Source organism: Streptomyces sp. NPDC002911, assembly GCF_053591835.1.
Genome location: NZ_JBSFUO010000030.1, coordinates 1 through 56,433 on the forward strand (window position 1 = coordinate 1; position 56,433 = coordinate 56,433).

Sequence of the window (56,433 nt, forward strand, 5' to 3'; positions counted from 1 at the left end):
CCGGTACGCACCGACGGCATCGACGGCGTGTGGGAATCCGCGAAGAACTGCATGCGCAACTACCTCATCCTCAAGGAGCGCGCCGCCGCCTTCCGCGCCGACCCCGCCGTCCAGGAGGCACTGACCGCCTCCCGCCTCCACGAGCTCGCCGAGCCCACCGCCGACGACGGCCTCAAGGCCCTCCTCGCCGACCGCACCGCCTACGAGGACTTCGACGCGAACGCCGCCGCCGAACGCTCCATGGCCTTCGAAGCCCTCGACCAGCTCGCCATGGAACACCTCCTCAACGTCCGCTGACCCCGGACAACAGCCCACGGGGCCTTGCCCGCGGACCCCGGGTCCGAGGGCAAGGCCCCGTCGTGCGACAGCCCAGGTCCGTACGAAGCCCCCGCGGCCCGAATGATCGTCAGTGCAATCGGTCGGACGACGCCGGAGTCTCCGACTTCACCCGGGAGCCGACCCATCGGCTTGCCCTGCCGGCGGCAGGGGCCCGGTGGGCCGCAGCTCCCGTTGCCGGCCCGGCCGACCACGGACCACCGAGGCCGTGCCTGCACTCGGGGACAGGGCGGAAGCCGTATCCGCCGGACTGCCGCCCGGCCGACCAGCCGTGTCCGCGTTCCTCGACGTGGGACCGGCGCAGCACCTCATGGACCTGCGCACCGGCAGGACTGCTGACGCATGGCCCCTCGCTCACGGCCCCAGGCGAACCGTGGACCGGCGAAGGGCGGTCGCGCGCACCGGCCTCGATGCCGTCGCGGACCGTGGTGACGCCGCAGGGCGGGGCAGGTCCGGCTCACGGACCATCCGGCCCCGGACGGGCGTACGCCACCGGATCGGCGAGCACGTCCTGCACCACCAGCGCCGCCGCGCCCCGGGCCGCGTCACCCGCGACGGACGAGGCGCGCAGCCGGCCGCCGCCCCGGGACCAGAGTCCGGACACCACGCGGCCCGTCAGCTCCGTGTCGGCAGGGGGCGCGAGCCACGGCATCAGACCGCGGTATATCCCGCCGAGCACCACCGCGTCCGGGTCGAACAGATTCACCGCACCGGACAGCACCTGCCCCAGCATCCGGCCCGCGCCGGCCACTGCGGCCAGCGTCACGGGGTCACCGGCCTGCGCCCGTCGCTCCAGTTCCATCACTCCCGCTGCCCCGCCCGCGGCCTCGTCGATGCCGGCCGCGCGCAGCAGGGCGGACTGGCCCGCGTACTGCTCCAGGCAGCCGCGCGAACCGCACCGGCACTCCGGGCCCGCCGGGTCCACCACCACGTGCCCGATCTCCCCGGCGAAACCGTGCGCACCGCGCAGTAGTTCGCCGTCGAGGACCAGGGCTCCACCGACACCGATCTCGCCCGTCAGGTAGAGGAAACTGCGGACCGTGTCGAGCCCGCCGAACCACAGCTCGGCCAGCGCCGCGAGATTCGCCTCGTTCTCCGAACGCACGGGCAGCGGCGCCGAGTCGACCTGCAGACCGGCGAGCGCCTTCGCGAACAGTTCCTCGGCGGCGACCTGGTTCCAGCCCAGGTTCGGCGCCTGGCGCACCGCACCGCCCGAGACGAGCCCGGGCAGTGCGAGCACCGTACCCACCGGGTACAGATCCTGCTCCCGAGCCGAGTCCAGGGTGCGGGCGGCGATCCCCGCCGCCCGGGCCACGACCTCCTCGGGCGGGGCGCCGCGGTTGTCCAGGTGCTCGGTCTGCCGCACCCGGCCGGTGCCCGCGAGATCCACGACGCACACCGAGACGTAGTCGATGTTGATCTCCACACCCAGCCCGGCGGGCCCGGTGCGCGCCACCTTCAGGGCCGTACCGGGGCGCCCGGCCTGCCCGCTGAACGTCTTGCCCGACTCGGTGACGAAGCCGCTGTCCAGCAGCTGCTCGACCAGCGAGGACACCGCGGCCCGGGTGAGTCCGACCCGGGCGGACACTCCGGCCCGGGTCGCCTCGCCGGTCTCGCCCTCGTCCCGTACGGCGCGCAGCACGAGGCTCAGGTTGTGGCGTCGTACGGTGTCCTTGTCGGCCTTGGACCCCAGGGGCGTGAGGTAGCTCTTCATATCGACGACGAGCCTATGCGATGCCTCTCGGCGCCCCGCTCGCGGTACGAGCCCGGGACCGCGCGCTACATGTCCGTCGCGTCCGTCACCGCGCCCAGGTCGACGAACTTGAAGCCGGTGGCCTCCCGGCCCTCCTCGCTGCCCGAAGCCGAGGTCTCGTGCCCGTCCTGGACCACGAGCAGCCCGTGCGGATAGCGGGAACCCAGCGGCTCGTTGAGCACGGCGGCACCGTCGCACTCCTCGCTGCCGTCGAGGTCGGCCGATACGGCGCCGACGCGGAAGCCGCCCTCGTACTCATTGCCCTCGGACACCTCGCGGTCGTACAGGGCGAAGGTGTCGTCCCCCTGGCCGGACGCCATGAGGTAGCCGTCGCCGCCGGACTCCCGGAAGAGGGTCAGGCCCTCCACGTCGGCCGCCAGCCGCTCGCCGCCGAAGCCCGGGTCGGCGCCCGGCGCGCACTCCTCGCTCTCCGGGTCGTACGTCCCCGGGACGCCGTACTCCTTGACCTTGTCCACGAGGACCGGGCGTCCGTTCAGCGCGGCGGGCAGCCGCCAGATGCCGACGTCCTCCTGGCCCGCGTAGAGCGTGCCGTTCGCCGGGTCGACGACCATCCCCTCGACCTGCGGCAGCTCGTCCGGCTCGCCGCACGGCGTCCACGAGGTGCCGTCCGGGAGCCGGAAGGACGAGGGGAGCGAGAGGGTGCGCACCAGGCGGTAGCCCACCGTGTCCGCCGCCGTGGGCCGCAACTCCAGCAGCGCGAGGTCCGTGGTGTTGCGCCTGCTGACCAGTGCGTACGAACGCCCGGTGGAGCGGTCCTGCCAGGTGGCAAGACCGTACGCCGTCCGCTGCTCGTCGACCTCGGCCTGGCCGGACGAGAAGACCGGGGCGGCGGCCGGATCCGTGACGTCCTTGAGCGGGCCGCCCGGCTGCGCGGGGTCGACACGGTAGATACGGAGACGGTCGTTGCCCCGGTCGCTCACCACGGCCACATCGGCGCGTCCGGACGGGGTGCGGAGCCCGCTGACGAGGTCGACGTTGTTGAACCTGCCCGGGGCGTCGTCCTCCGTCGCGGGTGACGGCGCCGGGATCGACTGGACCAGGGACGCGTCCAGACCGTAGACCCGCAGCCCGCCCTCCTTGGCGGTGGCGACGACCAGGCTGCGCCCGGGATCGGTGTCGTTGCGCCAGATCGCGGGGTCGTCGGCGTCGGCGTTGCCGCCCGCCTCGTCGTCGTACAGCGCGGCCGTCTCTGCCGTCGCCCCGACGGACGGCAGCGACCGTGCGTGCGCGGGGGAGAGCGGGACGAGAGTGATCAGTGCCGTACCGAGGAGAGCGGTCGCCGTCAGGCGAGGGGAGCGGTGCATGCTCACGGATGCTTCCTGTCGTGAGAGGGACATGTCCATGACTCGTGTGGAAGTGTCGGACGGCGGAGCTCTGCCCCGGTGTCGCATCCATGAGGGGGACATGGGCGCCAGGTGAATTCCCGGGTGCGGGCAGGTCCGGCGACGTCTGTCGCCGACCCGGCCCGTCGCCCGCCCCGGGGGCTCAGGGCCGCGCGCCCCGGGCCTTCAGCATGTCGGCCATCAGCGAGATCTCCGACTCCTGGGCGCGGTCCATTCCCGCTGCCAGGCTCCTGATCTCGTCCGTCCCCGCCGCGTCGGCCGCGGCCCGTGCCATGTCGGCGCCCGCGCGGTGGTGGACGGTCATCAGCCGCAGGAACAGCACCTCCGCGTCTCTGCCCTCGGCCGCGCGCAGCTCGTCCAGCTGTGTGTCCGTCGCCATGCCCGGCATGAGGGAGCCGTCCGACGGGGTGACCGGGTGGCCCATCCACTCCATCGGCGGCCGGTCCGAACTCTTGGTCCTGTCCCACGACTCCAGCCATCCCAGCATCATGCCCCGCTGGTTGGCCTGGGTGTTGATGATGTCGTAGGCGAGTCGGCGCACGTCCTCGTCATCGGTGCGGTCCCGGACGATGAACGCCATCTCCACCGCCTGCTGATGGTGGACCGACATGTCCCGGGCGAACCCCACATCGGCCGAGCTCTCCGCGGGCACGGCCCCGGAGGCCCCGGAGGCGGACGAGGCCGCCGAGGGCCGTACGACCATGAGCAGCACGAGCCCCACGGCCACGACGAACACCACGGCCCCCGCCCACACCAGGGAACGGGGAACGCGGGCGGACGAGGTCACTCGGCGACTCCGCCGGAGCAGGCGGCGCCCGGCTCCGGGGTCTGTGGGCCCTGGACGTACTTGGTGAAGAACTGCGCGACGCGGGCGTCGGTGGCGCTCTTCACGGTGAGCTGCTTGCCCCAGGCGCTGAGCATCAGCGGGTCCTTCTGGTCGGACACGGGGCTCATCAGGGAGTACGGCGTCCTGGCGACACGCTCGGAGAGCGCCTCGACGTCGGCATCCTTCGCCTTTTCGTTGTACGTGACCCAGACGGCGCCGTGCTCCAGGGAGTGAACGGCGTTCTCGTTCGGTATCGCCTCGGTGTAGACGTCGGCGTCGCAGTTCATCCAGACCGGGTTGTGGTCACCGCCGACGGGCGGGTTCATCGGGTAGTCGACGGGTGTCCCGACGTGGTCCTGGGCCAGGTCGTTCCATGACTTCTCGCCGGTGACGGGCGAGGTCCTGGCCTTCTCCTCGGCCCTGTCCTGCTCGTCGGCGGCCGACACCAGGTAGCCGCCACCGGCGACGAGGCCGGCGAGCACGACGACGGCCGCGGTGATGGTGATGATGCGGCTGCGGCGCTCGCGGGCCCGCTCCTTGCGGCGGGCCTCCTCGAGCTTGGCCCGGCGCGCGGCGGCTGAGCTGTTCTGGTTCTTGGCGGAAGCCATGTCAGGTCCTCGGGTTCAGCGGATCGCGTGCGCGGAGAGCGCGCCACGCGGGGAAAGGGCACACGGAAGGACCGCCTCCGGCGCATCGGCGGCGCAGAAGGCGGATCCGGGAGGGCCTAGATCCGCTGGACCTGCAGACGCAGTTGGTCGACAGAGCCCACGCTGTCGTTGGAGGGGCCCCGGATGGCCGCGGCTCCGGTGAGCGGTGCGGTCCGGAGCGTCGCCGAGGGACAGGGCAGGGCGAGAGGAGAGGGGTGGCCCGGCAGCACGACGGCCGTGGAGTGGTCCGTCGTACCGTGACAGGAACTGCCGATGCCGCGTTCGTCCGGGGCGTCGGCCACGACGACGGACGCGGCGGCCACGGGGGCCGGGGTGGAGGCCCTGGCGGCGCTCGCGGTAGGGGGGTCGGGGTGGGGCGAGGCCGTGGCGGCCGGGGAGCAGCAGAAGAACACGGCCACGAGCATCAGTGCCCAGGCCGGTGCGACGGGCAGGCTGCTGCCGCCCCGTCGTCGGTCCGTCCACCCGCTCGCTCTGGTCATGGCCACCATCGTAGATGGTGTGTGAAGGTTCAATGAGTTTGGCCCACAGCTTGGCGCGATAATGTGCCCCGGTGACGACGCAATCGAACGTACCTGCGGGCTGGCATCCGGATCCTCACGGCGCGCCCCAGCTGCTGCGCTATTGGGACGGCTCCCGATGGACCGAGCACACGCACCCGGCCGAGGGGCAGGCACCCGCCCAGGCCCAGACGCCGGCGGCAGTGCAGCAGCAGGTCGCACAGCCGTACGCCGGCCGACCGCAGACCGCGATGCCGCAGCAGACCGTCCCTCAGCGGGCAGCTGCCCAGCAGGCGGCCCCCGCGCAGACAGTTCCTCCGCAGGGTGTACCCGGCGCCGGCTCCCTGTTCGACCAGCAGGTCCTGGTCGTGAACCAGAAGGCCAAGCTGATCGAGCTCACGAACGAATACAGCGTCTTCGACCAGCAGGGCAACACGGTCGGTTCGGTCGTCCAGGTCGGCCAGAGCGGCCTGCGTAAGGCGCTCCGGTTCGTCTCCAGCATCGACCAGTACCTCACCCACCGCCTCGAGATCCGCGACGCCTACGGGCAGCCGCACCTGCTCCTGACCCGCCCGGCGAAGTTCATCAAATCCCGCGTCGTCGTGCGGCGCCCGGACGGGCAGCCGGTGGGTGAGATCGTCCAGCAGAACGCCATCGGCAAGATCAACTTCGCCATGATGGTCAACGATCAGCAGGTCGGAGCGATCAAGGCCGAAAACTGGCGCGCGTGGAACTTCGCCATCGTCGACCACACCGGTGCCGAGATCGCCAGGATCACCAAAACCTGGGAAGGCCTGGCGAAGACCATGTTCACCACTGCGGACAACTACGTGCTGCAGATCCACTACCAGCTCCCCGACCCGCTGCTGAGCCTCGTCGTGGCGACGGCCCTGACCGTGGACACCGCACTCAAGCAGGACGCCCGCGGCTTCGGCTGATCCCCGGGGGCGCAGGCCGGCGACTGGCAGGATGGCAGGCATGCCGGTACTGGTGTCGCCTCACATTCCGCCGGGACGGCTCTCCTCGTCCCCTCAGCCGTCCCTGCCCGTCGATGAAGGCATGCTGCTGCGGCCCTGGCGCCCGACCGACGCACCGGCTGTCCTCTCCGCGTTCGCGGACCCCGCGATCCAGCGGTGGCACATGCGCAGGGCCGACTCGGAGGAGGAGGCCGCCTCCTGGATCGAGCAGTGGAACTCGGCCTGGTACACCGAGACCGACGCTCACTGGGCGATCGTCCGGCTCGACCACGACAGGCACGAGGAGGTGATCGGCCGCATCGCGCTGCGTGATCTGATTCCGGCCGTCGGATACGCCGAATGCGCCTACTGGGTCCTGCCCGCCGCGCGCGGGACCGGCGTCGCGCCCCGGGCGGTCGGTGCGGTGCGGCGGTGGGCCTTCGCGGAGAAGACCGGCTTCGAACGCCTCGAACTCGTGCACTCGGTGCTGAACGAGGCGTCCTGCCGTGTCGCGACGAAGTCCGGGTTCCCTCTCGAAGGCATCCGCCGACGGGGGAATCTGCATGCCGACGGATGGCACGACATGCACGTCCACGCGCGGGTACGCGGTGACGTCCAGTCCGGCTGACCTCCGCCCGGGTCACGCACCTGGCTCCGGCCGCTCCGCCTCTTCCGTCTCCGCCAGGACCCGTTCGGCCACCGCGAACGCCGAGTTCGCCGCAGGGACCCCGCAGTAGACCCCCGTCTGCAGCAGGGCTGCGCCGATCTCCCGCGGGCTGAGGCCGTTGCGTACCGCCGCGCGGACATGCATCGCCAGCTCGCCGTAGTGGCCGTGCGCGACCAGGGCGGTCAGCGTGATCAGGCTGCGCTCCCGCCGGGACAGCGTCGGATCGGTCCAGATCTCGCCCCAGGCGTAGCGGGAGATGAAGTCCTGGAAGGGCGCGGTGAACTCCGTGGTCGCGGCCTGCGCCCGGTCCACGTGCGCATCGCCCAGAACCTCGCGGCGTACCGCCGTCCCGCTCCCGCGCTCCCGGGGCGCGAAGTGGGCGCGCAGGGCTTCCCGTACGGCTGCCGGACGTTCGGCGGGAGCCAGATGGGAGGTGCGCGGCAGTTCGGTCAGCGCGGCCCCCGCGATCCCGTCGGCGATCTCCCGGGCGTGCGCGGGCGGCGTCGCCTGGTCCTCGCGGCCCGCGATGACCAGCGTCGGCGCGCGTACTGCGGACAGCCCGTCCCGCAGGTCGCAGTCGGCGAGCGCGTCGCAGCACGCCGCGTAGGCCGCGGGGTCGGTGCCCAGCAGGTCGTCGAGCAGCCGGGGCTCGGTGAAGCCGGGCGTGAACCAGCGGGTCGCCGCGCTCTCCGCGACCTTGCCGAGGCCCTCGGCCCGCACGAGGGCGGCTCGCTCCCGCCATGGGCCCGGGTCGCCGAAGTGGGCGGAGGAGCAGACGACGGCCAGGCGGTCGACACGCTCCGGGTGGTGGACGGCGAGCCAGAGGCCCACCGCGCCGCCCAGCGAGACCCCGGCGTACGAGAACCGTTCCAGGGACAGCGAGTCGGCGAGTGCCAGGACCAGCGCGCCCAGATCGGCGACGGTCGCCCCCGGGCCGATCAGCCCGGCGGGTGAGCCGCCATGCCCCGGAAGGTCCCACCGTACGACCCGGTGGGCGGCGGACAGCTCGGGGGCGACTCCGTCCCAGAGCGCGGTGGAGGTGCCGAGTGACGGGCCGAGCATGAGCGGGGGTGCGCTCGCCGGTCCTTCGGCGAGGTGGTGGAGGAGACGGGCGGGCGTCGTGGTCATCGGCGCTCCAGAGCGCGGTCGGTGAGGGGCCCGGCGCAGCCGGTGTACCGGGCGGGGTCGGTCAGTTCCGTGAGATCCAGGCCGTCGAAGGCGGGCTCCCCGGCGAGGATCTCCGTGAGGGGTCTGCCCTCGTCGCGGGCCCGGCCGGCGGCCCGGGTGAGGATCTCGTCGGCGCGGGCCCGGCCCACCCGGCCGGCGGCGACTGCGGCGAGCCGCTCCGAGACGATCAGCCCGCCGGTCAGCCCCAGGTGGCTCCGCATGGCCGACGGGAACACTCTGAGCCCCTCGGCGAGTTCCACCGCGTCCCTCGCCGCCCCGCCGACCAGGCGCAGCAGGTCGCGCAGCGGCTCCCATTCGGCGTGCCAGGCCCCGGCGGGCCGTTCGTCCTCGGCGGCGAGCGAGCCGTACAGCGTGGCCGCGGCTCCGGGCGCGCGGCGGGAGGCGGCGGCGATCAGGGTGGCGCGGACGGGATTGGCCTTGTGCGGCATCGCGGAGGAGCCGCCGCCGGATCCTTCGGCGAGCTCGGCGATCTCCGTACGGGACAGGATGAGCACATCGACCGCCACCTTGCCGAGCGCGCCCGCCGTGAAGGCGAGCGCACCGGCCAGGTCGGCGACCGGGGTACGCAGGGTGTGCCAGGGCAACGGCGGTTCGGACAGGCCCAGTTCCTGGGCGTAGGCACCGACGAGATCGAGCCCCGCAGCGTCCCCGGCGTCCCCGGAGAAGGCGGCCAGCGTGCCCGCCGCGCCGCCGAGCTGGACGGGGAGCGCACTGCGTACCGCCCGCAGCCGGTCCCGCGCGTCGAGTGCCAGCGACCGCCAGCCCACGGCCTTGAGCCCGAACGTCGTCGGCACGGCGTGCTGGGTCAGGGTGCGGCCGGGCATCGGTGTGTCGCGGTGTTCGGCCGCCAGCCGCGCCAGCGCCTCGGCGGTCCGGTTCAGGTCGTCGACGACAAGTGCCAGGGTGCGGGACGCCACCAGCACGGCGGCGGTGTCGAGAATGTCCTGGCTGGTCGCGCCCCGGTGGACGAAGGGCCGCACGTCCTCGTCGACGGCGGCCGAAAGGGCGGCGACCAGCGGGATCACCGGATTGCCGCCGGACCGCGCTCGCAGCGCCAGATCCCGTACGTCGAACCGGCCGGCCTCCGCCGCCGCGGTGACCGCCCGCCCCGCCTCCGCCGGGGCGAGCCCGGAGGCGGACTGGGCCCGGGTGAGGGCCGCCTCGGCGTCCAGCAGGGCCTGCAGGAAGGCGTGGTCGCCCGTGGCGGTCTCGGCGGCGGAGCCGGCCCGCCCCGGGGAGAGGAGGCCGGCATCGCTCTCGTGCATCAGCTGAACTCCAGGAAGACCGTCTCGTCGTCGCCCTGGAGACGGATGTCGAAGCGGTAGGTGCGGTGGTCCGTGCGTGTCGCGATCAGTGTGGCGCGCCGCTCCGCGTCCAGCGACCGCAGCAGCGGATCGCCCGCCTCCGCAACCTCGCCGAGCAGATCGGGGAGATACACGCGCGTGTAGAGGTGGTGGACCACGCCGCGGGCGAACACCGCCGCGCAGAGGTACGGGACACCGCCGGGCGGGAGCGTACGCACGAACCAGTGGCCGGCCGCGTCCGTCGGCGCCCGTCCGAAGCCGGTGAAGTCCACCCCGTTGCGTCCGATCGCCTTGCCCGTCGCGGGGTCGTGGCGTAGCGATCCGGGGAGGCCGGTGCGCGATCCGTCGGGTGCGGGCTGCCAGGTCTCGACGATCGCGTCGGGCACGGGGTCGCCCTGGCCGTCGAGCACATCGCCGTGCACCGTGATGGTGCCGGGGTGCCCCGCCGGGGCGACCTCGCTGCCGCCGGGGAAGGGCAGCGCGTAGCCGTAGAAGGGGCCGACGGTCTGGGAGGGAGTCGGGGCGTGGGACATCAGGCGTCGCCTTCTTCCTCGGTCCAGGTCGCACACGGTCCGTCGAGGACGATGTCCCAGCGGTAGCCGAGGGACCACTCGGGAACGGACAGGTCGTGGTCGTACGTCGATATGAGCCGCTCACGCGCGGGCCGGTCCGTGACCGAGCGGATCACCGGGTCGTAGGGGAGCAGCGGATCGCCGGGGAAGTACATCTGGGTGACGAGCCGCTGGCTGAACGACGTACCGAACAGCGAGAAGTGGATGTGCGCGGGGCGCCAGGCGTTGATGTGGTTGCGCCACGGATAGGCGCCCGGCTTGACGGTCGTGAACGAGTAGCCACCGTCGTCGTCGGTCAGGCAGCGTCCGAAGCCGGTGAAATTGGGGTCCAGCGGGGCCGGGTGCTGGTCGAGCTGGTGGGCGTACCGCCCCGAGGCGTTGGCCTGCCACACCTCGACGAGCTGCCGCCGGACCGGCCGGCCGGCCCGGTCCAGTACCCGGCCGGTGACGGTGATCCGCTCCCCGAGCGGCTCGCCGTCATGCTGGGCGGTGAGGTCCCGGTCCAGCGCGGTCACATCGGTGACGCCGAAGGCCGGGCCGGACAGCTCGACCGCCTCCGGGTCACGCACGGGGATGAGAGAGCGAAGCGGGTGGCGGAAGTGGCTGCTGCGGTACGGGGGGTAGTCGCGCGGGGGATGGCGGGCACCCGGCTCTGCTGCCGCCTGGGCGCGGGCCACCTCGGAGTCGATCTCCTGCTGGCTCATTCCGTCGGGCAACGGATACGCGGGAAGGTCACGTGCAGTCATGTCACGGCTCCGTGAATTGCTGATAATGCTCAGTACACTGATTAAATGTGGTGCCCGTGAAGCTATCCACGGCTTGTCTTTGAGGTCAAGTCCCTCAGTACACTGTGTACCTTCGAGTTCCCAGCCGATGTCTCGGCCGATGTCCCGGCCGACGCCCCAGTCGATGTCCCAGTCGATGTCCCAGCCGACGTCCCGGCCGACGGCCGACAGAGAGAGCGGTGCCGTGCACGCGGTCGACCTGAGCACCCACCCCGGGCACCTGGCCCGGCGACTGCAGCAGGCACACCACCTGCTCTGGAACGCGATGGTCTCCCAGGAGATCACCTCGCCCCAGTTCGCCGTCCTCAACGCCCTGACCGCCGAACCGGGCCTCGACCAGCGGACGGTGGGGGAGCGGGTCGGCCTCGACCGGTCCACCGTCGCCGAGGTGATCACCCGGCTCCTGCGCCGGGAACTGCTGGACAAGGTGCGCGACCCGAACGACGGGCGGCGCTTCTTGCTGCGCCTCACGGAGGACGGCGTCCGCACCCACCGGCGGCTCGCGCTGCTCACGGTCCGGATGAACCAGGTCTTCCTCGGCCCGCTCTCGGCGGACGAGCAGCGGACACTCTTCGGTTTGATGGGCAGGGTGGCGGACGCCGCCGAGGCCTTCCGTGTGCCGGAGGAGGCCAGGTCGCCCGGAGGCCGGTGAGAACCGGTCTCAGGGTGTGTGGACTCCGAACCGGGCCCCCTGGGGGTCGCGGAGCGTCGCGACCCAGGGCCCGCCCGGGATGTGTGCCGGGGGTGCGAGCGGCTCGCCCCCCGCGGTCACGGCCCTGGCGGCGGTGGTCTCGGTGTCGGACACGGTGAAGTAGGGCAGCCAGTGCGGTGGCGTCTCGGCCCGCTCGTCGTCGTCCTGCTCCTTCATGCCGCCGAAGTCGGCTCCGTCCACACCCCAGTGGGTGAAGTGTGCGGAGGAGCTGACGGTCCAGCCGAACACGGCCGGGTAGAAGGCGAGCGCGCCCTGCGGATCGGGGGTGCGGAGCTCGGTCCAGCCCAGGGACCCCGGATCGTTGAAGCGCCCGGCGCCCGGGAAGGCGCGGGCCTGCCAGAGGGAGAACACCGCGCCGGACGGATCGGCGGCCACCGCGAACCTGCCCTGGTCGAAGACGTCCATCGGCCCCATCGGTACGGTCCCGCCCGCCTCCCGCACGGCATCGGCCGCGGCGTCCGCGTCCTCGGTGGCGAAGGAGACGGTCCAGGCCGGCTGCTGCTCCGGGCGGTAGAGGGGGCTGAAGGCCGCGACAGCGTCCTCGCCGATGCGTGCCGTCGTGTATCCCCCCGCTTCGGGCCGCGGGTCGGTCTCGGAACGCCAGCCGAAGAGCCCCGCGTAGAACGCCTGGGCAGCCGGTACGTCCGAGGTGCTCAGCTCGACCCAACAGGGGCCGCCGGGCACCGGTTCCGTGAGCTTCATACGGTTTCCTCCCGAGGCGCGGCCAGTCGTCGCATTCCTGCGCTGCTGTGCAGCACGCTATGACCGTGCCGGAGCGGCGGCTACCGGAGGTGGTCGACTCGGCTCATATATTTTACGTGTGTAATATCTGTTAACGTAAATACGTGAGTGATACAGCCATGCGACCCCGGAAGTCATCCGTCCACAGACTGCCGGTCACCGGTGTCCTGCGGCTGAAGAGCCCCACGGAGATCTGGTACAAGCCTGCGCTGAGCGTCGTGGTCGCGTCGGTCGTCCCGAATCTGTCGCTGTACTCCCTCGACCGCCTCGACCTCGTCATGTACACCATGGCGGGATCGCTCTGCGCGCTCTACGGGCACAACCTGCCGTACGCAAGCAGGGCCCACACCATCCTCCGGGTGATCCTGGGGATGGCCGCAGGCCTCGCTGTCGCCCTCGTCGCCTCCTCGCTCATCGACTCGACCGCCGTGCTGATCGCTGTCGGCGCGCTGCTCGCGGCAGCGCAGAAAACCTTCTGTGACGCGACCCGCATCGGCCCGCCCGGCAACGTGATTTTCGCCTTCGTCACCTCGGCTGCGCTCTTCGCCCCGCAGGAGCTCGGGCAGGTGCCGGGGCACATGGCGCTGATGCTGGCCGCGGGCGCCTTCTCCTGGCTGGTCACCGCCGGCCCGGCCCTGTGGCACCGGGAGGGGCCCGAGCGCCTCGCCACCGCCCGCGCCCTCGACGCCGCCGCGGCCTACGCGGCGGATCCCGACGCCCGGACCCGGCATGCCGCAGCCGCGGCCGTCCAGGCGGCCTGGCAGTCACTGCTGGCCGCCGGACGTTCCACCCCCGTGCGCCGGGCACTCGAGCGGCTCGTCGTCCACGCCGAGCGGGCCCTCGCGACCACCGCGGCCGAAGGCCACGTCGCGGGAGCGGACCCCGCCGAGCTGCGCCGGTGGGCGGCGGCGACCCGGGGCCGCGGCCCCGTCCCCAGCCCGCCACCCGCGTCCGGCACCGTCGAACAGCTCTTCGGGATCGAGGCCGAACGGGCCGGTCGGCGGATGCGGCGAGGACGGCGGGAGGCCCGGCGCGGGATGCTGCGCGCACTCGGCCCGGGCTCCCCGGTGCTGCCGGTCGCCTTCCGTACCCTCGTCGGGTGCGCTCTGGCAGGCTATGTCTCCTCGGCGCTCGGGGTAGGCCATCCCTACTGGGCCCTCGTCACCGCGGCTTCCGTCTACCAGCCCAATCTCACCCTCACCTGGAGCAGGGCGCTGCAGCGGACCGTCGGCACCCTCCTCGGCGTGCTGGTCTTCGCGGCCGTCATCCCGCTCGCCCGGGTCGGCCCGCTCGTCCTCGTCCTGTGCGTGTTGTTCTTCAACTTCGCCGCCGAGGCACTGATCACCCGCAACTACTGGCTCGGCTCCGTCGCCGTCACCCCGATGGCCCTGCTGATCCTGGAATTCGGCGGATTCCAGCCGGCGGGTGAGCTCATCGCCGACCGCGTCCTGGACACCCTCGTGGGTGTCGCGGTCGGATTCCTCGCCGCGATCGCCGTCACCAATCGCCGGGCCTCCGGCCGTGTGGAACGGGCCCTCGCCGCAGCGGGGGAGGCCAGGGACCGGGCCGAGCGGGCCGTCGCCGCCCCGGCGGCCGACGCACCGACGCTCGATGCGGCTCGCAGGAGGCTGACCGCCTCCCTCGTCGAGCTGCGCGACGCCGGCGACGTCGCTTCGGGCGAATGGTGGCAGCACGCACTGCCCGAGGAAGAGCTGCTGGCTGCCGAGCAGGCAGGACACCGTACGCTCGCGGCGACAGCACAACGGCAGGGGCTGATCACTCTGCCCCTGGGGAACGGAGCGGTGTGACCGATGACATCGTGGCCTCGGTGGTACGGCAGTGGCATGCCGTCAACCCGGGGCTGGACACCGGACCGATGGAACTCATCGGTCGCATCAACCGCTGCGCGGCCCTCCTCCAGCAGGCCGAGGACGCCCCCTTGCGGGCCGCCGGACTGACGCGTGCCGAATTCGATCTGCTCGGCGCGATGCGGCGCACCGACCGTGAGCTCACCCCCGGCGAGCTGGCCCGCGAGACCTTCTCGTCCGGAGCCGCTGTCACGAAGCGGTTGCGTGCCCTGCAGGAGTCCGGCCTGATCGGCCGCCGCAGCGACCCGAGGGACCGCAGGGTCGCGCACGTAGGGCTGACGGACGCTGGACGCGACCTGGTCGACCGGCTGATGCCCGAACAGCTCGCCTACGAGCGTTCGGTGCTCTCCGGGCTCGACGAGGAGACACGCAGCGGGCTCAGCGGACAGCTGGCCGAGCTGCTGGTGCAACTGGAGGGCCGGCTCGGCGGCCGCCGCTGAGACAGCGCCCTTCCCCGTGGGCGGGTGGCGTGCAGGGCGGCCCTCGGGTGACGGCCGTCACCGACGGTGAGGGCCGCCGCAGGCGAGGAGCGTCGCGTCGGTGCCCGGCGACCGGCCGTACGGACTCCGCGAACTTCCTGCCACCGCACTCGCACACGCGTCCGTCGCTCAGGGATCTGCTCCTTTCGATCCGATTCGATCGCATGTGCCTTTGTCCTGCTCTGAGGTTCACCAGAATTCGTGGACGCTGACGTTTTTCGCCCGTACGTGCGCTTCATTTCACCTTCACGCAGGAAGGTCGCCGACCTCCACAGGCTCCCGTGCCCATCAGCTGTCCCGCACAGCGGGACACGTGCGTCCATTTTCTCCCGATTCCCGAATCCTGTCACTCCCTGTGTACGCCCGGCGGCTCTGAGTGCGAAACCTGGTGAGTGTATTACCGCCGGCGGGCTCGCGCAGGGGGTTGGGTGAATATGCCGAAGCGCTGCTCTGATCTGGCTAGGCTCACGCGCAGTGAAGTCGAGTTGATATGAATTCGAGCACTTGCCCACAACCGTCCGTGCAAGTGTGTATACCTCCCGAATCAACCGCCAGAGGGTTTTAGATGGTCCGTGTTGAATCACCGCCGACCAACAGAGACATCCCCGTAGCCCGTGCCGTGCTCCTGCCCGTCGTGCTGATGGCAGGCGCCACGGCCGCCGGCGCGGTGCCGGTCACCGGGGCCACGCGGGCGGCAGTCGTCTGGTGCGGTGCGATCGCCACAGTCGTGGTCGCCACGCTCACCGTCGTACTGAAGCGCCGACGCCGGGCGATGCGCGTCCAGCGAGCCGAGTACGAACAGCGCATCGCCTTCCTGGAACACCGCATCGCCTCGTACGACCAGGAGACCGAACGGCTCACCAAGGAGCTCCTGCCCGCCGCGATCCGCAGGCTGCGCGCGAGCAACTCGCCGCAGGAGGTGATGCGCGACATCGTCGACGCGGACGCGTCGTACCGCAACCTTCCGAAGGCGCAGCGCGCACTGGTTCTCCAGGTCCTCGACATCATCGACAACGAAGAGGCGATGCGTGACTCCGCGCAGCGCGCGTTCGTCAGTGTCGCCCGCCGCGTCCAGGCCATCGTCCACCGGCAGGCCAGTGAGCTCCGGGAGATGGAGGATCACCACGGGCGCAACCCCGACGTCTTCGACGACCTGCTCCGCATCGACCACGGCACCGCGCTGATCGGGCGGCTCGCCGACTCCATCGCCGTGCTCGGCGGCGCCCGCCCGAGCCGCCAGTGGCCCAAGGCCGTACCGCTGTTCAGCGTGCTGCGCGGTGCGATGTCCCGGATCCTCGAGTACCAGCGCGTCGATCTGCACTCGATCGCCAAGGTCGCCATCGTCGGCACCGCGGTCGAACCGCTCATCCATGCCTGCGCCGAACTCCTCGACAACGCGACGCGCTACTCGCCGCCGCAGACCCGGGTGCACGTCACCGCGGTCGAGGTGCAGACCGGCATCGCCATCGAGATCGAGGACGGCGGCGTCAGCCTCAGCGAGGAGGCCCGTGGAAGGGCCGAGAACATGCTCGCCCAGGCCCAGGCCGGCATCAACATGAATGACCTGGGGGAGTCCCCGCGCCTCGGCATGGCCGTGGTCGGCCGTCTCGCCCGCATGTATCAACTACAGGTCTCCTTGCGGCAGTCCGCGTACGGAGGGGTCCGCGCCGTACTCATCGTGCCGCGCGACATGATCACCACCGGTCCCGCACCCGGCATCGCGCACGGCATCGGCGCCACCTCGCGGCCCCAGAGCTCGCTCGACATGTCGCAGATGCAGCACGTCGTCCCCCCGCGCGGCAAGCACAAGGCGCGCCCCGCCCCGAGCGGGCCGGCCCCGTCGCTCGCGATGCCTGCTCCCGCCCCTGCCCCGGCAGCCTCCGCCACACGGTCCGCGCCCGCCGCGGCAGCCATGGACGACGACGAGATCGTCGTGACCGAGTGGACCGAAGGCGGCCTCCCGCAGCGCCGCAGCCGAGGGCGCGCCCCCCTCGGTTCGCACAACCTCCCGCAGCAGTCCGCGCCGGCCGCGGAGCCCGCCGCGCGCAACGGGCACACCGCAAACGGCGGGGGCTCGGCACCGCCCGGCCTCTGGCTGGAGGCCTTCACCCAGGCCGTCAACGGTGTGCCCCGGGAGCCGAAGAACGACAGAGACTCTGACGACGTGTGGGACAAGGGAGACGAGAAGTGATCCAGCAACGGGGAAACATGGACTGGATGCTCAAGGAACTGGCCGACGACGTACCGAGCATCCACCAGATCGTGGTGCTCTCCGCCGACGGCCTCCGGATCGCACGGCACGGCGGCGACCCCGACGTCGCCGACCGTCTCGCCGCAGCCTGCGCGGGACTGCAGAGCCTGGCCGCGGCCGTCGCCACCGAGATCCCCTACAGCGACGGCCTGATGAAGCTCGTCGTCATCGAGGTCACCGGAGGGTTCTTCTACCTGATGGCCGCGGGCACCGGGGCCTACCTCGCGGTCCTGGCCGGTGAGACGGTCGACGCCGGACTGGTGGGCGCGCGCATGCGCGACATGGTCGTCCGTATCGGAGCGCACCTGACGAGCCCTCCGCGCCATGACGGGCAGGCCGGATGAGTCCTCCCCGACGAGAACGCCGGAAGGCCGATCCGGAGGTGAGCGACCCGGAACGGCTGTACGTGATCACAGGTGCCCCCGACGGCGAGAGAGCGGCACTCGACCTCGTCACGATGGTGGTGGCTCAGGCCGAGCCGTCGCCGACGGTGCAGCCCGAGCAGGCCGCGATCATGCGGCTCTGCAAGGCGCCGCTGTCCGTGGCCGAGATCTCGGCCTATCTGAGCCTCCCCTTCAGCGTGGTCACCTCGCTCCTGACAGAACTCCTGGCGACCGAACTGATCGAATCGCGCGCGCCCATCGTCCGCGCGGCGCTCCCGGACCGGTCCCTCCTCGAAGCGGTGATGCATGGACTTCAGAAGCTCTGACACGATCACGGGCCCCCGCAGCGAGGACGTCCTTCCCAGCACGGCCACGGCCGCGGTGAAGGTCGTCGTCGTCGGCGGGTTCGGGGTCGGCAAGACGACCATGGTCGGCTCGGTGAGCGAGATCCGGCCCCTGACGACCGAAGAGACCATGACCCAGGCCGGTGTCGGCGTGGACGACAACGTGGGGGTGGAGACCAAGACCTCCACCACCGTCGCCATGGACTTCGGGCGGATCAGCCTCAGCGACGAACTGATCCTCTACCTGTTCGGTACCCCGGGCCAGGAGCGCTTCTGGTTCCTGTGGAACGGACTCTTCGAAGGAGCGCTCGGAGCCGTCGTCCTCATCGACACCCGCCGGCTCGAGGTCAGTTTCGACGTCATCGGCAGGCTGGAGGAGCGCGGTGTGCCGTTCGTCGTCGCCGTCAACACCTTCCCCGGAGCACCGCACCACCCCGTCGAGGCCCTTCGCCGGGCGCTGGACCTGCCGGACGAGGTCCCGATGATCGACTGCGATGCCCGACTGCGCGGGTCCAGCCGCGATGTGCTGATGACCCTGATGCGTTACCTGCACCGCCTCGCCGTGCCGCTCGCCTGACCGCGGCCCGCACCTCTGCCCCAGACCGGACTCTGTCCCCACTCCGCCCGGTCTCGGAACTTATTTCTGGAGCCACTGTGACAACCCCCTTCCAGCACGAACCCGGATCGGCCACAGGTCCGGTGCCGCCCCCGCAGTGCCCTGCGCACGGCATGGGCATCGGGCCCGGCGGACTACGACGGCTGTACGGCCCCGAGATCGAGTCGGATCCCGCGGGTCTGTACGAGAAGCTGCGCGCCGAACACGGCGCGGTGGCGCCCGTGCTGCTGCACGACGACGTCCCCGCCTGGCTGGTGCTCGGACACAGCGAGAACCTCCACATGACCCGCACCCCCTCACAGTTCTCCCGCGACTCGCGCCGTTGGCGTGCCCTGCAGGACGGCACTGTGGGGCCGGACCACCCGCTCGCCCCGGTGTTCACCTGGCAGCCGGTGTGTTCGTTCGCCGAAGGCGCCACCCACGAACGGCTGCGCGGCGCGGTCACCGACAGCATGGCGTGCATCGACACCCGTGGCGTGCGCCGCCATATCACCCGTTACAGCAACCGGCTCGTCAACGACTTCTGCCAGGAAGGCCGGGCCGAACTGATCAACCAGTTCGCCGAGCGACTGCCGATGATGGTGATGTGCGCGATCATCGGTATGCCGGAGGAGTACAACGACCGTCTGGTGCAGGCCGCTCGTGACATGCTGCGGGGCTCGGAGACCGCGGTCGCGAGCAACGCCTACGTGGTCGGCGCGCTGGACCGGCTGGTCCAGCGCCGCCGGGCGGCGCCCGGTGAGGACTTCGCCACCTGGCTGGTCGAACACCCCGCCGGACTCACCGACAAGGAGGTCAGCGAGCACCTGCGGGTGGTTCTCATCGTCGCCTACGAGACGACCGCCAACCTGATCGCCAACGTGCTGCGCATGGTCCTCACGGACCCGAGGTTCCGGGCCAGGCTCAGCGGCGGGCACATGACCGTGCCCGAGGCGGTCGAGCAGACTCTGTGGGACGAGCCGCCGTTCGCCTCGATCCTCGGCCGCTGGGCGGTGGGCGACACCGAGCTCGGCGGGCAGCAGATCAAGGCAGGCGACGCCCTCATCGTGGGCATCACGCAGGCCAACACGGATCCCGTCGTACGCCCCGACCTCAACGCCAGCATGGAGGGCAACCGCGCCCACATGGCGTTCAGCAGCGGCCCTCACGAGTGCCCCGGCCAGGACATCGGACGCGCCATCGCCGACGTAGGCGTCGACGCCCTCCTGATGCGTCTTCCCGACCTGGAACTCGGTGTCGAAGAAGACAAGCTGGTCTGGAAAGGGAACTTCCTGTCACGGCACCTGGTGGACCTGCCGGCGAGCTTCGCACCCACCGCGGAGCAGGAGATCGACGCCGAACCGCTGCCGGCGGTGTCCCGGGCCCGTTCCCAGGCCGACTGGGAGGTGTCGTCGCCCGCCGTCCCCCGGCGGGCCCCCGCCGCCCCGGTCGCCGAGCCGTACGGGCCCTCCGGGGAGGCAGCCGCCGTTCCGGCGCAGCGGAGCGGTCCGACGAAGGTCTGGCACGCCGTCCTGCGCTGGTGGAACGGACACTGACAGCGGCACCGTCCACCGTTCCGTGTGCCCCGGGCCCCCGGGTCCGGGGCACACGGCTTCCTTCCCCGTACCATCGGGCAGCGTGAAGCTGACAATTCTCGGCGGCGGCGGATTCCGGGTCCCTCTCGTGTACGGCGCGCTGCTCGGCGACCACGCCGAAGGCCGCGTCTCGCGGGTGACCCTGTACGACACGGACGCGGACCGGCTCACCGCCGTGGCGCGGGTCCTGGCCGAACAGGCGGCAGGCATCGCGGACGCGCCCGCTGTCCTGGCCACCGGCGATCTCGACGAGGCCCTGCGGGGCGCGGACTTCGTCTTCTCCGCGATCCGGGTCGGCGGCCTGGAAGGCCGCGCGGCCGACGAACGCGTCGCGCTCGACGAAGGCGTCCTGGGCCAGGAGACGGTCGGGGCCGGCGGCATCGCCTACGGGCTGCGCACCGTCCCCGTCGCGACGGACCTCGCCCGGCGTATCGCCCGGCTCGCGCCCGACGCGTGGGTCATCAACTTCACCAACCCGGCGGGCCTGGTCACCGAGGCCATGGCCCGTCACCTCGGCGACCGGGTCATCGGCATCTGTGACTCGCCGGTGGGACTCGGCCGCCGGTTGGCCCGGGTCCTGGGCGCGGACCCGGACCGGGCCTGGATCGACTACGTCGGACTCAACCACCTCGGCTGGGTCCGCGGCCTGTGGGTCGGCGGACGCGACGAACTGCCGCGCCTCCTCGCGGACCCGGCGCTGCTCGGCTCCTTCGAGGAGGGCAGGCTCTTCGGTCCCGACTGGCTGAGCTCACTGGGTGCGGTCCCCAACGAATACCTGCATTACTACTACTTCAACCGGGAAGCGGTCCGCGCCTACCGTGACGCCGAGCAGACCCGTGGCGCCTTCCTCCGGGACCAGCAGGAGGGCTTCTACGCCCGGATGAAGGACCCGGCAGCCCCGCCGCTGGCCACCTGGGACCGAACGCGTGCCGAACGCGAGGCGACGTACATGGCGGAGAACCGGGATGTGGCCGGGGCCGGTGAACGCGAGGAGAGCGATCTGGAGTCCGGGGGTTACGAGCAGGTGGCCCTCGCCCTGATGCGGGCTGTGGCCCGTAACGAACGCACCTCGCTGATCCTCGACGTCCGTAACCGGGGGACCCTGTCGGTGCTCGACGCGGAGGCCGTCATCGAGGTGCCGTGCCTGGTCGACGCCAACGGCGCGCATCCCGTTGCGGTGGACCCGCTCCCGTATCACGCGGTCGGGCTGGTCACAGCGGTCAAGGCCGTGGAGCGGGCGGTGCTCGAAGCCGCGGAGAGCGGATCACGGGCGGCGGCCGTGCGGGCCTTCGCCCTGCACCCGCTGGTCGACTCCGTCTCTGTGGCCCGCCGCCTGGTCGAGGGATACACCAGGGCCCACCCGGGGCTCGCCTATCTCGACCGGCCGTGAGCGGGGTCCGGTCAGGGAGCGGGCACGGCCCTCGGCCGGCCGGACGGGGCCCAGGACGGCACGACACCCGTGACCTGGCACACCATGAGGAAGAGGGGAATGGGCGGCGTGTAGGGCGTACGGCTGTCCGGTGCGTGGATCAGCCGGGGGTGCCCGGCGGGGACGTAGGCCCCGGTGGCGTACGACGCCTGCTCCGGCCAGTCCAGATCGAGATCCGAACCCGACGGGACGATCCACCACCACTGTTCGGCGTCGGCGAACACGCATCCGGCGCGCGGCAGATGAGACATCAACCGGAATCCGTACTGTGCGGGCACGCCCACCGCGTCGCAGCCGAGGCTCGCCGACAGTGCGGGAGGGAGAGGTAGCCGGACCCGGTCCGGTGGGCCGTCCTCCTCCACGGGCCGGGCGCGACGCGCGCCGAGCAGACGGGACAGGGCGTTCCTCAGCATTCCCGCTCCGGGCCGTACGGCACTTCCGCCCACACGACGCGCCCCGAGTGGCACCCCGCGTCGTGGGATCCCCAGGCGGTGCTCATGGAGTCGACGAGCAAGAGTCCGCGCCCGTGTTCGCCCTCGGCGGTGAGGGACAGCCGGGGGCCGCCGGGCTGATGACCCTGGTCCTGTACGGAGATACGCAACCGGCCGTCGTCGCACCGGAGCTCGCAGACGACCCGGGCGCTCGCGGTGTGCACCACCGCGTTCGTGACCAGCTCGGACACGATCAGCACCGCGGCGTCGTAGGCGTCCCCGGTCAGCCGCCAGTCCGCCAGCCGGGCCCGTGTGAGGCGCCGGGCGCCGGCGACCGACTCGGGGTGCGCCGACAGCGCGAAGCAGTAACGGAGCGCTTCCGCCCCAGGGCTGAGATCCATGAGCCGGGGGATGAGCGCACTGCCAGGTGCCACGACCGATTCCTCACAGTGGGGGCTGCGTCACGCTTCGCACCAACCCCGGAAAGGGGCGGACGCGACACGCGAACTTGGTTCGGTCACCAACTCTCCCCCTGACATGAACACTTGGCAAGAGGCACTCTGAAAAATTCAGAGTGACTGTGTCCCTGGAGGCGTGCGCATGGCACACTGCTCGCACACAGCGCATCGGGAGGTCTGAAGTGAGCGAACCGCGGTCCGCCCCGACCGTGGGCCAGGTCGTTCTCGGCAAGCGCCTGCAGGATCTGCGGGAGCGCGTCGGCCTGAGCCGCGACCAGGCGGCGAAGGTGCTTCGTGTCGCCCCGGGGACCATACGCAGAATGGAGACCGCCGAGGTCGGGCTGAAGATCCCGTACGTCCAGCTCCTCCTCAAGGCCTACGGAATCGCCGACGACGAGACCGACGCCTTCGTCGAACTCGCCGAAGAGGCCAACAAGCCCGGCTGGTGGCAGCGCTTCCACGACGTGCTGCCCGACTGGTTCAGCATGTACGTCAGCCTGGAAGGTGCCGCGAGTCTTCTGCGTACGTACGAGCCGCACTTCGTCCCCGGTCTGCTGCAGACGGAGGACTACGCGCGCTCCGTCCTGCGCACCGGCGCGGTCGGCCAGACCCGGCCCGCGGATATCGAGCGTCATGTGGCGCTGCGGATGGAGCGGCAGTCACTGCTCACCAAGGCGGAGGCGCCGAAGCTGTGGGTGGTGATGGACGAGACGGTCCTGCGCCGCCCCGTCGGCGGCCCCGAGGCCATGCGGGCCCAGGTCGACCGCCTGCTCGAAGCGATCGACATGCCCAATGTGACCCTGCAGATCGCGGAGTTCGCGACCGGCCATCACCCTGGCACGTACGGCCCGTTCGTCCTCTTCCGCTTCGCGGTCCCTGAACTCCCCGACATGGTCTACAGCGAGTACCTGACCGGCGCCGTCTACTTCGACGCGCGCCCCGAGGTCGCTTCCTATCTCGAGGTCATGGACCGAATGGCGGCTCAGGCCGCAACTGCACAACGCACGAAGGAAATCCTCAGGGAATTCCGCGAGGAGCTGTGATGAACCCCATATACAACGGCATGCCGGCCGCCGACCTCGGCACCGAAGGCTGGTACAAGCCGTGGAGCGGTGGTAACGGCGGCAATTGCATCGAGGCCATGAAGCTGGCCGACGGCAGGGTGGCGGTCCGGCAGTCCGCGGACCCCGACGGCCCCGCTCTCATCTATTCCAACGGCGAGATCGCCGCCTTCATCCAGGGTGCCAAGGCCGGGCAGGCCGACTTCCTTCTCACCTGACGCACAGCCACATGATCACGCCCGACACGCTGTTCGCCGCAGGCCGTCGAGATCGGCAGGAGCAAGCCGCATCCGGCACGGATGTACGACTGGTCCTCGGCGGCTACGCGGGCGTGGCGCTCAAGCGCTGAACCATGCGGGGCGGGCCGGCCCGGCCTGCGACGGGCAGGTCACAATGGACACATGCCACGACGCACCTCACGCCCCCGCCGACCGGCCGCTCCGCAGGCGGGGCCCCCGCAGATCACCCAGGCGTCACCGTGCCCGTGCGGTCTTCCGGCGTCCTACGGGGACTGCTGCGGCCGACTGCACGTGGGCACTGCCGCGGCCCCGACGTGCGAGGCGCTGATGCGCTCGCGGTACGCGGCCTTCGTCGTCCAGGACGCCGGGTACCTGCTGCGCACCTGGCACCCGGAGTCCCGCCCGCCGGCCATCGGCTTCGACCCGGGGACGCGCTGGGAGCGGCTGGAGATCCTGGCGACCACCGAGGGCAGTGCCTTCCACACCACCGGCACGGTCACCTTCCGCGCGCACTACACCGACGACGGCAGGCCCGACTCGCTCCATGAACAGAGCCGCTTCGTCCGCGAGCGGGGCGCGTGGGTGTACCAGACGGCGGTCTTCGTCGAGTAGGGCGTTCTGCCTGTTCAGGCAGAGGCCATCGCACACTCGCGGGGCGCCGTCCTCGGCCGGCCGTTCTCCGAGCCGGCGCCGGGCACCTCGCGTTCGCGCCGGGCCGGCACTTCCGCGTGGGCGCGCTGCCGGCCAGGGCCGAGGGAGGGCGTCCCCGCACGCGGCCCGGCGTCGCTCCCCGTACCGTTCACCCGGGCGGCGTCTGAACCCCGGCACGTCCATACGGTCCGGAGTTGGTTCAGGTTGCCGACAAGCCGCCGGACCGGCTCCTCCCGTGGCTATAGTGGCGAAGGCTACGAGGATCGGGGGATGCTTCAGTGTCGGAGGAAGAGTCTCAGGCCCGGGCGGTGAAGACGGCCTGGCAGATCCATGCCGCGCTCCAGGAGTCGACCCGCACCGTCGATGCCAAGGCGTCCTTCGCCCTGGCCATGGAGTCCGCGGCCCTCGCCGGAATCGCCGCGCTGTCCGGCACCGGCCGCTCCCTCGGCCGCGTGACCGGATTCGCGGAGTTCGCCCTCTGGGCCGGCGTCGTCCTCATCGGGCTCTCCGCGATTCTTGCCGTGCTCGTCGTCCTGCCGCGCCACAACGGCCAGGGTCGCTCGCCCGACCCCGGCGCGGACGAGTTCCTCTTCTACGGTCATCTGCGCCACTGGGCCCCCGACGATCTCGCGCAGAGGCTCGCCGGTACCGACGCCTTGCCCTCCCTCAGTAGTCAGCTCGTCGTGATGAGCGCGATCGCCTGGACGAAACACCGTCGCGTCCAGCAGTCGTTGCTGCTGGCCGTCGCCGGGAGTCTGCTGGTCGCCGCCGTCATAGCGCTGGCCTGAAACCGGCCACCGTGGACGGAACACCGGGCCACCGCCCGCACCGGACGACCTTCTGGTCGCTGCTCGACGACCACGCGAGGGCCCAACTGCTCGCCGCCGGACATATGGTGGCCTTTTCGCCCAAGGAAACACTGCTTCAGCAGTACGACCTCACCGACCACCTGCTCGTCATACAGCGCGGCTGCGCCAAGGTCGCCGCCAACTCCGCCGCGGGCTACGAGGCCGTGCTCGCCATCCGCAGAGCCGGCGACCTGCTGGGCGAGCAGGCCGCACTGGACGGCAGGCCGCGCTCCGCCACCCTCACCTCGCTGACCCGGGTCGAGGCCCTCATGATTGCGTCGTCCGCGTTCCGCGCCTCCATCAGGTCCGTGCCGGCAATCGCGCTCGCCCTCCAGCAGGTGCTCTCCGAGCGCCTGCGCGAGTCGGACGGTCATCGGGCGGCCGCAGGTTCCGAGGCCGTCCAGGCCAGGCTGGCCGCACTGCTGCTGGAACTCGGCGCGGAATACGGGCGTCCGCAGCCGAACGGGGCCGTCCTGATCGCCCTGCCGCTGTCCCAGGACGACTTCGCGGGCCTCGTCCTCAGCTCGCGGCGGACGGTCAGCCGGGTCCTGGAGCAGTGGCGGGGGCGCGGCTGGGTGACGACGGGGCGCAACAGACTGACCATCGACCGGCCGGACGAGTTGAAACGGCTGGGCGGTTCAGGATTTTAGAGGAACGACCACCCCATGGGGCGGGTGCTCGGTCACACGTCGTCCCAGGACATCGTCGTCAGCCCGTGCTCTTCCGCCAACGGATTCCACTCGGCCACGAAGTCCTTCTTCGCGCGCGTCGCCCGTGTGCTGGCGCCGGCCGCGTCGCTCCAGTGCGACGAGGATATCACGCTCTGTGAGGAGCAACCGCTCAGCGCCTCCTCGGACAGCTGCGCATAGGAGCGGTCGGCATCCGCGGACTCCTGCCACCCCGACCGCAGAGCCTCCGTCATGGCGGCGGGCAGGAGATCCGAACCGAGTGCTTCCAGATCCCGTACGAGCTCGTCCCGTTCGGCCGCCGCGCTCTCGAACACCTCCTTGGCCGCTCGGAGTCCGGAGCGTCCGGGACAGGTGGTCATCTCACTGACCGCCTCACCGACGTCGCTACGGTTGCCCGCGTTGCGGTCCAGCAGGTCGCCCAGGGCTTGGGCCTGTTCCGCCTCGGACTCCTCGGCGGACAATTCGGAGCTTTCGGTGTCCTCGCTCGCATCACCAAAGCTTCCGGTGTCCTCGCTCGGATCACCGGAGCTCCCGGAACTGACCGAACTGCCGCTCTGCTCGTCGGAGTCGAAAAGATCAGGACCGAAGCCGAAAGCCAGGACGACGAGCAGGAAGGCGATCAGCCACCGGCCCGCGTTCGACCGGCCGCGCGGGTGCGGCGCCGACAGCGGACTGTGCGGGATCCCGAGCAACGGAGGCGGTACGGTGCCCGTCGTGTTCGGCTGCGGCGCGAAAGGCCCCTGCGGTGTGGGCTGTGGCAGCGTCGCGGGCGCGGTGGTGACCGCGTCGGCCAGTGCGGGCAGCCACTGCTCAAGCACCGGCCGCAGGGCAGGGTCGGGGGACAGGCTCTGCTCGGCGAGGTGTCCCACCGCAGGGTCCGCCGCCCGCAGGACCGCCAGATTCTGACCATCCTGCTCGCCCGCGAAGAGCCGAGCCGCGAGAAGACCGAACTTGTACGTGTCCCCCGTCGCGCCACCCATCCGCTCACCCGGCGGCAGGGACCAGTTGGGCGTTTCCACGGCCGGGAGAGCCCACTTGCCGTGCAGCACCATCGCGTCGCAGTCGATGAGGAAGCAACTGGGCATCCCTTCCAGGCAGAAGAGCACGTTGTTCGGTGACACGTCGCCCACGACGACGCCGAGGGAGTGCAGCCGCACGAGCGTGCGGGCCAGGTTCAGGAGCAGCTCGAACCGCTGGCCGGGTGTGACGGCCAGGCCCGCCCGGTCCAGGTACGCCGGGGGATTCAGCAGGTACTGGAAGCCGGCGGGCTGCGACTTGTCCGGCTCGAAGTCGAAGCGGCGGAAGAACCGCTCGGGGATCTGCCGCATCAGGAAGCCGCTCACCCCGGCGGAGTCCGTCACCAGCACGGCCGGCCAGGCGGCGCACTCGGCGAGCCACTGACCGGTGCGCTGGGACAGCGACGGAATGAAGTCGACCATCGCGGAGAGGACATCGGCGTCGAGGTCGGGGCGGATCCTGGAGTGGTACTCCTTGTAGGCCACCGGCCAGGAGCCGTTGATGGTCCGGTTCTCGACCGCCCACACCGAACCCTGCCCGCCGGAGTTGAACTTCGGCCCCTTGGCCACCTGTCCGGCGTCCATGGCTCCTGCCCCGGTCATTCCGCCGCCCCGACGGCCCTGGTCGCCCTGACCGCCGCCGGGCTGCCGGTCTCGTCGAGGCGGTGACGCGGCCACACGGCGAGCAGCGTCCGGTCGTCGTCGAACGTCTCGCGGGAGAAGTCGAGCAACTGCGCGACGGCCTGCGGCTCCCGCGGCGGGCGGCCGAGCTCGTAGGCCATCATCGACCCGATCCGTCCCGTACCGTCCCCCAGCGGATCACCGAACCCGTCCGTCCCGATCAGCAGCACCCCGTCCTCGGGAAAGGTCGACCAGGTCCCCTCGACCCGCGCCGGTACCCACGGCAGGGCGGACACGGCGGAGGAGAAGACCCCGTCCGTCGCTTCCTCCTTACCGCCCAGCAGCGGGCGGAAGCGGCTCTCGTGCAACATCCAGGCGCCGCTGTCTCCCACGTGCACCAGATTGACCTGCAGCCGCCCGCTCCCGGTGAGGTGCACGACACCCGTCACCAGAGTCGTCGCCAGCAGGGCCTGCGCCTCCCGCTGCTGCTCGCGGGTCGGTTCCGTACCGCCGCTCACCCGCATGAACAGCTGGTACGCCGCCGAGTCCACCACCCGCTTCCAGTCCACCTGTGGCCGTCCCTCGTCAAGCTGCCGCAGCGCGTCGGCGACCGCGGTACGGCAGGCCAGGGCCGCGCCCACATGCGACTGCGGAGCCGCCGAGACGCCGTCCGCGACCGCGAACACCACCGCGCCGGTCGGCTCGTGCGCCGCCACCACGATGTCGTCCTGGCGCGGCTGTCCGCCGAACCGGTGCGCATCGCCCCGTACGGAGGCAAGCCGGACCGTGAGCTCCGGGGTGGACCAGCCGTCGAACAGCGTGTCCGGACGGTACGGGTCCGCCTCCGGCGGCTTGGGCTCGAACCGGGCAGCCGGCCTGCCGAAGATGAACCGGGTCCATGCCGGTATCGGGCCGCCCGGGAGCCGTGGCTCCCGCGTCACCTGTGCGGGTACGAGGGCGGTCCGGTCCGGCCGCTGACGCGGCGGCGGCTGCTGTTCCTGGTCCGGCGACGCGCGGCGACCGGAGGCCTGTCCCTTGTCGGGGCGCTCCTCCTCGTCGTCCTGACGCCGCCCGAAGAAACTCGTCACACTCACACCTCGTCAATCGCGAGCCGGAAGCCTTCCGGCCGCTCGACCACCAGCTCCGGCCGACCGGACGCCATCGCGTTGCCGGACTCCACCACGCTCTTGGTGAGCGCGGTGAAGAACTGCGCTATGGACGCCCCGAGTTGGGCGCCCGGCACCGAGATGAACGCGAAGTCCTGCTGGGTGGCGACACTGATCATCGTCTCGGCCTCCGCCTGGCCGATCCCGCAGGCGATGATGTTGGGCGCCGCGTTGGTCACCGAACGGTCGGTGAGCTCCCGGTGCCTGTCCTGCCAGGCCTCGCCGAAGTTGGGCTGGCCGTCGCTCAGGAAGAACACCGCCGGCCGGTGAACGCGGTAGCCCTGGCCCTTGAGGGTGGCCACATCCTGCGGGATCCGTCGCAGCAGCGCGCCGAAGGCCGCCTCGTAACTCGTGCCGCCGTTCGCAGTGAGGCGGGGCAGCTCGCTCTCGGCCCGCAGATCGGCGAGAATCAACCGCTCGGTCACCGTGTTGGAGAACCCCAGCACGGAGAAGCGGACCTTCGCCGCGGCCATCGGTTCACCGAGCAGGGACCGGTGCAGCGAGGCGAGTCCGGCATTGAGGTCACCGACGTACGGATTCATCGAACCGGACTCGTCCGCCAGTACGTAGACGGGCAGCAACTGCCCTTGGTTCTCTGCCATTTCGCGCGCGTCTCTCTATTCGATTCCGTCGACGGGTGTCAGTCCCCGGGGGCGTTCCAGCAACAGTTCGGAGGAGCCGGTGACCGCGCTGCGCCCCAGGTGGAGCACGGTGTTCCGAAGGAGCAGCGAGAACTGCGCCACCGACTCCGAGAGGTCCGTGCGTGCGTTCGCGGAGAGAGCGAATTCGGTGAGGCTGGCGATCTGCGCGACCGCGCGCCGGTCGGTGGTGCCGATGCCGCAGGCCACGATGTTCGGCCGGTAGCGGTGCTGCATCAGCTCCTGGCGCGCGGCCTGCCACGCGCCGCCGTCCACCGGGTCGCCCACGGCGAGGAAGAAGACGGTGGGACGGTTGACGCGCGACGCCTGCTGCTTGAGCCGCTCCGTCTCCAGGGGTACGAGCTCCAGCAGGCGGCGGAAGACGGGCTCGTAACGGCAGTCGTCTCCGGCCTGGAAATCGGGGATGCCCGTCCCCGGCGAGATCTGGGTCAGAGGCATCCGGACATCGGCGGTGCCGGAGAAGGTCAGTACGGACAGCCGTACGGCCGCAGCCACATCCGGGCTCTCGGCCAACGCGGCCTGCAGGGACCCCAGCACGTCACGCAGCTCGGTGACACAGCCGGCCGCAGCCGGCGAGGTGTCCAGGACGACGTAGACCTGCGCCAGGCCGGCGGCCGCCGGACGTCCCTCCGGCGACGAGGCGGGCGAAGTGTCACCCGGCCCGTACGCGCTGCCGGGGCGGGTGCCGCCCCACGGCGGGGGCGTCCGAGGTGCGGCCGGTGTGGGAGGTGCGGGCGGCAATTGCTGTGGCGCCGGCGTGGGCAGCGAGTGCATCGGCGGCGGCGTCCCGGCGGCCGGGGGCAGCACCCCGCTGAAGACATTGACCGACGGGCCCAGCACGCCGTCCCGAAGACCGGGGAGATCCACCTCCCGCACGATCCCGTTGTCGATCATGTACCGGACCATCTCGACCTGACGCTGCTCCTGGTCCACGGCCCGCTTCTGCCGGCTCTCCTCCAGGCGCATCAGCAGTTCCATGGACTTCTCGGTGTCGTCGGGGTGCTTCGCGAGGTGTTCGAGGATGAGGCTCCGGAAGTCCAGGCGTACGGAGGCGAGAGCGGCCCGCTCCCGCTTGTCCCGCTCGAGCCGGGCCATCTGCTCGATGTCCGCGACCGCCTCCTTGTGGTGGGTGTTGCCGATGGCCGCCGTGTGCTTCAGGCGGCCCACCTCCGAGTCGCGGCCCGCCTTCTTGCGTACGCGGATGAACTCCCGTGCCGCCTGGTCGGGTTCGAGCTGGACATCGCAGTAGTAGAGGGTCACGCCCTCGGGCATCGGCAGGGGCAGGGGCAGCGCCGCGTTGATCCTGGTCTGCGCCTCGAACGCGTCCTCGATGTCGAAGTGCGCCGCCTGCGGCCGGATTCTGCTGATCAGATGCGGATAGACCGCGCTGAGCGCGTCGGGAAGACCGCTTCGCACCACCGCCACCGGATCGTGCACCCGGAACCCGACATCGATGGTCGCCTCGAACCGGTGCGCCTGGTCCTTGCAGGTCAGCGGTGTCCTGGTGAGTTTGGCGGTCCGCCGGTGGTCGCCCAGGTCCACGACGTAGCAGAGCTTGTATCTGTTCTGCAGCCGTCCGGCGGCCGTCAGATGCCGGGGTGACTCGATCTCCCAGCCCCCTGTCTTCAGGGCGTAGACGACCGCGAAGTTCGGCGGAAGACCGCGCAGCGTGGCGAGCTGGGAACGCCGCACCGGCTGTTTGTTGAGGATCAGTGGGACTGACATGTCACACCCTCTCCAGATCGAGCTGAGCGTGGACGACGGCGGCGGTCAGGGGCAGCGGCACCAGCTCGTCCGGATCGACCCAGTCGGCCGCGCACCGCCGCAGGATCCGACCCGACCTGACATCCCCGTACGCGATGGTGCCCACCATCAGCTGGAACATGGACCGCAGCGCCCGGTCGCGCTCGGCGAGCGCGGCCCAGTTGCGCAGCACCTGCTGGGCCTCCTGACCGAAGACCGCCTGGTTGAGGGCGTCACGCCACAGAGCGATGAACGGGTCACGTAACTCCTCGCGTTGATGCGCCTGATAGAGGAGGGCGGGCCACTCCTCCAGTTCGCCGCCGGTGTTCCACTCGTCCTTCTTCACCACCACCTGCGCCGCGATGATCAGGAACGAGAGGAGCGCCGTCTGCTGCTTGCGGTGATCGGCGGCCCCCTCGTGGAGAGCGCGGAGCACCAGCGCCGTCGTGTCCGCGTCCTGCGCGACCAGGTCGGTCAGGCTGCGGCCGATGGCCACGGCCACGGCGGCCCGGTCCACGACGGCGAGGCGGAGCAGGGCCGCGACGGCGGGCCCGGGGTCCTTGCGCAGGCCGTACACCCGTGCCGCCGTCGCCTGCACGAAGGGTCGGCTCCGGTCGGCGAACCAGCCTTCGACCATGATGTCCGCCCGACCCGCGATCCACTGCTCACGCGAGGCGACGCGCAGCGCGTAGGCGATGGCGTCGCGGTGCAACGGGTTCTCGCTGTCCGCCCAGTCGTGGAAGAGCTGGTTGCAGAGGTAGGCGTACGACTCCGAGGCGATCGCCCCGAGCGCCGCCGCCGCGAAGACCCGGACCTCTTCCGCCGGGTCCACGACCAGCCCGGACAGCCAGTCGAGCAGTTCGCCCTGGATCTCGTACTGGGTCCACGCGTGCTGGATGACCCGCCGGGGGTACGAGGGGTCCTTGTACTCCAGGGCCCGGCCGGGCTCGCCGTCCTCCTTGGTGATGTCACGGGCGCGCAGCCGGATCAGCTGTGTGCGGCGCGCGGAGGCGAAGGGGTCCTCGCCGTGGGGCACGTCACCGTCCGGCCCGGCCGTCAGCACATGCGGACGGGTGTCCTTCAGCCGCTCGCGCAGGGCCCGCGCGGCAGTGGCTATGTACTCCTGCGGGAGGCCGTTGAGCACGGCGAGGGCGATCGCGAGACTCCGGACGCGGGGCTCCCGCAGGCTCTCGACCCAGATGTCGAAGTCCTCGTCGGCCTGGCGGGCGCGGCGCCTCTTGATGTTCTCGGGGTCCAGCGTGCCGGTGTCCGACTCCTCCATGATCGCGAAAGCCAGGTCGGCCGCCTGCTTGCAGGCGGGCTCGCCTTCGCACTCCTCGTCGAGCAGCTGCCCGATGGCGGCGTCGGCGAGAAGCCGGTCCCTTGCCGCGTCGCCCAGGCGCCAGCGCAGATGCGAGGCGACGATGCCGCGCTGGTCGGGCGCCTCGGTGACGTCCACGACCGCCGTCAGGAGTTCGCTGTCGGCGACCTCGGTGCTGGACACGGTCATCACCAGCCACGCGCCCGCCAGGGCGAGCGCGCCCTGGACCTTCTCGTACATCTCTCCGCGCAGGCCGGCAATCGCGGACGGCTGGTCGAGCAGAAAGGCGGCGCCGCGCTCGATGGAGTCCGTGCCGCGCTCCAGGAGGTCGGCGAGAGAAGCGAAGTCGACATCGCTGTCCACGTGGTACTTGGTGGTGGCGCCCATGCCCTGGAGCAGGCGTACGGCCATGGCGGTCTTCCCGTAACCGGGGGCGCCACGCAGGATCAGCAGATGCCGGCCGGCCAGCGCCTCGCGGGCGGCAGGCAGGCCGGGCGGCTCCTGGTAGGCGAAACGTACCCGCTCGTCCATGAGCGGGGAGATGGCCCGAAGGCGCCGCTGGGCGCCACCGAGCAGCAGGACGTACTTGTCGCCGCCGACGACGTCGCCCTCGACGTTGGCGAAGGCGTTGCGCACCCGGTCGCGGCGCAGGGACCCCAGGCCCACCTGGCCGGTCGCCGCGAAGGACTCGGCCCCTGGACCGGACCGAGGAGGCTCGCCGCCCGGTGTACCGCCCGTGCCGCCGCCGGGCGCACCGCCCCCGCCGTCCGGGCCGGGGCCCGGTGCTCCTCCGCCGCCCGGGACGGGTGGCTGTGCCGGGCCGGGCGGCGCAGCGGTGTTACCCGCCGCACCGCCCGGCCCGCCCCCCGTACCGGCTGCCGGTGCCGAGCCCGTGGCACCCGCAGCCGGCGCTCCCCCCGTCGGTGTGGTCATGGACGTACCGGGCCCGTCGTACCGATGTTGACGGTCTTGTCGCCCTGGAACACGTCTCCGTGTACGGTCCCGACGCTGATCCCGGCTCCTCCCGCCCCGGACGGCCCGCCGGACCCTGCCGGTCCGGCCTGCCGGGTATGTCTCTCCGGCGCGGGCGTCCCGGCCGGGAGCCCCGGGGGCGCCGGAGCTCCCGGCACGGTCACCCAGCTCTCGATGAGCTCGCCGTGTTTGGTCCGGAACGGCATCGGCAGGTATGCGGCCGGGTCGGTGGAGCGGTGCCCGTGCCGGATGACCGCCCGGTAGATCTCGTCGGACACGACGAAGACCATCCGCGACGAGGCCGCGGCGGCCAGGACCTCGCGCAACGGCCCCGCGTCGACCAGCCGGCACGCGGTGTTGACCGCGTCCCCGGACCATCCCTGGCCGTCCCGCGCGATGATCCCCTGGTGCAGCGCGACCCGGAACCGCATCGCGTGGGCGGGGCTGTAGACGACGGCCTTCTGCTTCAGTTCCTCGTCGAGGGCGCGTACGAACGACCCGGCGAGGACGATCGGCGAGACGGTCGGTGGGACGATCATCAGGACACCGTCGCCGCGGTCCTCGGTGACGACACCTTCGGCCGTGAGCCCGGCTTGTGACAGTGCTTCCCCGAGCACCTCGTACATCCCGGCCCGCAGGGAACGCTGGACCGGATCGGGCCGGGAGCTGAAGTTCTCGATGTCCAGCACCATCACCCAGCAGTGCGTCGCTTCACCGGACATGGCGGTCTCCCCACGCGCTCAACACAGCAACGACTCGATCAGTGGCCCCAGTTGTATGACATCGACGACCTCCGGGTCTACGCCAATTGACACACAGGGAGAAATCCGGGGCTCCACGCACGGCCCGGGGCAGGGCAGCCTGGCGGGGCCCCAGGGACAGGAGTGCCGCGTCAGGGTGTCAGCGGATGTGGTGGCCGGAGATGGCCCGGGCGATGACCAGGCGCTGGATCTCGCTCGTGCCCTCGAAGATCGTGTAGATCTTGGCGTCGCGGTACATCCGCTCCACCGGGTGCTCCCTGCTGTAGCCGGCGCCGCCGAGGATCTGGACCGCCTTCTCCGTTGCGGAGACAGCGAGTTCGCCCGCGCGGAGCTTGGACATGGAGCCCTGGCCGGCGTCGAAGGTCCGGTCGTTGCGGGCCATCCAGGCGGCCTGCCAGATCAGCAGGCGTACGGCCTCGATCTCCGTGCGGATGTCGGCGAGGGCGAACGCGATCGACTGGTTCTCTATGATCGGCCGGCCGAACGCCTCGCGCTGTCCGGCGTACTCCAGCGCGTACTCGTACGCGGCGCGGGCGATGCCCAGCGCCTGGGCGCCGACGGTGGGGCGGCTGACCTCGAAGGTCGCCATCGCCGCCTGGCCCTTGGCGGTGGTGCCCTCGCGGGCGCGGGCGAGGCGTGTGTCCAGCCGCTCCTTTCCGCCGAGGAGGCAGTGGCCCGGTACGCGTACGCCGTCCAGGAAGACGTCCGCCGTGTGCGAGGCGCGCAGGCCGAGCTTCTTGATGGTGCGGCTCGCCTCCAGGCCCTTCGTGCCCGGCGGGACGACGAACGCCGCCTGGCCGCGGGCACCGAGAGACGGCTCGACCGAGGCGACCACCACGTGGATCTCGGCGATCCCGCCGTTGGTGATCCATGCCTTCTGACCGGAGATCACCCACTCGTCCCTGGCCTCGTCGTACCGGGCCTTCGTCGTCATCGCGGAGACGTCGGAGCCCGCCTGGGGCTCGGAGACACAGAAGGCGGCCACCTTCGGGTCGTCCTCGTCGCCGTAGCACTGGGGGACCCACTCGGCGAGCTGGTCGGGCGTGCCGGAGGCGAAGATACCGGCGACCGCGAGCGAGGTGCCGAACAGTGCCATCCCGATACCGGCGTCGCCCCAGAACAGCTCCTCGTTGGCGATCTGGAGGGACAGGCCGCTGGGGTCCCCGTACATGTCGGCGAGCGACTCGAAGCCGTACAGGCCGATCCTGGCGGCCTCCTGGATGACAGGCCACGGCGTCTCTTCCCGGGCGTCCCACTCGGCCGCCGCGGGGCGCACCACCTGGGCTGCGAAGCCGTGCACCCAGGTGCGCAGGTCCCGCTGTTCCTCGGTCAGGGCGAGGGAGAAGTAGCTCATGGGCTTCAGGCCTTCGGGATGTCGAAGTAGCGGGTCAGGCCCGAGGCCAGGCCGATGTCACCGGCGACCTGCAGCTTGCGCATCATGAACATCGTCACGGGATTGCCGTTGCCGGAGACCAGCTTGAGGAATTCGGCGTCGCTCATCACCAGTGTCGTACGAGGCTCGGTGTCGGAGCGGCCCACGCTCACCGTGCAGGCGCCGTCGGCTATGGAGGTCTCGTAGACCTCCTCGCTCTCGCCGGTGATCTTCCAGCGGATCAGTGCCTTCAGCGGGCCGGCCGCTTCCGGGCGGAACTGCTGCCTCATCCGGCCGAAGACCTCGCTCAGTACCCGGGCGCGCAGGTCGCCGTGCATCACCTCGCCGAGCTGCTTGGCGGACAGGCCCTTGACGATCCGTGCGAACTCCTCCGGGGAGACGGAGGCGAAGTCGAGTCCGGACAGTTCATCCGTGAGGTTGCCACTGCTGTTGTCGGCCACGCCAGATCCTTACTCCAGAGTAAACTTACTTTGGAGTAAGGTAAGGCGGCCGTAGCCGCTCCGCAAGCAGGCGTCACCAGGCGTCGTCCGGACGCACCGCGAGGAACGGGTGATGGGCGGACAGCACCTTGTTGGCCCACGCGAGCTCGGACAGTGCCTGCTCGCGGTCGGCCTGGTCCTCGATGCCGAGCCTCGGTCCTCGGAACCTGCGCACCTCGCGGGCGGCGCAGTCGGCGTCGAGCTCCGCCTGGAGGACGTGCGGCGGGGTGCAGGACCCGATCAGTGCGGCGACCCGGTCGGGGATCGGCACGGGGACGAGGAGATGCGAAGCGGTCATGTGGGGGGTTCCCTCTCGGATGGTTGGCCAGGAGGTGGCGCTCCGCGGTGACCGGTGGGCCACCGCTCCTCCCTATGTAACGGGACGCAGTTCCGGGTTTCTTGTTGAGAACGTCTCCGTGTCGCAACCGTTTGGGACTGACCGTCTATTTCGCGTTACCTGGGGGTAAGTTGACTCGGTGCGAAGCGTGTGAAGCGGACTCAGTTGAGGGATTGGCCGCTGCGAGCACGTAACTGCGTGGCGCGCAGCACGGCTTCGGTCGCGAAGCGGCTCTCGGGATCGGTGAGCTGCTCGCCGAAGATGGCCTCCAGGCTGCGCATCCGGTAACGGACCGTCTGGGGATGGACATCGAGCAGCTCGCCCATCTGGGCGGCCGTGCCGCGGGTGCCGAGCCAGACCCGCAGCGTCTCGACCAGCCGCTCGCGCCGTGCGGTGCTGATGCCGGACACGGCGGCCAGTTGCCGCTCGGCGAGCTGGTCGAGGAGGGCGGGGTCGGAGAGGAGCCACAGTGTGATGAGGTGGTCCTCGCAGGGGATGACGGGCGCGTCGTCGATGACCCCCGTGTCGACCAGTTCGAGGACGCGGCGGGCCCAGCGGATCGAGTCGGCGGCGAGCGCGGTCGGCACGGTCAGCCCGATCGCCGCACCACCACCGGGGACCGTCCGGCCGAGCATCTCTCTCCGCGCGTCGTCCATCGGACCGGGGATCAGCAGGTGCGGCTGCGGATCCCCGGGGTCGATCAGGACGTCATGGTCCGCGCTCATCCGGTCGAGGCCCGCAGGGGCGCGTACGGCGACGAGCGTGACCTGTTCGGGGAGCGTCCAGCCGGTCTGCTCGCAGAGCTCGGCGATCGCGCTGCGGGGAACCGGTCTGCCGGAAAGGATCAGATGCAGCAGTCGGCGGCGTACCGCCTCGCTCTGCTGGTCGGATCGGGCATGCACCTCCAGAAAGCCTTCGCGGGACAGGGACTCGAGCTCGTCCACGTAGGCGAACAGCGCGTCGGCGAAGCTGAGCATCAGTGCCGGCGAGAAGTTGTAACTCCGGCCCACCTTCTTCGCCCGCCGCAGCGCGACGCGAGCGCCCAGCCGGTACGCCCCTTGGAGCGCGTCCAGGGTGCGGCCCTCGTACGCCTCGAATCTGCCGAATCTTCGGCACATGTCATCGCGCAGCACCGTGGGGGCCGAGGGCTCGGCGACCAGGTCGACGAAGGAAGAAAGGCTCTGCTCGACACCCATGCGAATGGATGTGCCGTTCGGGCCGTTCAGCAGGCGTGCGTATTCCGGATAGGCTCGGGTCACTTCCATGCCTATCTCTTTGATCAGGCTCGGCAGTTCGGGCCGCATGATCGCGGCGAACTCCTGGGGGAGGGGCCCCAGCGGGTCTCCGGTGTCCAGCGGCTGGATAAGTCTTGGCATGACCGTCCCCTTGATTTCCCGGGCCCGGCGTGGACGGAGCAGGTGGGGGGAAAGCGCTCCCACGGACCGACAGGTGTATACCGGCATCGGCGCCGAAGATAGACCAAGTCGGACGGGGCGCACACCGTCTGGACGAGACCGAAGTGTAAGGGGCACATAGAGTGGCCCCGTTGCGGGGCTTCGGTGCAGGTGGGGCGGCAGATGCTCACTTCCGGACAATGTTTTCGGCCGTGGGCTGCGTCTCGGGCACCGACGAGGGCCCGGCGGTCGTACCGGGCCGTGGAGTGGGTTCCCCTTGGCCTTGCCCAGGAATATTGCGCACCAAGTGACAAGCGCGACGCGGGAATTAGTGACCTGTTGACGAGGAAAAAAACTTGCCGAACCAATCTTGACCGGCAGGATTGTGCTCGAAGTTTCCCGCAAGTAACGTCACGCCCTGTCACAGAACGTGTGTGGCTGAAGGAGCAGCACGGCCCCCACGCAACACGATTCATCGCTGCACTCCCTGCGCCTTTGCAGGAATTCGGGTGCTGTCCCCGCAACAGTGCACCGCACTGTCGAATCGGAGGAAATCACTGTGCGCAACTCTCTTGGAAAGATAGTGCTCGCGGCCGGTGCCGCCGCAGCCGCTGTCGCGCTCGGCGCGACGACCGCCACCGCCGGCGTCGCCGCTCCGACCTGGACCGTCGGCCCCGCGCCCTCGCCGGTGCCGGTCTCGGCAAGCTCCACCGGCTCCGCATTGCTCAGCCTCAACGGCATCCCGCTGACGTGTACGTCATCGGCGGCCTCGGCCGTTCTGCAGACCGCCTCCGGCACCTCGAACGTGACCGTCGGCACCATCGCTCCGCTGACCTGGAGCGGGTGCACCAGCCCGTTCGGCCCGGTGACGCCGACCGCCAACACCTCCCCGGCGTGGCAGCTGAAGGCGAACACCTACAGCGCAGGAACCACCACGGGGTACATCTCCGGTGTGAAGGCTACGCTGTCGGTTCTCACCTGCACCTTCACGGTGACGGGTAACGTCACGGCCTCCTACAACAACACCCTCGGCCAGCTCACGATCGGCAACAACGCCTCCTACCAGCTGACCGTCGCGACCGCCTCCGCGGGATGTGCCGGTATCGCGGCCGTGGGCCAGCACCCGACCTACACCGCCAAGTACAACGCGGTCAAGACGGGTACCACCATCAAGCCGACCATCGTGTACACCCCCTGATCCGGTCGCAGGCCCCGGTAAAGGGATATCAGGGATCGCACGGCGGCTCCGCCCGCCGTGCGATCCCTGTGCCGGACGGGCCTGTGCCCGTCCCACTCGCTGTCGAATCGGAGAAGCCAGCTGTGCGCAGGAGTGGTTGCACCAGTTCTCCGGGCCCGACAGGCCCGGTGGCCGACACGCCCACCCCGTGGAAGCTGATGGCGAACAGCTATGGCAACGGCATCGCCCGTGGGTACATCTCCGGTGTGAGGTTCACCTACGGGTGGCTCACCTGCACCGTGGCGGTGTCAGGCCGACTTCGCGGCGAAGTGCGCCAACGCCACCGGCCGGCCGGACGCCAGCGACACCGGCACGTACAAGCCGACTGTCGACACGGCCATCGTGTACACCCCTTGACCCGGCCGCACGCCGGTAGCGAGTGAGCAGGGAGCGTGCGGCGGTCAGTCCACCGCATGCGGCACGTCCGGTCGGCCGGAAAGGGGACATCGCCAGTGAAGGATCGTATGACGGCAACGCGCAGGCGCACGGCGCGTGGTGCAGCCGTGGCCGCTGCTGTGCTGCTCGGGGGGATGATCCCCGGCGCACAGGCCGCGTCCGGTATGCAGGAGATCGACGCGGAGCTGGCCTACACGTGTGCTTTCCCGCAGGGCGAGCAGCCGGTGAAGGTCGGCTTGGCCGTGAAGGTCCCCGAATCGGTGCAGGCCAACCAGGTGATCCAGCCCGAGGAGATGGCGCTGGACCTGACACTGTCCGAGGAGGCGTCGGCAGGTCTCGCCGGCTCCGGAGCGGCGACCGTCAGCGCGGAAGCACAGCTTTCGGTCGATGTCGCCCAGGAGGACCAGCACGCCCGGGCGGAGTGGGTCGGGACGACCGCCGATCCGGTGCCGCTTCCCGAGGCGGGCGAGCTGACGCTGAGTACGGCGGGGGGTGTCCCCTACGTGAAACCCGGAGCCTCGGGCGACCTGACGTTCGAGGTCTCCGCCCTCTCGGTGGAACTGGCCGGGCGGAAGGCCGACGGTGCTCCGGCGGAACCGCCGAGCATCTCCGTGACGTGCGTGGTGGACGCGGACCAGGAGACGACCGTGGCGACGGTCGGCGTCGATGGTGGTACCGAGACGCCCACGCCCGGACCGTCCGCGTCCGATGAGTGGCCCGATGGCGACGAGGAGCAGGGAGAACACGTCCCGCCTGAGGTCGGGACGAGAGCGAAGGAGTCCGTGTCCGCTTCCGCGCCACCGTGCGTCGGGGACCCGATGAACGAGGAAGGCCGTGACATGGTCGCCTACGTAGCCGGCTACGCGAACGTGACCAAGCTCGACGGCGCCACCAAATTCCCCCCTGCCTGCGCACGGATCCATACGTACGACGGCGAGAACTACTTCGAGTATCCCTACGTACACGCGATCCTGAATGCGGCCATCGTGCTGGATTACCTGGGTAAGCCGCAACTGCCGCCCACTACGGGGACGTTCCTGACGTTCGGGTTCATGCCGACGACAGCCACTCTCGAGATGACGCAGATTCCTCCCAAGGCCGACTCGCCGAAGGACCGCAACGTGGTGTCCCACGGCATCACTGATGTCCTGAACGGTGGTTTCACCAGAACCACCACCACCGTCGATATGGACTTCGTCCTCAGGCTGTACGACGTGAAGGTCAACGGCGTCGCGCTGGACGTCGGGAACAGCTGCCGAACGGAGCGCCCGTTCCGGCTCTCCCTCGCAGGCCTGGGGACCTGGGACGCGGAGAAGGGCAACGAGGGCTACACCGTGGTGACAGGAGGGGAACTGACGGGGTCGGTGACGATCCCGCCCTTCGAGGGGTGCGGTGTGGATGAGGATCTCGACAGCCTCTTCACCGCGTCCCTCTCCGGATCTCCCGGATTCGTCAAGCAAGTACAGGGGGCGCCTTGTGTCCCCTCGACCGGTTCTGCCTGCACGCCTGAGTACCAGCCTCAGGACATCCCCAAGGCGACGCGCTGACCCCCGCGGTCGCACCAGACCATCATGCCGAGCACAGCAATCCCTAGAACCTTCAACCGAATTGAGGGAACAATGAGATCTGCTTCGAAGACCTGGATCAAGGCCGGCGGCGCCGTCGCCGCATCCGCCGCGCTGGTCATGCCCCTGACCGCGTCGCCGGCCGGTGCCGCCACCGCCGCCGCGACCCAGCTCAGCGGCGGCTGGGCCCCGTTCGACCGCTGTCCGGTGGATGCCCCCGCCATGCTCGCGGCGGACGGCGACACCGACGTTCCTCTGTGCGTGACGTCCACCTCACCCAACGGGTCGATCAAGCTGGGTAACACCGAGGCGACGACCGGCTCGACGAACCTGCAGTTCGGCGTCATCCAGCACCCGGCCGAGGGGACCTACACAGTCGTCCCGCCGCCGGAGGGATCCATCATCAGCGGCAAGACCACGATCCCCGGCGGCCTGCTCGGCATCATGTGCCCGGGCAACGTGCCGGTCATCTCGGCCGTGTGCGGCCAGATCACGAACGCGACCCTCAACAAGGTGACCGCCACCGTCGAATCGGCCGGCACGCCGACGGACTTCAGCCTGGTCGCGGGCCTGTCCTCGGGGCCGATCGTCACGCTGCCCATCAAGATCCGGCTGGACAACCCGCTCCTCGGCTCCAAGTGCTACATAGGCAGCAACAGCAACCCCGTGGTCCTGCACCCCGGCAACCTGAGCGTGCCGTCGCTGGCCGTCTCGAGGTTCAACGGTGACGGCACGGACAACCCGGACGAGGGCTCGCTGATCCAGTTCGCTCTGTCCGGCGCCGGCCAGGGTGACAGCCAGTTCTCCGTGCCGAAGGCCAACGGCTGCGGCCTCGGCGGCATCCTCAGCTGGGCGATCGACCTCAAGGTCGGACTGCCCGCGGCTGCGGGGACCAGCAACCTCGTCCTGAATGACGCCAAGACCGCCACGGTGGGTCTCACGGCCCCGGGCCTGTCGGTGCCCGACGCCGGCAAGGAACTCTCCGAGGCCTGGCACTCCGCGGTGAAGTAGTCGGAGAGGAGGGCACAGGCGCCGCATCCGGCTTCTTGTCACTTGATGCGCCCCGGCCCATCGCTGCACATGAGCCCGCTTCGACCGAATGAACCCTGGTCGGGGCGGGCTTCGGTGTGTCCGGACCGGATTCCGGGAGCCCGCCGCTTCGACTCGGAGACCCTCACTTTTCGATAGCTTTCGCGCGCCGATTGCTCATCGGGACATAAGAAAGCGATGCCGTGCAATTACCTCGGAGAAAGTTCGTGAAGTGCTATTGCGGACTTAGGTTACCGGCCCGTAACGTCCCGCTTGAGCGGATCGGAAACGCGTCCGTACCTGCTCGTTCGACGCACGTGGAGTCCCGGTCGCGCCCCCTTGACCCGGGATTCCTCCGGGAGTTCCTCCGACCCTGAACCCTCTCGCCGGGGCGTGTGGGCACTTCCGGCCGCCGGTGTCTCGTGGCTCCGGCCCTCCGGGCCGCGGGACCCCGGTGCACTCGGAGGGCTTGCGCAGATTCCGACAAAGCCGACGGGCGGGGTTGTCAATCGGTGACAAGTGATCCATGCAGAGATCAACGTCCGGCGATTTCCGCTGTTCAACGGCTTGTCCTCGCGGTTTCGACGGACATAACGTGCGCTGCCTGGTGCATGTGTGACGAGCCGCCATTGGATTTCTCAGAGCCGGAGTGCTGACAGATGACGTCGTTCACCACACCTTCGAAGGAGGATCGATGGGAATCGAAGTAGTCGTCGAGGGCCTGACGAAGTCCTTCGGCAAGCAGAACATCTGGCAGGACGTCAGCCTCACGTTGCCGGCCGGTGAGGTGAGCGTGATGCTCGGTCCTTCCGGCACCGGGAAGACCGTTTTCCTGAAGTCCATCATCGGACTGCTGAAGCCGGAGAAGGGCCGTGTGCTCATCAACGGCGTCGACATGGTGAACAGCCCGGAGAAGGACATCATGGAGACCCGGAAGCTCTTCGGTCTCATGTTCCAGGACGGCGCCCTCTTCGGCTCGATGTCGCTCTTCGACAACATCGCCTTCCCCTTGCGTGAACACACCCGCAAGAACGAGTCCGAGATCCGCCGCATCGTCATGGAGCGGATCGACATCGTCGGGCTGCTCGGCGCGGAGGGAAAGCTGCCCGGCGAGATATCCGGCGGTATGCGCAAGCGCGCCGGCCTCGCCCGTGCCCTCGTCCTGGACCCGCAGATCATCCTCTGCGACGAGCCGGACTCCGGGCTCGACCCGGTGCGCACCGCCTACCTCTCGCAGCTCCTCATCGATCTCAACGCGCAGATCGACGCGACCATGCTCATCGTCACCCACAACCTCGACATCGCGGCCACCGTCCCCGACAACATGGGGATGCTGTTCTGCCGCAACCTCGTCACCTTCGGCCCGCGCGAGGTGCTGCTCACCAGTGACATGCCCGTCGTCTCGCAGTTCCTCGCCGGACGCCGGGAAGGCCCCATCGGCATGTCCGAGGAGAAGGACGCTGCCACCCTCGCCGCGGAGCAGACCAACGGCTCCCTCCACTACGCCGGGCCGCGCAGCGTCGTACCGCAGCTGGAGCCGTCACCTGGACTGCCCGTACGGCAGGCGGCCCTGCGCCGCCGGGAGCGGGTCATCTCCATGATGGGCCAGCTGCCGGAAGCGGCGCGTACGGCGATCGTGAACAGCTACACGCCGACCTTGGACGGTGGGCGCCGATGACGGCACCACTGCCCGTACGCCCACCCGAGCCGGCCACCGGAGAGACGCGGGGAAAGACACCACAGCAGAGACCGCCCTCGCGGCTTCTCGCCCCGCTGCGCCAGACCGGCCAGCTGTTCGCCCTCGCTCTGGCCGTCGGCCGGGCCATCTTCCGCCGCCCGTTCCAGGTACGGGAATTCATCGAGCAGTTCTGGTTCGTCGCCAGCGTCACCATCCTGCCCGCCGCCCTCGTCTCCATCCCGTTCGGTGCGGTCATCGCCCTCCAGGTCGGCTCCCTCACCGAACAGCTCGGCGCTCAGTCCTTCACCGGCGGTGCCAGCGTCCTCGCGGTCATCCAGCAGGCCAGCCCGCTCATCGTGGCGCTGCTGATCGCCGGCGCCGCGGGGTCCGCCATCTGCGCCGACCTGGGTTCCCGCAAGATCCGCGAGGAGCTCGACGCCATGGAGGTCATGGGCGTCTCGCCCATCCAGCGCCTCGTCGTCCCCCGCGTGCTGGCCACCATGTTCGTCGCTGTCCTGCTCAACGGGCTGGTGTCCGTGGTCGGCACGCTCGGCGGGTACTTCTTCAACGTGATCCTGCAGGGCGGCACGCCGGGCGCGTACCTCGCCAGCTTCTCCGCCCTCGCCCAGCTCCCCGACCTCTACATCGGCGAACTCAAGGCGCTGATCTTCGGCTTCATCGCGGGCATCGTCGCCGCCTACCGGGGGCTCAACCCGCGCGGCGGGCCCAAGGGGGTGGGCGACGCGGTCAACCAGTCCGTCGTCATCACCTTCATGCTCCTGTTCGCGGTGAACATGATCCTCACGGCGATCTACCTCCAGATCGTCCCCCCGAAGGGGGGCTGACCGATGTCCATGCTCGGCTGGCTCGACCGCTCCGGTGAGCAACTCACCTTCTACGTGAGGGCGCTCATCTGGATCCCCCGTACCCTGCGCCGCTACCTCAAGGAGGTGCAGCGGCTGCTCGCCGAGGTCGCCTTCGGCAGCGGTGGCCTCGGGGTCATCGGCGGAACCATCGGTGTGATGATCGCGATGACACTCGCCACCGGCTCGGTCGTCGGCCTCCAGGGGTACGCCGCCCTGGACCAGATCGGCACCTCCGCTTTCACCGGCTTCATCTCCGCGTACTTCAACACCCGGGAGATCGCCCCGCTCGTCGCCGGGCTCGCTCTCTCCGCGACCGTCGGCGCAGGCTTCACCGCCCAGCTCGGCGCGATGCGGATCAACGAGGAGGTCGACGCCCTCGAGGCGATGGGCGTGCGCTCCATGCCCTACCTCGTCACCACGCGGATCATCGCCGGCGTCGTCGCCATCATCCCGCTGTACGCGATCGGGCTGCTCTCCTCCTACCTCGCGTCCCGCTACATCACCGTGCTGTTCAACGGCCAGTCGGCGGGCACCTACGACCACTACTTCAATCTCTTCCTCTCCCCGGACGACGTGCTCCTGTCGGTGCTCAAGGTGCTGATCTTCAGCGTGCTGGTGATCCTCGCCCACTGTTACTACGGCTTCCACGCCACCGGCGGCCCTGCCGGCGTGGGTGTGGCGGTGGGCCGGTCGGTTCGCAATGCCATCGTGCTCATCAGCGTCACCGACTTCTTCCTCTCACTCGCCATCTGGGGCGCGACGACAACGGTGAAGGTGGCGGGCTGATGCACTCCTCCACGGCGCAGACGGTGCGCCGCAGACTCGCCGGTGTGGCCTTCGTGCTCGTGCCCGCCGTGCTCGTATGGCTGTCGGTCTCCGTGTACGAGAAGGACTTCACGAACGACGCCACCGTGACCGTACGCACCGGGAGCGTCGGCAACGAGATGCACGACAACGCCGAGGTCAAGCTGCGCGGTGTCGTGATCGGAGAGGTGCGCGACATCGAGGCGGACGGGGACGGGGCGCGCCTGACCCTCGCCATCCAGCCCGACCGGCTCGGGCAGATACCTGCCGACGTCTCCGCCCAGATGCTGCCCACCACCCTCTTCGGCGAGCGGTTCGTCGCTCTCGTACCGCCGTCCGTCCCCTCCGCGCAGGCTCTCCAGGCCGGCGCCGTGATTCCGCAGGACCGCTCCAGCAACGCCATCGAGCTGGAGGAGGTCCTCGACAACGTCCTGCCGATGCTGACCGCAGTCAAGCCGGAGAAGCTCGCCGCCACCCTCAGCGCCGTGTCGCAGGCGCTCGAAGGGCGCGGCGACAAGCTCGGCGACACGCTGGTCACCCTCGACACCCACCTCAAGGAGTTCAACCCACACCTCCCCACGCTCAACGAGGACATCAAGGAACTCGTCAAGGTGAGCCATCTCTACGCGGACGCGGCTCCCGACGTCCTGGACGCGCTCACCGACTTCACCACCACCAGCGGCACCATCGCCGAACAGCAGGCGGAACTCGCCGATCTGTACGGCTCCACCACCGCCTCCGCCCAGGACGTCACCTCCTTCCTGCGTAAGAACAAGGACAACCTCATCCGTCTCTCCGCCTCAGGCCGGCCGACGCTGGAACTCCTCGCGGAGTACTCGGACGCCTTCCCATGCACCCTGCGTACGATGGCGGGCTTCGTGCCCGCCATGGACAAGGCGCTCGGCAAGGGCACCGATCAGCCGGGCCTGCACGTCACGCTCAGGCCCGTGGAGTCGAAGGGCACGTACGTGGCCGGCAGGGACACCCCCGCCTACGGCGCGACCGGGGGCCCGCACTGCTATTCGGTGCCGTACACCGGCAGGTCGGTACCGACCGCCGACGCACGGACCGCCTCCGCCACGGACAGCGACGTCGGCACGGACACCCCCGGAGCCGAGGTCCAGGAATCCGATGGCGCCGGTACCGCCCTCGGGATGCCCAACTCTCCCGAGGAGAGCCGGCTCGTCAACGAGCTGGTCGCCTCCTCCCTGAGAGTCCAGCCGCAGACCCTGCCCGACTGGAGCAGCGTGCTCATCGGTCCGGCCTTCCGCGGTGCGGAGGTGAAGCTCAGGTGAAGCGCCGCTCCCTCGCGGGACCCCTCGTGAAGTCGATCGTCTTCGTCGTGGTGACAGCCCTGGCCACCACCGTGCTGGGGCTGTCCATCGCCAACACGGGCGTCGGAGACACCGCGTCGTACAAGGCGAGGTTCACCGACGCGACCGGACTCGTCGTCGGCGACAGCGTCCGGATCGCCGGCGTCAAGGTCGGCCAGGTCGAGTCCATCGAGGTCGCCGACAGGCGGCTGGCCGAGGTGGGCCTCGCCGTCCGCAAGGGCCGCGAGCTGCCCGCCTCGGTGACCGCCTCGATCAAGTACCTCAACATGGTCGGCCAGCGTTACGTCGACCTCGACCAGGGCGCCGGGCCCGTCGGCGCGAGCTTCGAGCCGGGAGCGACCATCCCGCTCTCGCGCACCACACCCGCGCTGGACCTCACCCAGCTCTTCAACGGCTTCCAGCCGCTCTTCGAGGGGCTGTCGCCCCCGGACGTCAACCAGCTCGCCGGATCGATCGTCCAGGTCCTCCAGGGCGAGGGAGGAACCGTCGACAGCATCCTCTCGCACGTCGGATCGCTGACCGGAACCGTCGCGGCCAAGGACAAGGTGATCGGCGAGGTGATCAAGAACCTCAACACGGTCCTGAAGACCGTCAACGACCGGGAGGCGGGATTCGACGACCTGGTCGTCACCCTGCAGAAGCTCGTCACGGGCTTCTCGGGCGACCGCAAACCGCTCGGTGAGGCGGTCACGGCGATGGGCGCGCTCACCACCGTCACCGCGGATCTCCTCCAGGACGGGCGCAAGCCGCTCAAGGACGACATCGCCCAGCTCGGACGTCTCACCGGCCAGCTGGACAAGAACGCCCCCACGATCGAGAGCTTCCTGCAGAAGACCCCGGCCAAGATGGAGGCGATCACCCGCCTCACCTCCTACGGGTCATGGCTCAACCTCTACCTCTGCGAAGCAGCGGTCAGCGGTGTGACGACCGAGGACGGCAGCGCGCCTCCCACCGGCATCACCATCGGCCAACCGAGGTGCCAGGCATGAGGATCAAGCCCGTACGGGAACGAAACCCCGTCACCGTCAGCATCGTCGGACTTCTCATGCTGACCCTCCTCGGCCTCGCCGCCTACCGCGCCGACGCACTGCCCTTCATCGGCGGCGGCACCGCCTACAGCGCCGACTTCACGGAGTCGGCCGGCCTCGACGAAGGCGACGAGGTACGGATCGCCGGTGTCAAGGTCGGCGAGGTCACGGCCGTGACCCTCGACGGCGCCAAGGTGAAGGTGGACTTCCAGGTCAAGGACGCCTGGATCGGCGATTCCTCCACCGTCGGCATCGCCATCAAGACCCTTCTGGGCGAGAAGTACCTCGCCGTCGACCCGCTCGGCAACGCTCCCCAGGATCCGGACTCCCGCATCACGGCGGGCCGTACCACCTCGCCGTACGACGTCACCCAGGCGTTCAACGGACTCGGCGAGACGATCGACGAGATCGACACGGCCCAGCTCGCCCAGAGCTTCGAGACGATCTCCGAGACCTTCGCGGACTCGCCGCCCGACGTACGCAGTGCGGCGAACGGGCTGTCCGCGCTGTCGAAGACGGTGTCCGAACGGGACGCCCAGCTCGCCACCCTCCTCAAGGGCAGCAAGCAGCTCACCAGGACACTCGCCAACAAGAAGAGCAGCTTCGAGACCCTCCTGGAGGACGGCAATCTGCTCCTCGGCGAGATCCAGGCGCGCCGCGACTCCATCCACCTGCTGCTCACCGGCACCCGGAACCTCGGGACCCAGCTCACCGGGCTCGTCACGGACAACAACAAGCAACTGGGGCCCACCCTGGAATCGCTCGGCCGGGTCACCGCGGTCCTGGTGAAGAACCGCAAGAGCCTCGACAAGGTGCTCTCCCTGGCCGGCTCCTACAACCGCCTCGTGGGCAACACCCTCGGCAACGGACGCTGGTTCGACAACTACGTCTGCGGTGTCGTCCCGAAGAGCTACCTGCCCGCCGGCACGCCCCCGGAGGACGACTGCATGTCACCGAAGCAGGGAGGGCGCTGACATGAGACGCATACGCGTCATCGGCATCGGCGCCGGACTCGCCGTCGTGGCGGTCGTCGCCACCTCGGGGGTGATGGCGACGGACGACCAGGGGAAGACCACCGTCACCGCGTACTTCGACCGGGCCACAGGCGTGTACGCCGGATCGGATCTGCGGATCCTCGGCGTGAAGGTCGGGACCGTCCAGTCCGTGGAACCACGCGGAGAGGAGGTCAGGGTCACCCTCGAGCTCGACAAGGGCGTCAGGGTGCCTGAGGAGGCACACGCCGTCGTCGTGGCCCCCAGCCTGGTGGCCGACCGGTATGTGCAGCTCGCGCCGGCCTACACCGGGGGAGCGCGGCTCGAGGATCGCGCCGTACTCCCTGCTGCGGACAACGCCACCCCCATCGAGGTCGACCAGCTGTACGAGTCGATCACCGAGCTCTCCACGGCCCTCGGCCCGGACGGGGCCAACACGGACGGGGCGCTCTCGGAACTCCTCGAGACCGGAGCGAAGAACCTCGACGGCAACGGAAAGGCCATCGGGGACTCCATCGAACAGTTCGGCAAGGCGACGAAGACCCTCGACAAGAGCAGCGGCAACCTCTTCGACACGCTGTCCTACCTGCAGACCTTCACCACGATGCTGAAGGACAACGACGGCGACGTGCGGGCCGCCGAGCAGCAGCTGAACTCCGTCACCGGCTTCCTCGCCGATGACAAGGAGAACCTCAGCGCCGCCCTGAAGGAACTGGGCAAGGCGCTCGGCCAGGTCAAGGGCTTCATCCAGAAGAACCGCGGAGCCCTCAAGGAGAACGTGGACCTGCTGGTGCCGCTCACCCAGACCCTGGTCGACCAGCGCGCCTCGCTCGCCGAGTCCCTCGACACACTGCCCCTCGCGGCGGGCAACGTACTCAACGCCTACGACCCGGCGAACCGCACCCTCAACGGGCGCACCAACCTCAACGAGCTGTCGATGGGCGGGCCGCTCACCGAACCCGAGACCGGCGCCACCGGCCTCGAGGGGCTGGCGCCCGTGGACGCCACCCGGCAGGAGGCACTTCCCACGCTGCCGCTGCCCGCCATCGGCACCGTATACGGCACCCCGGAGAAGTCCGGGACGCGGAAGAACCAGGAGGCGACCCCATGAGGCCCGCCCTGCGCAGACCCGGCACCCGCACGGTCACGGGCCTCGGCGCCCTGGTCGCCGCCGGCGTCGGTTTCGCCCTCGTCGCCACGACCGTCGGCCTGCCTTCGCTCGTAGGCATCGACCAGGTACCGCTGCCCGGCGGAGCGGACCTGGGCGACCACCCCTACGAGATCACCGCCGAGTTCGGGGACGTCCTCAGCCTCGCCCCGCAGTCGTCCGTCAAGGTCAACGACGTCGCCGTCGGCAGGGTCACCGAGATCGCTCTCACCCCGGGCAGCTGGACCGCCGAGGTCACCATGCGCGTCAACGGGAAGATCGACCTGCCCGCCAACGCATACGCCCACCTCGAACAGTCCAGCCTCCTCGGCGAGAAGTTCGTCCAGCTCTCGCCCCCGAGCACCGGCACCGCCCACGGTGCCCTCGCGGACGGCGACCGGATCCCGCTCGGCCGCACCAACCGCAACCCGGAGGTCGAAGAGGTCTTCGGCGCCCTGTCGATGCTCCTCAACGGGGGCGGGATCAGCCAGCTCAAGACCATCACCACCGAGCTCAACAAGGCACTCGCCGGTCAGGAACCGCAGATCCGCTCGATGCTGAAGCGCGTCGACACACTCGTCACGAACCTGGACACCCACAAAGAGGACATCACCCAGGCACTGGACGGCGTCAACCGGCTCGCCGCCACCCTCGCCACTCGCAAACAGGACGTCGGTACGGTCCTCACCGGGCTCAGCCCCGGCCTGAAGGTCCTGGAGAATCAGCGCGGCTCGCTCCTCACCATGTTGCGTTCGCTCGACACGCTCTCCACCGTCGCCGTCGACACGATCAACAAGAGCAAGACCGACATGATCGCCGATCTCAAGGCCCTCGCACCCACGCTCGCCGCGCTCGCCGATGCCGGCAACGATCTGCCGGACTCCCTCCAGGTCCTGCTCACCTACCCGTTCACCGACGAGGTGCTCCGCGGGGTGAAGGGCGACTACCTCAACGTCTATCTGAACGTGACGGCCCTGCCCGGCACCCAGATCATCCCCGCACTCACACCGCCCACGGCATCAGGCGCCCAGCAGAACTCGGGGGCGGCACTTCCCCTGCCGCTCCCCTCGGTCGTCACGTCGGAAACGGAGGGCACCCGCTGATGATCACCCTTGCCATCCGGCTGAAGAACATCGCCTTCCTCGTCATCGCCGTACTCGTCCTCGGCTTCCTGGGGGTGCGGTACGCCGACCTCGGCCACTACGTCGGGCTGCGCGACTACTACACCGTCACGGTGCAACTGCCGCAGACAGGCGGTCTGTTCACCCACTCCAACGTCAGCTACCGAGGTGTGTCCGTGGGCCGGGTCGGCCCGATCGAGCTCACCGACGACGGAGTCGAGGCCGAACTGCGCGTCGAGAACGACGCGCCACGCATCCCCGACAGCCTCCAGGCCGTCGTCGCCAGCCTCTCCGCGGTCGGCGAGCAGTACATCGACCTCCGGCCCACCCGCGCGGACGGCCCCTTCCTGGAGAACGGCTCGGTCATCGACCAGGCCGACACCACCATCCCCGCACCCGTTACCAACGTCCTCACCAGCGTCAACGACCTGACGGCCTCCGTCGACACAGAAGCCCTGCGCACGGTCGTCGACGAATTCGGCGCCGCGTTCAACGGCCGTGGTGACGACCTCCAGGTCCTGCTGGACACCGGCAGCGAGTTCGTCGAGGCCGCCGACGAAGCCCTGCCGACCACCACGAAGCTGATGGCTGACGGCGAAACCGTGCTGCGCACCCAGAACGAACAGGGCGAAGCCCTCAAGGGCTTCGCCTCCGGAGCCGAGGAACTCGCCGCCGAACTCAAGGGATCCGACACCGACCTGCGCCGGCTCATCGCCGCGGCGCCCGACGCCACCGAACAGATCAGCGGACTGCTGCGCGACCTGGACCCCGCCTTCGGAGTGGTCGTCGCCAACCTCCTCACCACCTCCGAGGTCGCCGTCACACGGCAGCGCGGACTGGAGGAACTGCTGGTGAGGGTACCCGCGGTCGCGGCGGCCGGCGCGAGCGCCATCGACCAGGACGGGGCCAGGTTCGGAATGTCGGTCACCTTCTTCGAGCCGCTGCCGTGCACCGCCGGATACGGCTCCACCACCTACCGCCCCGGCACCGACCTCTCGCCGGCCCCCGCCGCCAACACCAAGGCGCGCTGCGCCTCCGCGCCCAGCAGCGGCATCAACGTCCGCGGCAGCGCGAACGCCCCGAAGGGCGGCCCCGTGCCGGAACCGTTCACCCCCGGATCGGGCCTCCTCCCGGACGCGACCGGCACCACCGGTGACACCTCCGCGCCCCGGGCCGGTGGCATGGCCGGGCTGCTCGGCCTGGGAGGCGGCTCATGAGCGACCGTACGAGGCCGGGGCTCGGCCGGGCCGCACTGCTCGCCGCCGTACTGGTCTGTGCGCTCGGCGCCTGGTCGTACGCCCAGGCGCGGGGTGACGACACACTGGCGTACGCGAAGAGCCGCGACGCCGCCCTCACGGACGGCAAGCGGCAGCTCACCCGGCTGACCAGTATGGACGGCGAGAACGCCGCGAGCGTGGAGTCCGGTCTCACCGCCTGGCTCACCGCCTCGACCGGACCGCTGCACGACCGGCTGGAGAGTACCCGGAAGAAGGACGCGGGCGAGCTCACCGAGTCCGGCGTCACCGCACGCGGCAAGGTCACCGACGCGGCGCTCACCGCGCTCGACGACAGGGCCGGCACAGCAGCGCTCATCGCGACCGTCGACGTCCAGGTCACTCCGCGCACCGGCAAGGGCGGTACGGAGCGCAAACGCTTCGAGGCGACACTCGCCCGGACCGGGGACGGCTGGAAGGTCAAGGCACTGGACGCGCTACCGGTCGGGAGCGGCTCATGAAGCAGAGCACGGGAACAGCGACGATGCCGACGGACCTCGATCCCGTAGCGGATGAGGATTCCGGGCCGGACGTTCCTCCCGTCCGCCGACGGTGGCCTCGCACCGCCGTCGTGTTGCTGGCCGTCGTCCTGCTGGGAGCGGGCGGCGCCCTGTTCGTCCAGGGACAGCAGTTGCGCGACACCCCGGCGACCTCCGACCGCGCATTGACGGACTCCGCCGCGACCAACCGCGTCGTCGGCGATGTGAGCAGCGCGCTGGGCAAGGTCTTCTCGTACAGCCCGCAGGCCACCGCCGTCACCAAGGAGTCGGCGAGGCAGTTGCTCGCAGGCCGGGCGCTCCAGCAGTACGCGGCCCTGTTCGGCCAGGTCGAGAAGCAGGCCGCGGACCAGAAGCTGACGCTCACCAGCCAGGTCGTACGCGCCGGGGTCACCCGTCTCACCGGGAGCAGCGCCCACCTCCTGGTCTTCCTCGACCAGGTCTACGAGCGCGAGGGGAAGGCCGCCACCACGGCGGCTGCCCAGTTGTCCGTCACCGCGGAACTGCGGGGCGGGCACTGGCGGATCGTCGACATCACCTCCAGGTAGGGGAGAGCACCACATGGCACGGGTACCCATGACAACCGATCCGCTGGTATCTGCGGCGGTCGCGCTGACGGTCGCGGCCGTCGTCGCCGCGGGCTGGGGAGGCTGGTCCCACTACGACGCCGCGCACGACGATTCGGCGGCCTACGCACAGGCCCGCGACGACGCCCTCGCGGCGGGGGAGCAGGCCGTGCAGAACATGAACACGCTCGACCACGGCCGGCTCGCCGATGGGCTCGACCGCTGGGAGGACTCCACCACGGGTGATCTGCACAAGCAACTCGTCGACGGCCGGGACGCGTTCGTCAAGCAGATCGAGGCGGCCAGGACAGTCAGCACCGCCAAGATCCTGGCCGGAGCGGTGACGGAGCTGGACGACCGGGCGGGGAAGGCCGGCGTGATGGTGGCGCTGCGGGTCACCGTGACCGCCCCCGAGGGCAAGCCCGCGGTCAAGGAGAGCCGGATGCTGGGGCAGCTCACCCGCACCTCCGAGGGGTGGAAGCTCAGCGCCCTCGGCCAGGCGCCCGTCGGTAACACCGCCGGCTGACCCCGCCTGACCGCCCCGCATTCGAGAGGACCACCGACATGTCGACGACCCGACACCTCGTCAACCGCCGCCGCAGACTCGCCACCGTCGCCGCGACGACCGCACCGCCGCGCACGGCCGAGGCCCCGGAACCGGCTCCCGGGACAACAGCCGAGGCGATCGATTCCGCCCAGCCGGCCGCGCCCCCTGAGGTACCGGAGGACGCGACCGGCGCTCAGGTGGAGGGCCCTCCGCGCCCTCCACGCAGGCGGCTGCCCCGTCTTCGCATCCGGCTGCCCGCACTCCTCTGCGCCGCGACGCTGCTCCTCGGCGCCTTCGCCGCCTGGTCGTTCACCTCGGCCGGGACGCTGCGCGACGACCCGAGCCGGCGGAACGCGGCCCTCACCGACATCAGCCGGACCAGCGAGGTCAAGGGACAGATCACCGAAGCCGTCGGCGCGGTCTTCTCCTACAACTACGCCGCGCCCGAGAAATCCGATCTGGCCGCGAAGAACCATGTGACCGGCAAGGCGGTCCAGCAGCACAAGGACATGCTCGCCGAGGTACGCGCACAGGCGCCGAAGCAGAAGCTCGTCCTCACCACGACCGTCACCCAGAGCGCCGTCGAGGTGCTCGACGGCGACCGGGCCCGGCTGCTGATCTTCGCCGACCAGAGCAACACCCGCACCGGCAAGGAGGAGGAGACGACGTACGCGGCTGCCATGTTCGCCGTGGACGCCGTTCGCCGCGGTGACACCTGGCGGATCGCGGCCATCGACACGTTCACGCGATGACCCGGAAGAGGGAGGACACATGAGGTTCAACGGAAGCATGCGTCGCGGACTCACCGGCACAGCCACCGCGGTGGCGGCCATGGCGGCGCTCACCGCGTCCCAGGCCCCCGGACTCGCGGGCGGCCGTGCCGCCGACGACATGAAGAACGTGGCATCGGACGACGTCGTCTGGACCGAGGTGCCGAACGACGACAGCTACCACACCGAGCTGCCGCCCCTGAAGTCACCGGAGCCGCCGAAGAGCACCGGGAAGAAGTCCGGCGAGGCCGTCGAGCAGCCCTGGGCCGAGGCCGGCATCCCCGCCACCGTCCTGGCCGCCTACCGCGACGCGCAGAGCGCCCTCGGCCGCAGCGACCCCGGCTGCCGGCTCCCCTGGCAGTTACTCGCGGCCATCGGCAAGGTGGAGTCCGGCCACGCGGGAGGGGGGCGGGTGGACTCCACGGGCACCACGCTCACGCCGATCCTGGGCCCCGTCCTCAACGGCGCCGGATTCGCCGACATCCCGGACACCGACGGCGGGGCGTACGACGGCGACACCCGCTACGACCGGGCGGTCGGCCCGATGCAGTTCATCCCCTCCACCTGGGCGCACTGGGGGAAGGACGGCAACGGCGACGGACGCAGGGACCCGAACAACATCGTCGACGCGGCTCTCGCCGCAGGCCACTACCTCTGCGCCGGGACGCGTGACCTGTCCGTGCGGGGCGACCTCGACCGGGCGGTCCTCAGCTACAACCGCTCGGACACCTACCTGCGTACGGTCCTGTCCTGGCTGGAGTTCTACCGCAAGGGCGCCCACCCGGTCGCCGACGGCGAGGGCGTGATCCCGGCCAGCCCGGGTGCGGGCAGCCCCCATGCACCGAAAGCCCCGGTCGGAGGCCCCGGCAGCCCGAGTGACCCCGGCAAGGGCGGTGGCGGCATCGTCGTCGGCCCGCAGCCGAGTGGCACACCGCGCCCGCCCGCCTCACCCACCGCCACGCCCAGGCCCACGGACCCCGGCAGCCCCGGCCCGAGCGGATCCCCGAGCCCCACGGACCCGGGGCCCGGCCCCACCGACGGCGGTCCCACCGATCCGACGACGCCGGACCCGACCACCACGCCGGACCCGACCACGACACCCGCCCCGACCACATCACCCGACCCGGACCCGACCACCTCCGACCCGGGCTGCCCCACGCCCTCCGTGGAGACCGCCCCCGCCGGCACACCGTCCAGCGAACCCTGTGCCACTCCCACCGTCTGACGGCTCAGCGGGCGTCGAGCACCTCGGACAGGTCGTACCGCACCACTTCCTCCAGCTGCGCATAGGTGCAGCCGGAGGGAGTGCGGTCCGGTCGCCACCGCCGGAACTGGGTGGTGTGGCGGAAGCGGTCGCCCTCCATGTGGTCGTACGCCACCTCGCAGACCCGCTCCGGCGAGAGTGCCACCCAGGACAGATCCTTCTTGCCCGACCAGCGGCTCGGTGCGCCCGGCAGCCGTGACACCTCGTGGGACGCCGCGTCCGCCCAGGAGGCCCACGGGTGACCGGCGGGATCGATGCGCAACGGGTCCAGCTCCTCCAGGAGCTCGGCGCGCCGTTTCATCGTGAAGGCCGCGCACACCCCCACATGCTGGAGGGCGCCCTCCGCGTCGTGGAGACCGAGGAGCAGCGAGCCGACCACCGGACCGCTCTTGTGGAAGCGGTAACCGGCCACCACACAGTCGGCGGTCCGTTCATGCTTGATCTTGTACATGGCCCGCGTGTCCGGCCGGTACGGCAGATCGAGCGGTTTGGCGACCACTCCGTCGAGCCCCGCCCCCTCGTACCGCTCGAACCAGTCCTGCGCGAGGGCCGGGTCCGTGGTGGAAGGGGCGAGATGGACGGGTGCGGAGGCGTCCGCCAGGGCCCCCTCCAGGACCGTCCGCCGTTCGGTCTGCGCCGTGGCGAGCAGAGACGTGTCGTCCAGGGCGAGGATGTCGAAGGCGACGAGACTCGCCGGTGTCTGCTCGGCCAGCATCCGCACCCGCGAATCGGCCGGATGGATGCGCTCGCTCAACCGGTCGAAGTC

Annotated in this window: 56 protein-coding genes and 1 pseudogene (1 of these 57 only partly in view); 34 read left to right on the forward strand and 23 right to left on the reverse strand. The window is 70.3% G+C overall.

The features are described from left to right. Positions 1–297: pseudogene (locus ACWD04_RS28755) on the forward strand (xylose isomerase); the annotation flags it as partial. Positions 298–793: 496 nt separating this feature from the next. On the opposite strand, the gene ACWD04_RS28760 reads toward ACWD04_RS28755, so the two are convergent. The 5 genes from ACWD04_RS28760 to ACWD04_RS28780 form a co-directional block, all read right to left on the reverse strand. After that, the gene (locus tag ACWD04_RS28760; protein ID WP_451136654.1) at positions 794–2,050 is read right to left on the reverse strand and encodes an ROK family protein; all 1,257 of its coding nucleotides are present in this window, start codon (positions 2,048–2,050) and stop codon (positions 794–796) included. A 65-nt stretch (positions 2,051–2,115) separates the two neighbouring features. Next, complete coding sequence (locus ACWD04_RS28765) at positions 2,116–3,414, reverse strand: phytase (RefSeq protein ID WP_451136709.1); 1,299 nt, start codon at positions 3,412–3,414, stop codon at positions 2,116–2,118. Between the two features lie 181 nt (positions 3,415–3,595). Then, positions 3,596–4,156 (reverse strand): DUF305 domain-containing protein, encoded by a 561-nt coding sequence (locus ACWD04_RS28770; RefSeq protein ID WP_451136710.1) that lies wholly within the window; start codon positions 4,154–4,156, stop codon positions 3,596–3,598. Positions 4,157–4,236: 80 nt separating this feature from the next. Continuing rightward, positions 4,237–4,887 carry a DUF3105 domain-containing protein gene (locus tag ACWD04_RS28775; RefSeq protein ID WP_451136655.1) on the reverse strand — a complete coding sequence of 217 codons (651 nt, stop codon included), beginning with the start codon at positions 4,885–4,887 and terminating at the stop codon, positions 4,237–4,239. Between the two features lie 116 nt (positions 4,888–5,003). Next, a complete protein-coding gene (locus ACWD04_RS28780; protein WP_451136656.1) occupies positions 5,004–5,435 on the reverse strand; it encodes a hypothetical protein in 432 nt (143 codons plus the stop codon). A gap of 62 nt (positions 5,436–5,497) precedes the next feature. Between ACWD04_RS28780 and ACWD04_RS28785 the strand changes: the two genes are divergently transcribed. Then, positions 5,498–6,382 carry a phospholipid scramblase-related protein gene (locus tag ACWD04_RS28785; protein ID WP_451136657.1) on the forward strand — a complete coding sequence of 295 codons (885 nt, stop codon included), beginning with the start codon at positions 5,498–5,500 and terminating at the stop codon, positions 6,380–6,382. Positions 6,383–6,422: 40 nt separating this feature from the next. After that, complete coding sequence (locus tag ACWD04_RS28790) at positions 6,423–7,028, forward strand: GNAT family N-acetyltransferase (RefSeq protein WP_451136658.1); 606 nt, start codon at positions 6,423–6,425, stop codon at positions 7,026–7,028. A gap of 12 nt (positions 7,029–7,040) precedes the next feature. Here the strand turns inward: ACWD04_RS28790 and pcaDC are convergent, their stop codons facing one another. From pcaDC to pcaH, 4 genes are read right to left on the reverse strand one after another with little or no spacing between them, the layout of a single operon-like run. Then, complete coding sequence (gene pcaDC, locus ACWD04_RS28795; RefSeq protein WP_451136659.1) at positions 7,041–8,195, reverse strand: bifunctional 3-oxoadipate enol-lactonase/4-carboxymuconolactone decarboxylase PcaDC; 1,155 nt, start codon at positions 8,193–8,195, stop codon at positions 7,041–7,043. Beyond that, a complete protein-coding gene (pcaB, locus tag ACWD04_RS28800) occupies positions 8,192–9,520 on the reverse strand; it encodes a 3-carboxy-cis,cis-muconate cycloisomerase (protein WP_451136660.1) in 1,329 nt (442 codons plus the stop codon). Before pcaB ends, pcaDC begins: the two co-directional genes overlap by 4 nt. Further along, on the reverse strand, positions 9,520–10,092 hold the full coding sequence (gene pcaG / locus ACWD04_RS28805) for a protocatechuate 3,4-dioxygenase subunit alpha (RefSeq protein WP_451136661.1): 573 nt from the start codon (positions 10,090–10,092) through the stop codon (positions 9,520–9,522). Before pcaG ends, pcaB begins: the two co-directional genes overlap by 1 nt. After that, positions 10,092–10,877, reverse strand: coding sequence for a protocatechuate 3,4-dioxygenase subunit beta (gene pcaH / locus ACWD04_RS28810; RefSeq protein ID WP_451136662.1), 786 nt, complete (start codon positions 10,875–10,877; stop codon positions 10,092–10,094). The genes pcaG and pcaH overlap by 1 nt, the downstream gene beginning before the upstream one ends. A gap of 223 nt (positions 10,878–11,100) precedes the next feature. Between pcaH and ACWD04_RS28815 the strand changes: the two genes are divergently transcribed. Then, positions 11,101–11,568 (forward strand): MarR family winged helix-turn-helix transcriptional regulator, encoded by a 468-nt coding sequence (locus tag ACWD04_RS28815; protein WP_451136711.1) that lies wholly within the window; start codon positions 11,101–11,103, stop codon positions 11,566–11,568. A gap of 9 nt (positions 11,569–11,577) precedes the next feature. Here ACWD04_RS28815 and ACWD04_RS28820 read toward each other — a convergent pair whose 3' ends face one another. Next, complete coding sequence (locus ACWD04_RS28820) at positions 11,578–12,330, reverse strand: VOC family protein (RefSeq protein WP_451136663.1); 753 nt, start codon at positions 12,328–12,330, stop codon at positions 11,578–11,580. Positions 12,331–12,488: 158 nt separating this feature from the next. Between ACWD04_RS28820 and ACWD04_RS28825 the strand changes: the two genes are divergently transcribed. The 8 genes from ACWD04_RS28825 (at position 12,489) to ACWD04_RS28860 (ending at position 21,274) form a co-directional block, all read left to right on the forward strand. Continuing rightward, positions 12,489–14,177, forward strand: coding sequence for an FUSC family protein (locus tag ACWD04_RS28825; protein WP_451136712.1), 1,689 nt, complete (start codon positions 12,489–12,491; stop codon positions 14,175–14,177). After that, on the forward strand, positions 14,174–14,677 hold the full coding sequence (locus tag ACWD04_RS28830) for a MarR family winged helix-turn-helix transcriptional regulator (RefSeq protein WP_451136664.1): 504 nt from the start codon (positions 14,174–14,176) through the stop codon (positions 14,675–14,677). Before ACWD04_RS28825 ends, ACWD04_RS28830 begins: the two co-directional genes overlap by 4 nt. Positions 14,678–15,281: 604 nt before the next feature. Beyond that, entirely contained in the window at positions 15,282–16,907 is a 1,626-nt protein-coding gene (locus tag ACWD04_RS28835) for a sensor histidine kinase (protein WP_451136665.1), read from the forward strand. Then, on the forward strand, positions 16,904–17,311 hold the full coding sequence (locus ACWD04_RS28840; protein ID WP_014049573.1) for a roadblock/LC7 domain-containing protein: 408 nt from the start codon (positions 16,904–16,906) through the stop codon (positions 17,309–17,311). The genes ACWD04_RS28835 and ACWD04_RS28840 overlap by 4 nt, the downstream gene beginning before the upstream one ends. Continuing rightward, the gene (locus tag ACWD04_RS28845; RefSeq protein WP_351280604.1) at positions 17,308–17,676 is read left to right on the forward strand and encodes a DUF742 domain-containing protein; all 369 of its coding nucleotides are present in this window, start codon (positions 17,308–17,310) and stop codon (positions 17,674–17,676) included. Before ACWD04_RS28840 ends, ACWD04_RS28845 begins: the two co-directional genes overlap by 4 nt. Continuing rightward, on the forward strand, positions 17,657–18,271 hold the full coding sequence (locus ACWD04_RS28850; protein WP_451136666.1) for a GTP-binding protein: 615 nt from the start codon (positions 17,657–17,659) through the stop codon (positions 18,269–18,271). The genes ACWD04_RS28845 and ACWD04_RS28850 overlap by 20 nt, the downstream gene beginning before the upstream one ends. Positions 18,272–18,348: 77 nt before the next feature. Continuing rightward, positions 18,349–19,845: a cytochrome P450 gene (locus ACWD04_RS28855; RefSeq protein ID WP_451136667.1), complete on the forward strand. Its 1,497-nt coding sequence runs from the start codon at positions 18,349–18,351 to the stop codon at positions 19,843–19,845. Positions 19,846–19,927: 82 nt separating this feature from the next. Then, positions 19,928–21,274, forward strand: coding sequence for a 6-phospho-beta-glucosidase (locus tag ACWD04_RS28860; protein WP_451136668.1), 1,347 nt, complete (start codon positions 19,928–19,930; stop codon positions 21,272–21,274). A gap of 11 nt (positions 21,275–21,285) precedes the next feature. Here ACWD04_RS28860 and ACWD04_RS28865 read toward each other — a convergent pair whose 3' ends face one another. Both ACWD04_RS28865 and ACWD04_RS28870 read right to left on the reverse strand, forming a co-directional pair. Continuing rightward, positions 21,286–21,726, reverse strand: coding sequence for a hypothetical protein (locus tag ACWD04_RS28865; protein WP_451136669.1), 441 nt, complete (start codon positions 21,724–21,726; stop codon positions 21,286–21,288). Next, positions 21,720–22,178 (reverse strand): ATP-binding protein, encoded by a 459-nt coding sequence (locus tag ACWD04_RS28870; RefSeq protein WP_451136670.1) that lies wholly within the window; start codon positions 22,176–22,178, stop codon positions 21,720–21,722. The genes ACWD04_RS28865 and ACWD04_RS28870 overlap by 7 nt, the downstream gene beginning before the upstream one ends. Positions 22,179–22,384: 206 nt before the next feature. Here ACWD04_RS28870 and ACWD04_RS28875 point away from each other — a divergent pair, with 206 nt between their 5' ends. From ACWD04_RS28875 to ACWD04_RS28895, 5 genes are all read left to right on the forward strand, one after another. Further along, positions 22,385–23,245, forward strand: a complete 861-nt coding sequence (locus ACWD04_RS28875; RefSeq protein WP_451136671.1) for a helix-turn-helix domain-containing protein — start codon at positions 22,385–22,387, stop codon at positions 23,243–23,245. After that, on the forward strand, positions 23,245–23,481 hold the full coding sequence (locus tag ACWD04_RS28880; protein ID WP_451136672.1) for a DUF397 domain-containing protein: 237 nt from the start codon (positions 23,245–23,247) through the stop codon (positions 23,479–23,481). Before ACWD04_RS28875 ends, ACWD04_RS28880 begins: the two co-directional genes overlap by 1 nt. Before the next feature lie 183 nt (positions 23,482–23,664). Then, entirely contained in the window at positions 23,665–24,114 is a 450-nt protein-coding gene (locus tag ACWD04_RS28885) for a YchJ family protein (RefSeq protein WP_451136673.1), read from the forward strand. Positions 24,115–24,431: 317 nt separating this feature from the next. Beyond that, a complete protein-coding gene (locus ACWD04_RS28890) occupies positions 24,432–24,941 on the forward strand; it encodes a Pycsar system effector family protein (protein ID WP_451136674.1) in 510 nt (169 codons plus the stop codon). Positions 24,942–24,952: 11 nt separating this feature from the next. Beyond that, positions 24,953–25,651: a Crp/Fnr family transcriptional regulator gene (locus tag ACWD04_RS28895; RefSeq protein WP_451136675.1), complete on the forward strand. Its 699-nt coding sequence runs from the start codon at positions 24,953–24,955 to the stop codon at positions 25,649–25,651. Between the two features lie 32 nt (positions 25,652–25,683). Here ACWD04_RS28895 and ACWD04_RS28900 read toward each other — a convergent pair whose 3' ends face one another. The 10 genes from ACWD04_RS28900 to ACWD04_RS28945 form a co-directional block, all read right to left on the reverse strand. Further along, positions 25,684–27,291: a hypothetical protein gene (locus ACWD04_RS28900; RefSeq protein ID WP_451136676.1), complete on the reverse strand. Its 1,608-nt coding sequence runs from the start codon at positions 27,289–27,291 to the stop codon at positions 25,684–25,686. A gap of 14 nt (positions 27,292–27,305) precedes the next feature. Continuing rightward, complete coding sequence (locus ACWD04_RS28905) at positions 27,306–28,415, reverse strand: protein phosphatase 2C domain-containing protein (RefSeq protein WP_451136677.1); 1,110 nt, start codon at positions 28,413–28,415, stop codon at positions 27,306–27,308. Positions 28,416–28,417: 2 nt separating this feature from the next. Continuing rightward, positions 28,418–29,095 (reverse strand): vWA domain-containing protein, encoded by a 678-nt coding sequence (locus ACWD04_RS28910; RefSeq protein WP_451136678.1) that lies wholly within the window; start codon positions 29,093–29,095, stop codon positions 28,418–28,420. A 15-nt stretch (positions 29,096–29,110) separates the two neighbouring features. Continuing rightward, a complete protein-coding gene (locus tag ACWD04_RS28915) occupies positions 29,111–30,877 on the reverse strand; it encodes a vWA domain-containing protein (RefSeq protein ID WP_451136679.1) in 1,767 nt (588 codons plus the stop codon). Position 30,878: 1 nt separating this feature from the next. Beyond that, complete coding sequence (locus ACWD04_RS28920; protein WP_451136680.1) at positions 30,879–33,149, reverse strand: hypothetical protein; 2,271 nt, start codon at positions 33,147–33,149, stop codon at positions 30,879–30,881. Then, positions 33,146–33,910 (reverse strand): hypothetical protein, encoded by a 765-nt coding sequence (locus ACWD04_RS28925; RefSeq protein ID WP_451136681.1) that lies wholly within the window; start codon positions 33,908–33,910, stop codon positions 33,146–33,148. Before ACWD04_RS28925 ends, ACWD04_RS28920 begins: the two co-directional genes overlap by 4 nt. A 178-nt stretch (positions 33,911–34,088) precedes the next feature. Beyond that, positions 34,089–35,303, reverse strand: coding sequence for an acyl-CoA dehydrogenase family protein (locus ACWD04_RS28930; protein ID WP_451136682.1), 1,215 nt, complete (start codon positions 35,301–35,303; stop codon positions 34,089–34,091). 5 nt (positions 35,304–35,308) lie between these two features. Then, positions 35,309–35,782, reverse strand: a complete 474-nt coding sequence (locus ACWD04_RS28935; RefSeq protein WP_451136683.1) for an SCP2 sterol-binding domain-containing protein — start codon at positions 35,780–35,782, stop codon at positions 35,309–35,311. Positions 35,783–35,855: 73 nt separating this feature from the next. Continuing rightward, positions 35,856–36,119 (reverse strand): hypothetical protein, encoded by a 264-nt coding sequence (locus ACWD04_RS28940; protein WP_451136684.1) that lies wholly within the window; start codon positions 36,117–36,119, stop codon positions 35,856–35,858. Between the two features lie 200 nt (positions 36,120–36,319). Next, on the reverse strand, positions 36,320–37,534 hold the full coding sequence (locus ACWD04_RS28945; RefSeq protein ID WP_451136685.1) for a PucR family transcriptional regulator: 1,215 nt from the start codon (positions 37,532–37,534) through the stop codon (positions 36,320–36,322). Positions 37,535–38,111: 577 nt separating this feature from the next. Here ACWD04_RS28945 and ACWD04_RS28950 point away from each other — a divergent pair. The 17 genes from ACWD04_RS28950 (at position 38,112) to ACWD04_RS29030 (ending at position 55,628) form a co-directional block, all read left to right on the forward strand. Beyond that, entirely contained in the window at positions 38,112–38,750 is a 639-nt protein-coding gene (locus ACWD04_RS28950) for a hypothetical protein (RefSeq protein ID WP_451136686.1), read from the forward strand. A 503-nt stretch (positions 38,751–39,253) separates the two neighbouring features. Further along, positions 39,254–40,732 (forward strand): DUF6801 domain-containing protein, encoded by a 1,479-nt coding sequence (locus ACWD04_RS28955; RefSeq protein ID WP_451136687.1) that lies wholly within the window; start codon positions 39,254–39,256, stop codon positions 40,730–40,732. Positions 40,733–40,804: 72 nt separating this feature from the next. Continuing rightward, on the forward strand, positions 40,805–41,761 hold the full coding sequence (locus ACWD04_RS28960) for a hypothetical protein (protein ID WP_451136688.1): 957 nt from the start codon (positions 40,805–40,807) through the stop codon (positions 41,759–41,761). A 712-nt stretch (positions 41,762–42,473) separates the two neighbouring features. Continuing rightward, on the forward strand, positions 42,474–43,457 hold the full coding sequence (locus tag ACWD04_RS28965; protein ID WP_451136689.1) for an ABC transporter ATP-binding protein: 984 nt from the start codon (positions 42,474–42,476) through the stop codon (positions 43,455–43,457). Then, complete coding sequence (locus ACWD04_RS28970; protein ID WP_451136690.1) at positions 43,454–44,302, forward strand: MlaE family ABC transporter permease; 849 nt, start codon at positions 43,454–43,456, stop codon at positions 44,300–44,302. Before ACWD04_RS28965 ends, ACWD04_RS28970 begins: the two co-directional genes overlap by 4 nt. A gap of 3 nt (positions 44,303–44,305) precedes the next feature. Then, on the forward strand, positions 44,306–45,109 hold the full coding sequence (locus ACWD04_RS28975; protein WP_031094766.1) for an MlaE family ABC transporter permease: 804 nt from the start codon (positions 44,306–44,308) through the stop codon (positions 45,107–45,109). Then, positions 45,109–46,422 carry an MCE family protein gene (locus ACWD04_RS28980; RefSeq protein WP_451136691.1) on the forward strand — a complete coding sequence of 438 codons (1,314 nt, stop codon included), beginning with the start codon at positions 45,109–45,111 and terminating at the stop codon, positions 46,420–46,422. Before ACWD04_RS28975 ends, ACWD04_RS28980 begins: the two co-directional genes overlap by 1 nt. After that, positions 46,419–47,450, forward strand: a complete 1,032-nt coding sequence (locus ACWD04_RS28985) for an MCE family protein (RefSeq protein ID WP_451136692.1) — start codon at positions 46,419–46,421, stop codon at positions 47,448–47,450. The genes ACWD04_RS28980 and ACWD04_RS28985 overlap by 4 nt, the downstream gene beginning before the upstream one ends. Further along, positions 47,447–48,463, forward strand: coding sequence for an MCE family protein (locus ACWD04_RS28990; RefSeq protein WP_451136693.1), 1,017 nt, complete (start codon positions 47,447–47,449; stop codon positions 48,461–48,463). The genes ACWD04_RS28985 and ACWD04_RS28990 overlap by 4 nt, the downstream gene beginning before the upstream one ends. Position 48,464: 1 nt before the next feature. Continuing rightward, complete coding sequence (locus ACWD04_RS28995; protein ID WP_451136694.1) at positions 48,465–49,592, forward strand: MCE family protein; 1,128 nt, start codon at positions 48,465–48,467, stop codon at positions 49,590–49,592. After that, positions 49,589–50,731 carry an MCE family protein gene (locus tag ACWD04_RS29000; RefSeq protein WP_451136695.1) on the forward strand — a complete coding sequence of 381 codons (1,143 nt, stop codon included), beginning with the start codon at positions 49,589–49,591 and terminating at the stop codon, positions 50,729–50,731. The genes ACWD04_RS28995 and ACWD04_RS29000 overlap by 4 nt, the downstream gene beginning before the upstream one ends. Beyond that, positions 50,731–51,966, forward strand: coding sequence for an MCE family protein (locus ACWD04_RS29005; protein ID WP_451136696.1), 1,236 nt, complete (start codon positions 50,731–50,733; stop codon positions 51,964–51,966). The genes ACWD04_RS29000 and ACWD04_RS29005 overlap by 1 nt, the downstream gene beginning before the upstream one ends. Next, a complete protein-coding gene (locus ACWD04_RS29010) occupies positions 51,963–52,484 on the forward strand; it encodes a hypothetical protein (RefSeq protein WP_451136697.1) in 522 nt (173 codons plus the stop codon). Before ACWD04_RS29005 ends, ACWD04_RS29010 begins: the two co-directional genes overlap by 4 nt. After that, positions 52,481–53,068 (forward strand): hypothetical protein, encoded by a 588-nt coding sequence (locus tag ACWD04_RS29015; RefSeq protein WP_451136698.1) that lies wholly within the window; start codon positions 52,481–52,483, stop codon positions 53,066–53,068. The genes ACWD04_RS29010 and ACWD04_RS29015 overlap by 4 nt, the downstream gene beginning before the upstream one ends. 13 nt (positions 53,069–53,081) lie before the next feature. Beyond that, entirely contained in the window at positions 53,082–53,612 is a 531-nt protein-coding gene (locus tag ACWD04_RS29020; protein WP_451136699.1) for a nuclear transport factor 2 family protein, read from the forward strand. Between the two features lie 38 nt (positions 53,613–53,650). Then, complete coding sequence (locus ACWD04_RS29025) at positions 53,651–54,385, forward strand: hypothetical protein (protein WP_451136700.1); 735 nt, start codon at positions 53,651–53,653, stop codon at positions 54,383–54,385. Positions 54,386–54,404: 19 nt separating this feature from the next. Continuing rightward, complete coding sequence (locus ACWD04_RS29030; protein ID WP_451136701.1) at positions 54,405–55,628, forward strand: lytic murein transglycosylase; 1,224 nt, start codon at positions 54,405–54,407, stop codon at positions 55,626–55,628. Between the two features lie 4 nt (positions 55,629–55,632). Here the strand turns inward: ACWD04_RS29030 and ACWD04_RS29035 are convergent, their stop codons facing one another. After that, positions 55,633–56,433: the 3' portion of an ATP-dependent DNA ligase gene (locus tag ACWD04_RS29035; RefSeq protein WP_451136702.1), read on the reverse strand. Its footprint extends 261 nt past the window's final position; 801 of the gene's 1,062 nt are visible here — the last part of the coding sequence; its start codon lies beyond the right edge, outside the window; the stop codon is at positions 55,633–55,635.

Bases quoted from the DNA above. Each gene is read 5' to 3' on its own strand.
- ACWD04_RS28760 (WP_451136654.1), bottom strand. From the start codon at position 2,050: ATGAAGAGCTACCTCACGCCCCTGGGGTCCAAGGCCGACAAGGACACC.
- ACWD04_RS28765 (WP_451136709.1), bottom strand. From the start codon at position 3,414: ATGCACCGCTCCCCTCGCCTGACGGCGACCGCTCTCCTCGGTACGGCA.
- ACWD04_RS28770 (WP_451136710.1), bottom strand. From the start codon at position 4,156: ATGGTCGTACGGCCCTCGGCGGCCTCGTCCGCCTCCGGGGCCTCCGGG.
- ACWD04_RS28775 (WP_451136655.1), bottom strand. From the start codon at position 4,887: ATGGCTTCCGCCAAGAACCAGAACAGCTCAGCCGCCGCGCGCCGGGCC.
- ACWD04_RS28780 (WP_451136656.1), bottom strand. From the start codon at position 5,435: ATGGTGGCCATGACCAGAGCGAGCGGGTGGACGGACCGACGACGGGGC.
- ACWD04_RS28790 (WP_451136658.1), top strand. From the start codon at position 6,423: ATGCCGGTACTGGTGTCGCCTCACATTCCGCCGGGACGGCTCTCCTCG.
- pcaDC (WP_451136659.1), bottom strand. From the start codon at position 8,195: ATGACCACGACGCCCGCCCGTCTCCTCCACCACCTCGCCGAAGGACCG.
- pcaB (WP_451136660.1), bottom strand. From the start codon at position 9,520: ATGCACGAGAGCGATGCCGGCCTCCTCTCCCCGGGGCGGGCCGGCTCC.
- pcaG (WP_451136661.1), bottom strand. From the start codon at position 10,092: ATGTCCCACGCCCCGACTCCCTCCCAGACCGTCGGCCCCTTCTACGGC.
- pcaH (WP_451136662.1), bottom strand. From the start codon at position 10,877: ATGACTGCACGTGACCTTCCCGCGTATCCGTTGCCCGACGGAATGAGC.
- ACWD04_RS28820 (WP_451136663.1), bottom strand. From the start codon at position 12,330: ATGAAGCTCACGGAACCGGTGCCCGGCGGCCCCTGTTGGGTCGAGCTG.
- ACWD04_RS28825 (WP_451136712.1), top strand. From the start codon at position 12,489: ATGCGACCCCGGAAGTCATCCGTCCACAGACTGCCGGTCACCGGTGTC.
- ACWD04_RS28835 (WP_451136665.1), top strand. From the start codon at position 15,282: ATGGTCCGTGTTGAATCACCGCCGACCAACAGAGACATCCCCGTAGCC.
- ACWD04_RS28845 (WP_351280604.1), top strand. From the start codon at position 17,308: ATGAGTCCTCCCCGACGAGAACGCCGGAAGGCCGATCCGGAGGTGAGC.
- ACWD04_RS28850 (WP_451136666.1), top strand. From the start codon at position 17,657: ATGGACTTCAGAAGCTCTGACACGATCACGGGCCCCCGCAGCGAGGAC.
- ACWD04_RS28865 (WP_451136669.1), bottom strand. From the start codon at position 21,726: ATGCTGAGGAACGCCCTGTCCCGTCTGCTCGGCGCGCGTCGCGCCCGG.
- ACWD04_RS28880 (WP_451136672.1), top strand. From the start codon at position 23,245: ATGAACCCCATATACAACGGCATGCCGGCCGCCGACCTCGGCACCGAA.
- ACWD04_RS28885 (WP_451136673.1), top strand. From the start codon at position 23,665: ATGCCACGACGCACCTCACGCCCCCGCCGACCGGCCGCTCCGCAGGCG.
- ACWD04_RS28900 (WP_451136676.1), bottom strand. From the start codon at position 27,291: ATGGACGCCGGACAGGTGGCCAAGGGGCCGAAGTTCAACTCCGGCGGG.
- ACWD04_RS28910 (WP_451136678.1), bottom strand. From the start codon at position 29,095: ATGGCAGAGAACCAAGGGCAGTTGCTGCCCGTCTACGTACTGGCGGAC.
- ACWD04_RS28915 (WP_451136679.1), bottom strand. From the start codon at position 30,877: ATGTCAGTCCCACTGATCCTCAACAAACAGCCGGTGCGGCGTTCCCAG.
- ACWD04_RS28920 (WP_451136680.1), bottom strand. From the start codon at position 33,149: ATGACCACACCGACGGGGGGAGCGCCGGCTGCGGGTGCCACGGGCTCG.
- ACWD04_RS28925 (WP_451136681.1), bottom strand. From the start codon at position 33,910: ATGTCCGGTGAAGCGACGCACTGCTGGGTGATGGTGCTGGACATCGAG.
- ACWD04_RS28930 (WP_451136682.1), bottom strand. From the start codon at position 35,303: ATGAGCTACTTCTCCCTCGCCCTGACCGAGGAACAGCGGGACCTGCGC.
- ACWD04_RS28940 (WP_451136684.1), bottom strand. From the start codon at position 36,119: ATGACCGCTTCGCATCTCCTCGTCCCCGTGCCGATCCCCGACCGGGTC.
- ACWD04_RS28945 (WP_451136685.1), bottom strand. From the start codon at position 37,534: ATGCCAAGACTTATCCAGCCGCTGGACACCGGAGACCCGCTGGGGCCC.
- ACWD04_RS28955 (WP_451136687.1), top strand. From the start codon at position 39,254: ATGACGGCAACGCGCAGGCGCACGGCGCGTGGTGCAGCCGTGGCCGCT.
- ACWD04_RS28960 (WP_451136688.1), top strand. From the start codon at position 40,805: ATGAGATCTGCTTCGAAGACCTGGATCAAGGCCGGCGGCGCCGTCGCC.
- ACWD04_RS28965 (WP_451136689.1), top strand. From the start codon at position 42,474: ATGGGAATCGAAGTAGTCGTCGAGGGCCTGACGAAGTCCTTCGGCAAG.
- ACWD04_RS28970 (WP_451136690.1), top strand. From the start codon at position 43,454: ATGACGGCACCACTGCCCGTACGCCCACCCGAGCCGGCCACCGGAGAG.
- ACWD04_RS28975 (WP_031094766.1), top strand. From the start codon at position 44,306: ATGTCCATGCTCGGCTGGCTCGACCGCTCCGGTGAGCAACTCACCTTC.
- ACWD04_RS28980 (WP_451136691.1), top strand. From the start codon at position 45,109: ATGCACTCCTCCACGGCGCAGACGGTGCGCCGCAGACTCGCCGGTGTG.
- ACWD04_RS28990 (WP_451136693.1), top strand. From the start codon at position 47,447: ATGAGGATCAAGCCCGTACGGGAACGAAACCCCGTCACCGTCAGCATC.
- ACWD04_RS28995 (WP_451136694.1), top strand. From the start codon at position 48,465: ATGAGACGCATACGCGTCATCGGCATCGGCGCCGGACTCGCCGTCGTG.
- ACWD04_RS29000 (WP_451136695.1), top strand. From the start codon at position 49,589: ATGAGGCCCGCCCTGCGCAGACCCGGCACCCGCACGGTCACGGGCCTC.
- ACWD04_RS29005 (WP_451136696.1), top strand. From the start codon at position 50,731: ATGATCACCCTTGCCATCCGGCTGAAGAACATCGCCTTCCTCGTCATC.
- ACWD04_RS29010 (WP_451136697.1), top strand. From the start codon at position 51,963: ATGAGCGACCGTACGAGGCCGGGGCTCGGCCGGGCCGCACTGCTCGCC.
- ACWD04_RS29015 (WP_451136698.1), top strand. From the start codon at position 52,481: ATGAAGCAGAGCACGGGAACAGCGACGATGCCGACGGACCTCGATCCC.
- ACWD04_RS29020 (WP_451136699.1), top strand. From the start codon at position 53,082: ATGGCACGGGTACCCATGACAACCGATCCGCTGGTATCTGCGGCGGTC.
- ACWD04_RS29025 (WP_451136700.1), top strand. From the start codon at position 53,651: ATGTCGACGACCCGACACCTCGTCAACCGCCGCCGCAGACTCGCCACC.
- ACWD04_RS29030 (WP_451136701.1), top strand. From the start codon at position 54,405: ATGAGGTTCAACGGAAGCATGCGTCGCGGACTCACCGGCACAGCCACC.